This is a genomic window from Arthrobacter sp. ZGTC412, from assembly GCF_002929215.1.
Classification (GTDB): domain Bacteria; phylum Actinomycetota; class Actinomycetes; order Actinomycetales; family Micrococcaceae; genus Arthrobacter.
Genome location: NZ_PJII01000003.1, coordinates 280,469 through 335,510, shown reverse-complemented (window position 1 = coordinate 335,510; position 55,042 = coordinate 280,469). Strand labels below are relative to the sequence as shown.

The window sequence follows — 55,042 nt, the reverse complement described above, 5'->3', positions numbered from 1 at the left end:
ACACCGGGTGGCGGAGCCGCCCCGTCCCGGTCCATTCGCTGTACGTCACTTCGCCAACAAGTTGCGGGGTTACCCAGTGCGCGTCTGCCGAGTCCTCGCGCGGAACGTCCTGGAAGGGGGACGTTTTTCGGGCGAGACGGTCCACGGTCTGCCGGAGTTCCGTCAGCTCCCGGAAACTGAAACCGCTGCCCACCCTGCCCACATAGCGCAGGGTCCGGCCGTCCGGGATGCCTACCAGCAGCGACCCCACCGAATCCTGGCGGGCACCCTTGCCGGGCCGCCAGCCGCCCACCACCACCTCCTGGGTCTGGTCGAGCTTGAGCTTGATCCAGGTCCGCGTGCGCTGGCCGCTCACGTACCGGCTGTCGGTGCGCTTGGCCATCACGCCCTCGAGGCCCAGTTCCTGCGCGCTCTCCAGGATGTGCTCCACCCGGTCCTCGAGGACCGCGGAAAGGTCCACCGGGCAGTCCGACGGGCTGAAGAACTGCTTCAGCCGCTGGCGCCGCTTGGCGAGGGGCAACGTGCGGAGATCAGTCCCGCCGTCGTACAGCAGGTCAAAAAGCATCAGCCGGACCGGGATGGCCCTGCGTGCTTTGGCCACGTCGCCGGGCCGGGTGAGTTTCATGCGTCCCTGGAGCAGCCCAAAGTCCGGTCGGCCTGAAGGTCCGACGGCGATGATCTCGCCGTCCGCGACAAACGGCTGGGGCGGCCAGCAGTCCCTGTCCGTGAACTCAGGGTAGGTCTTGCTGACGTCGTTCCCGTTGCGGCTGAAGATCCTGACTGTCTCCTCGTCGGCAACCAGGAGGGCACGGACCCCGTCCCATTTCAGTTCGAACTGCCAGTTGCTGCCCTGCAGGTCCGCCGTCGTTCCTGACGTTGCCATCATGGGCCTGAAAGCCTCGGGTGCCGCAGAAGGGGCGGGCGACGGCGGAACTTGGTTTGGCACTTCGGCTTCGGCCTTCGGCTCCTCGGCTTCCTCCGGCCCGTCATCCGGTACAGGCACGGAACGGTGCCGGCCGCCCGGATGCTCCTTGTCCATGAGGTGGATGAGCCACTGGCCTTCGGAATCCCTGCCTTGCCCGCGGCCGGTATGGATCAGCGCGAACTTGCGGGTGCCGCCCAACCCGCCGCCCTCAGAACCGGTGAGGGTAACGATGACTTCCCTGCCGTTGATCCACTTGTGCAGTTCATAGGTGCCGGTGTCCCAGATGGTCATCTCACCCGCGCCATACTCCCCTTTGGGGATGGTTCCGTGAAAAGTGAGGTAATCCAGCGGGTGGTCTTCGGTCTGGACCGCCAGATGATTTTTGCCGCCGGTATCCGGAACGCCCTTGGGCAAGGCCCAGGACACAAGGACGCCGTCGTGCTCCAGACGCAGGTCGAAGTGCAGTCGGCTGGCGTGGTGCTCCTGGATGACAAAGCTGTCCCCGCTGCCCTCAGCGCCGGTAAAGGGCTCCGGCGTCTTTTGCGGGTCGCGCATGGAGCGGTACTTGCCCAGGCGGGGATTGCCGTCGTCATTCTTGTCCGGTGTTTCCGCGTTGAGGCTCGAGGCGCGGACGACGGCGGCGAAAGGCTCATTGCCGTCCTGCACCCTCCGCAGCACCTCCTGGTAGTCCAGGTGCGTGAGGCCCGGCGTGCTGATCTCCTGCCAGGTCCGGGGCGCAGCCACCATCGGGGTGGGACGGCCTCGCAGCGAATACGGCACGATGGTGGTTTTGGCGGCATTGTTCTGGCTCCAGTCCACCAGCACCTTGCCTTTGCGCAGGGTCTTCTTCATGTCGCTGACGGCAAGGTCGGGGTGGTCCGCCTCCAAAGCCCGCGCCAGCTCGCGGGCAAATGCGGAAATCTGATCGGAGGTCTGGCTCCGGTCCAGGGCGGCGTACAGGTGGATGCCTTTGCTGCCGCTGGTGACCGGGACAGGGTCCATACCCACGTCCTCGAGGATGGTTCGGGCCAGGAGTGCCACTTCCACGCACTCCTCCAGGCCTGCACCTTCGCCGGGGTCGAGGTCCAGGACCAGCCGGTCGGGATTCAGCTGGTTGCCGTGCGAATCCACCTGCCATTGGGGGACGTGGATTTCCAGCGAGTTGATCTGGCCGAACCAGGCAAGCGTGGCGGGGTCGTTGACCATCGGGTAGTGGATGGTCCGGTCCTTGTGGGTGATGGCGGCACGCGGCAGCCAGCCCGGGGCGGAGTCCTCAAGGTTCTTCTGGAAGAACACCTCGCCCGGCTTCTCCAAAGTCCCTACGCCGTTGACCCACCGTTTCCTCGTGGCCGGCCTGCTGGCGGCAGCGGGGATCAGGACGTGGGCCACCGCAGCGTAGTAGGCGAGCACATCGGCCTTGGTGGTGCCGGTCTCCGGGTAAATGACTTTGCCCAGGTTGGTGAGGGTTAATTCCCGGCCCGCCACCCGGACACGCTCCTTAGCTGCGGCCATGGGGCTTCACCTCCGGGGCTGGGTGATGTTGACTTAGGGAATGAGAGCCATCTGGAAAGGTGCCATAGCGTTTGGCCTGGTCAACGTACCCGTGAAGGTCTACAGCGCCACCGAAGATCATGACATCAGTCTGCACCAGGTCCACAACGCCGACGGCGGCCGGATCCGCTACCAGCGCAGGTGCGAAGTGTGCAGCCAGGTCGTCGACTATTCGGACATTGAGAAGGCCTACGAGGAGGATGGCAGGACGGTGGTCCTGGCCAAGGACGAACTCAAGGCCATTCCGGCTGAGAACAGCCACGAGATCGAGGTGGTGCAGTTCGTGCCGTCCGAGCAGCTTGAACCCATGATGTTCGAGAAGAGCTACTACCTGGAGCCGGACTCCAAGTCGCCCAAGGCCTACGTGCTGCTGCGCCGGGCGCTGGAGGACACGGACCGGGTGGCCATCGTCCAGTTCGCGCTGCGCGAGAAGACCCGGCTGGGCGCCTTGCGGATCAAGGACGACACCTTGGTCCTCCAGTCCCTGCTCTGGCCGGACGAGGTGCGCGAAGCCAACTTCCCTTCCCTGGAGGCATCCATCAAGATTTCCCCACAGGAACGCGACATGTCCGCGGCCCTGGTGGAGTCCATGGCGGCTGACTTCGACCCCGCCCACTTCACCGATGACTACCAGGTGCAGTTGCGCCAGCTCATTGAGGCCAAGCTCGAGAAGGGCGACTCCCTGGATACGGACGAGACGTTTGGCGTTGAGGCGGGTGAGGGCGGCAAGGGCGAGGTTATTGACCTGATGGAGGCACTGAAACGGAGCCTGGACCGGAAACGCGGAGGCGGATCCGATGCTTCCGCCGCGGACTCGGGGGACGGGGACTCGGCCGAGGCCGCCGACGACGGGGAAGAAAGCGCCAAGCCGGCGCGCAAGAGGGCCACGGCCAGCAAGTCCACCGCCGCGAAGTCGACGGGCGCGAAGACCAGCACGGCAAAGACCAGTACTGGAAAGTCCACCGACACCAAGTCCACCGACACCAAGTCCACTGCTGCGAAGTCCACGGCGAGTAAGGCCGCTGCAAAACCTGCGGCCAAAACCACCACCAGCAAGGCAACCGGCACCAGGGCGCGCAAGCCGGCCTGATGCTCCGGGGCCGGCGCCGCCTGTTCCGTTGGTTAATGCCATGAAAAGAAACTACTAAGCCTGCTTGCTTTCCGATAGTCGGTGCCGCTTCACAGCCGGGCTGCCGGCAGCAGGTCTTCACGGTTGCCGTCTTTAGGGCTCATCTCTTTACAGCGGAGTTCGGCGAGTTCACAATGAGTCGCATCGCAGCCTCCGCTGTGCCCGCAGCGCGCTGTTCACTCACTGACGAACCATCACAGTAGAGAGAGGCACAGTCATGACAGACCAAACAGATGTCCTGGAGGCGGACCGGGCGCTCAAGCAGAAGCACAGGGCCATGTGGGCGTCAGGGGACTACCCGGCGCTCGCCGGTGAATTGCTCCCCGAATTGGGAGCCATCCTGGTGGAAGCCTGCGGCGTCAACTCACGTCAGCGGGTCCTGGACGTCGCCGCCGGGGCAGGCAACGCGGCCATCCCCGCGGCCATGATGGGTGCGAAGGTAGTGGCCAGCGACCTGACGCCCGAACTGTTCGACGCCGGCCGCCACCAGGCAGCGGACCGTGGCGTGGAGCTGGAATGGAAGGAAGGGGACGCAGAAGCCCTGCCTTTCGCCGATAATGAATTCGATACCGTGATGTCCTGCCTCGGCGTGATGTTCGCGCCCCACCACCAGCCCGCCGCCGACGAGCTCCTGCGGGTCTGCAAACCGGGTGGCACTATCGGGCTCCTCAGCTGGACTCCTGAAGGTTTTATCGGCAGGATGTTCGCCACCCTGAAGCCGTTTGCCCCGCCGCCGCCACCGGGTGCCCAGCCGGCACCGCAGTGGGGGAGTGAGGACCACGTGCGCGAACTCTTCGGCGACAGGATCACCGAAGCCCAGGCCCGGAAAAAGACCCTGGGGGTCAGCAGTTTCCACCAGCCGGAGGACTTCGTCCGCTATTTCAAGTCCCACTACGGCCCCACCATCTCGGTCTATAAGTTCATTGCCGAGGACGGGGACAAGGTGAAGGACTTGGATAAGGCGCTGACGGAACTGGCCGAGTCGTTTGGCGACGCCCATGGCGATACCCCATTCCACATGGAGTGGGAGTATCTGCTGTTTACGGCCAAGAAGGTAAAGGCTAATGCCGGGTGATTATGTAGCCACCTCCTCGGTAACCATCGATGCGCCGCACGGCAGGGTATGGGACATCATCACGGACCCGGCCGCCACCAAGGAGTTTATGTTCGGCGCCGAGCTTGTCACGGACTGGACCGTGGGCGGACCCATCACTTGGAGCGGCACCTGGGACGGCAAGGACTACCAGGACAAGGGAGTCGTTCTCGGAGGCGGCGGAGCACTCACAAGGCATGTGGGACCAGTTGGTGGCGGACGTCAAGAAGATTGCGGAACGCGGCTAAACCGCTCAACTGGGTAGCACTAACTGTCGTTATGGGCAGCTATAACGACACTTATTGCTACCTACTTGGGGGTTAACGCGAGCGGCCGCCGTCGGGCGTTCCCCTCAGTGGGGAGGCCCGACGGCGGCCGCGCTGCTCATTGCCTCATCTGCAGTGCTGCGTAAGCAGCTGTGCTGTTAGACGGCAGTGCTGTTACTCGGCGTCGTGATCCGTTTCCAGGATCTGGACCAGGCGCTCCAACGCCGTGTCAGCGCCGTCGCCTTCGGCGCGGAGCACCACAACGTCGCCGTGTGAGGCGCCCAGGCTCATGAGGGAAAGGATGCTGGCTGCATCCATGGCCTCGTCGGCCGGCTCGCCTTCACGGGCGATGGTGATGTCCAGGTCGAACTCGCCGGCTGCCTCCGCGAAGATGGCGGCAGGGCGGGCGTGCAGGCCCACGCGGCTGGCGACGGTTGCGGTGCGTTCTGGCATTTTTGCTCCTTATGTCTATCGGCAGGCTGGGGGTTCAGTGCCGGACAGGTAGTGGGTGAGGCGGGTCAGACCGTTGCTGGGACGGTTTCCACCGTAGCAGTGGACTTGGGGGCTGCCCAGCGCTTGAGGGCCACCACTGCCAGCGCGCTGACGATGGTGCCGGCAACGATCGAGATCACGAACATCAGCAGGTTGCCGATGGCGAAGAAGACGAAGAGGCCGCCGTGGGGTGCCTGCGAGGTGACGTTGAAAGCCATGCACAGTGCGCCGGTGAGGGCACCGCCCACCATGCTGGCGGGGATGACCCGCAGCGGGTCGGCCGCGGCGAACGGGATGGCGCCTTCGGAGATGAAGGACGCACCCAGCAGCCAGGCTGCCTTGCCGTTTTCACGCTCGGCCAGGCTGAAGAGCTTCTTGTCCAGGACTGTGGCCAGGGCCATTGCCAGCGGCGGGACCATACCAGCCGCCATGACGGTTGCCATGATTTGCCACGGTGCCTGGTTGTCGGCGCTGCCGGCGCTCAGGCCGGCCACGGCGAAGGCGTAGGCAACCTTGTTGACCGGACCGCCGAGGTCGAAGCACATCATGAGGCCAAGGATGATGCCGAGGACGACGGCGGAGGCACCGGTCATGCCCGAGAGCCAGCCGTTGAGGGCCAGGGTCAGGCCTGCGATGGGACCGCCGAGGACCAGGAACATCAGGCCGGAGGCAAAGATGGAAGCGAGCAGCGGGATGATCACCACGGGCATCAGGCCTCGGAGCCACCGCGGAACCTGCCAGGTTCCGATGAGATGAGCCATGTAGCCCGCGAGCAGGCCGCCGACGATGCCGCCGAGGAAGCCGGCGCCCATGAACCCGGAAACTGCACCGGCAACAAAACCGGGTGCGATGCCAGGCCGGTCAGCAATGGCGTAGGCGATGTAGCCAGCCAGTGCAGGGACCAGGAATCCCATGGACAGCGCGCCGATCTTGAACAGCACTGCGCCGAGATAGGTGGTCAGGCCGCCCTCGGGCAGGTTGCCGAAGTTGTTCTGGAGAACAACGTCGTCGGCCACCTCGGTGATGTCGTAGCCACCCAGGAGGAAGCCGAGGGCGATCAGCAGGCCGCCGCCGGCGACGAACGGAATCATGTAGCTGACGCCGGTCAGCAGGGCCCGCTTCAGCTTCTGGCCGATGTGCTCGCCCTTTTCCTCGGCGTCGTGCTCGGCCTGTTCCTCCGCACCGAAGTGCGGGACGCGGCGGGCGTTCGGGTTGTCCGCGGCGGCCAGGGCTTCCTGGACCATCTTGGCGGGCTCGTCGATGCCGCGCTTGACGGGCGCATTGATGACGGGCTTGCCGGCAAAGCGTTCCTTGCCGCGCACGTCCACGTCCACGGCAAAGATCACGGCGTCGGCCGCGGCGATCACGGCGGGGTCCAGCGGCTTGGCGCCGGAGGAGCCCTGGGTTTCCACCTGCAGGTCAACGCCGGCTTCCTGGGCCGCGGCCACCAGGGAATCCGCTGCCATGTAGGTGTGGGCGATGCCGGTGGGGCACGCGGTGACGGCTACGAGCCGCTTGGGTCCCGAGGAGCCGGCCGGCGCGGTGGAGCCCGCTGCAGCAGAAGCTCCCGCAGTACCCGCGCCGCCAGCCGCAACAGCATCAGCCGGGGCTGCGGCGGCGTGGGCTGCAGGCTTGTCCGCGAGGGCGCCGTCCACCAGTGCCACGATCTCCTCACGGGAGGAGGCGTTGCGCAGGGCCGCGGTGAAGTCCTTTTTGATCAGGGACCGGGCGAGCTTGGACAGCAGCTTGAGGTGCTCCTGGTCCGCGCCGTCCGGGGCTGCGATGAAGAAGATCAGGTCCGCCGGGCCGTCCTTGGCGCCGAAGTCCACTTTGGGGTTGAGGCGGGCCATGGCCAGCGTGGGTTCGATGACTGCAGCTGAGCGGCAGTGCGGGATGGCGATGCCGCCGGGGATGCCGGTGGCCGTCTTCTGCTCCCGGGCGAAGGCGTCGGCAAAGAGGCCTTCAGCTTCCGAGGCGCGTCCGGTGGCAGCAACTTTGCTGGCCAGGTGCCGGATCACGTCCTGGGGCGAGCCGCCCAGGTTCTGGTCGAGCTCGACCAGTTCCGTGGTGATGAGCTGGGTCACTGTCAATCCTTTCGAAGGGCCGTGATGGTTACGGCATCCGGGGTGGTTTGGTGGACTGCCGGAACTGTGGAACCGGGCAGGGAGGCGGCTGCGGCACCGTGGGCCACAGCCTGGCGAAGGCAATCGGCCGGGGCGGCGCCCTGGCCGTGGGCGAGCAGGTATCCGGCAAGGGCAGAATCGCCCGCGCCGACAGTACTGACCGCGGCGACCGGCGGATGCGTGGCCAGCCACGCGCCGTCGGCCGTTACCAGGACAGCTCCCTTGGATCCGAGAGTTGCCAGCACAGCACCCACACCGGAACGTACGACGGCGGCGGCTGCTGCTGCGGCAGCAGCCGGGTCCGCTTCCAGTTCGTCAGCGGTGGCCGGGGAGGCGAAGCCGGCTGCAGCAGCCAGTTCCGCCAGTTCTTCGGCGTTGGGTTTGAGGAGGTCCGGTTTTCCCGAACCATCGCCTGCCTCGCCGCTGGAGACGGCGGCGGCAAGAGGGGCGCCGGAGGAGTCCACGGCGATCTGCGGGGCGTTTCCGTTCCCTGCGGAGCGGAGCCGGCGGGCCACCGTGGCGTAGAAATCTGCGGGGAATCCCGGGGGAAGCGATCCGGCCAGGACCACCCAGCTGGCACCGCGGGAACTCTCAAGCAGCAGCTTCATCAGGGCTTCCTGCTGGTCCGCGTCGAGCAGCGGTCCGGGCTCGTTGATCTTGGTGGTGACTCCGCCCGGCTCGGTGAGCGCCACGTTGGTGCGGAGCGGCTCATTGATGGGGAGGGAAACGAAGGGCACTCCGCTCGCGCGCAGGCCGGCCAGCACGGGATCGCTGTCCGCGCCCGGGAGGACGGCTAGGGACTCGAGGCCCGAAGCCACCAGTGCGCGGGAGACGTTGACGCCCTTGCCGCCGGACTCTTGGCTGACGGAGACAGCGCGCTGCACTTCGCCGCGTTCGAGGGGGCCGGGGAGGGCCACCGTCCGGTCCAGGCTGGGGTTGGCGGTGAAGGTGACGATCATGCGATCACCACGTCTACGCCGGCTTCTTCAAGGGCGGCTGCAAGTTCCGGTCCGGGTTCGCTGTCTGTTATCAAGGTGTCCAGATCTTTCAGGGAGGCGAACTGGACCAGGGTTTCCGTGTCCAGCTTGGAGGAATCGGCCAGCACCACAATGCGGCGGGCCGAACGGACAAAAGCTGCCTTGACGGCGGCTTCTTCGGGATCGGGAGTGCTCAGGCCGAACGATGCGTGGATGCCGTTGGTGCCGATGAAGGCGATGTCAGGCCGGAGCCTGTTGGCGGCGTCCACGGTGCCCTGGCCTACGGCAACCTGCGTGAGTCCGCGGATCCGGCCGCCCAGGACTTCAAGGGCAATCCCCGGGACGCTGGACAGCTTGCCGGCGATGGGGACTGCGTGGGTGATGGCCACCAGCTCTGCGCGCGGGTCTGTGGGATCGGAAGGCTCGACGGCGGTCCGCCGAGCGAGCAGGTCCGCCAGTACTTCGGTGGTGGTGCCGCCGTCGATAAGGACGCTGCCGGGGGAGTTGCGGGGGATGAGGGCAAGCGCGGCCTCGGCGATCCGGATTTTCTGGTCAGGACGCTGAATGGCCCGTTCGTTGACACTTTCCTCGGTGGTGCTGAAGCGGTCTGCTGCCACCGCTCCGCCGTGTACGCGGCGGACAGTCCCGGCATTCTCGAGGGTGGCAAGATCCCGGCGGACGGTTTCGGTGGTGATGCGGAAGCGCTCGGCCAGGAGGGTCACGCTGACCCGGCCGGTGCCGGCAACAAGCTCGGCAATCTTTTGCTGGCGCTCCTCGGCGAACACATACCCTCCGTTGCGTAAGGCTTGATGGTGCGGCTGTTGATGGTGCTGCTTCAGATGATGGGAACGCCACGCTGCTGCGTGACTGGCATCACATGATGTTGAGTTACTTGACTTTATCTTTGCTTCTGTTGGTTTGTCAATGGAAACCCACACGAAACAATATGTATTGCAGATTGGGTGAGGGGCCGGGTGCTTTGCGACGTCTTAGAGCGCTGACGCGGAGGGAAGTGACCGGAACAACAAAAGCCGGGCCGGACCGCAGTGGTCCAGCCCGGCTTTGTCGGGTTCACGGCAGTTTTTCCTGCCTGGCTACAATGCGCCGTCGCGGCTTTCATTTCGGGTGATGCGCTCCCCGGTGTTGGGGTCCACGACTGAACGGGTTTCGCTGATCCGGCGGCTGCGTCCCGGCGAGGCGAGCACGAGCGAGGCGATAAGGCCGATGACGCCGACGCCGATCAGGATGTAACCAACCAGCACCTGGTCCATGAAGGGGATAAGCCCTGGGGTGACCGCCCAGGCAAGGATGGCGCCGATGGCAATGAGGAAGATGGCGGATCCGATTCTCATGTGTTGCTCCTTGTCGTGGCGGAAGGGCGTCTGCGCAGCCCATGACGGTTACTAAGCATGCTTTCCGTCACGCGTCACGCTACAGCGCGTAGTTGCCGTATTCAATGATCAGGCGCGGCAGTTTCGGCGGCCCAGTTGTGGGGCCGCTGGGACGGGCGGGATTGCAGTGGCTGACGGCAGGTAATACTGGAGGCATGGGGGATGGGTCTGAAGGCGCAATGGAAGAGCATTTGGCTGTTCAGTTTTATGGTGACCCGGGCGCCCGGGAGGCCCTGAGCATCCTGCAGCAGAGGCGGCCTTGGGGGTCCAACTGGCACCGCTCGAGGCCGGCCCGAACCAGCCGCGGATCCACCGGTCCCTCTGCCATTGCATTGGTGCGGGACGGAGTGCTGAAAGTGGCAAGCGTCAACGCCCCACTTGAAGCTGACTATGAAATCGGATCTGTCTCGAAGGGGCTCACGGGCCTGCTGTACGCCGACGCGGTTGACCGCGGAGAGGTGGACCGCACCACCACCTTGGGGGACCTTCTGCCTCTGCAAGACTGCGAACCGGCGAAGGTCACCCTTGAATCCATCAGCCGCCACGCCTCCGGGTTGCCCAGGCTTCCGAAATCGCAGGCTACGGCGGGTAGAACGCTGGCGTTGTTGCTCCACGGGGCCAACCCGTACGGGGAGACGCTTGACGAGTTGCTTGTCCAGGCCAGGACTGTGCGGCTGCAGACTCCCAAGCCCCGCTACTCGAATTTCGGCTTCGAACTCTTGGGCCATGCGATCGCTGCGGGAGCCGGGACTACGTACCGGGAGCTCATGGTCCGGCGGATCACCGGGCCGCTCGGCCTGGCTTCGCTCTATGCTCCGGCCTCGCCCCTCGAACTCCGGCAAGACGCTCTGCCCGGCCGCAGCCGTTCCGGGCGGATAATGCAGCCGTGGACCGGCGAAGCCCTGGCTCCCGCCGGAGGGTGGCGGGCGACTATCGGCGACATGGGGGAACTGGCCCGTGTCCTTCTGCAGGGAAGCGTGCCGGGAGCGTCCGCCCTTGATCCTGTGTCCGACTTCGCCGGCCCCGCTGCCCGCATCGGGGCGGCCTGGCTCAGCCTTGGCGTGAAGGGACGCACCGTCACGATGCACAACGGGGCTACGGGCGGGTTCCGCTCGTGGATCGGCCTGGACCGGAAGGAGGGCACCGCCGTCGTGCTGCTGTCCGCAACGTCAGCACCGCTGGACCGGCACGGCTTCAGGCTCCTTCTCAACCTGCCTCGTTAGGCTGATGCGATGGAAACAGTTGTGTGGTCCAAGCCCGAGGCCGACCGGGCAGGCACCCCGTTATTGGTGATGATGCACGGCTACGGCACGGATGAGTCGCGCATGGTCCGGCTCTTTGAGTACCTGCCGGCCGAATTCACCTGCGCGGCCCTGCGTGCTCCCATGGCCATCGGCGACCACTACGGCTGGTTCCTGCTGAATTACTTCCTCGCCAATGACTTTGCCGACGTCATCAAGGCCTCGAGCGCCGTCCAGACCTGGATCAACACCGTCAAGGGCCAGCACACCAGCGTGAGCCTGCTTGGTTATTCGCAGGGCATGGCGATGGCCAGCACGCTGCTGCGCCTCCACCCCAAGGACTATTCGGCTGTTGTAGGGCTTTCCGGTTTTGTGCTTGAGAATGAACTGCTGTCACTCACCGAATCCTTCGACACCAGGCCGCCCTTCTTCTGGGGGCGGGACAAGGCCGATCTGGTCATTAATGAAGACGCCATCGCTTACACCGAGGAGTGGCTCCAGAACAACACGCTCCTCACCGCCAGGACCTACCCGGGCATGGGGCATGCGATGTCCAAAACTGAGATGGTGGACGTGAGTGCGTTCCTGCGCCATTACGTGCTGAGGACGAATGGACCTGCGGACACGTAAATGGACCGGCTCGCGACTGTGAAGTGCGTCACAGTTCTGCTCGCTGGAAAAAGCAGTTGCCAGCCAAATTTGTAAGCGCTTACACTCGTCTTCGGCCTTTATTGCGGCCCTGAGCTGGGCGGACAAGGAGAGCGGTGCGGTGCGGACGGTTTACTGCGGCCCGAAATGGCCTGGTGCCCTTGGCGTCGCTGTCCCCGTCGCAGGTTCCGCTGGCTTGTCCCGTGGCGCACAACACGTTCATGATGGATGTAGAACGATCAGCAAGCTTATGGCCGCCGCACTTCCCGCGCCGCCGGCCGCATGCCGCGCCTGCAGGTCGTCAGGGCATCGAGGCCTCCCCACTCCCAAGCATCCCACCCTCGGGGCTGCCCGCCGTCCTGAAAGGACACCGCACCGCTGATGACTAAAAACATGGCTACCGACCAACGAACCCCTGAGCTCTCCGCTTGGGCCGGCGCCTCTGCCATTCTCTTCGACCTTGACGGCGTGCTGACCCCCACGGCCACCGTGCACGAGCAGGCCTGGCAGGAACTGTTTGAAAGCTACCTTGCATCGCAGCCGCAGGTTGCCGGCTACAGCGAAAGCGACTACTTCGACCACATCGACGGTAAGCCGCGCTTCGACGGTGTCCGGGACTTCCTGGCCTCGCGCGGGATCGTGCTCCCCGAGGGTCCCACCGACGACGACCCCGCCAACATCACGGTGCAGGGCCTGGGCAACCGGAAGAACGGGATCTTCAATAACATCGTGAGCGCGGGCGTCGAGCCCTTCGAGGGTTCCGTGCGATTCCTTGCAGCCGCGCTGGATCGCGGACTGAAGGTCGCCGTCGTCTCTTCCTCCCGCAACGCACCCGCCGTCCTGGAAGCCGCCGGCCTCAGCCGCCACTTCCCGGTGGTGGTGGACGGCGTGGTGGCAGCCAGGGAAGGCCTGCCCGGCAAGCCCAGCCCCGCTACGTACGAATACGCCGCCACGCTGCTGGATCTGCCCAGCGAGGAATGCGTAGTGGTGGAGGACGCAGTTTCCGGAGTGCAGGCCGGAAACGCGGGCTCCTTCCACTCCGTAGTCGGGGTGGACCGCGGCGCCGGACGGCAGACCCTGTTCGACGCCGGAGCCACCGTGGTGGTCAACGAGCTCGACGAGCTCCTCTAGCCACACCGCAAGTCTTCCCCAAGGCAGCCTTCCCCCGGCAGCCGCCCGCTGCTTTCCCCGGCAGCATCCGAACTCCCTCAACCTCTCGGCACGCCCCAGCCGGCCCGGCCGGCAGCACCGCCCCTCGCACAAGGACCCCAACACCATGGCACTGATCTCTGCGGACCGCGAAAGGTTCCCCAACACCCCCTGGCAACTTGTGGAAACACGCCACGAACAGGGCACCGAAGGGACACTGGAAACCCTCTTTGCACTGGGTAACGGACACTTGGGAATCCGCGGCGCCCACTGGGCGGCAGCCGACTCTGACCTGCCCGGCAGCTTCATCAATGGCCTGCACGAAATCTGGGACATCAAGCATGCCGAAAACGCATTCGGCTTCGCCCGCACCGGCCAGCGCATCCTGTACATCCCGGACGCCAACAACTTTGCAGTCATCATCGACGGCGAAGCCCTCAGCCTGGCCGAATCCGAGGTGCTGGAGTACCGGCGCGCCGTTGATTTCTCCACCGGCGTCTACGAGTGCCGGATCACCTGGCAGTGCCGCTCCGGCGCGACCGTCACCACCACGGAGCGGCGCGCCGTCGGGTTCGATTCCCGGGGAACCCTTGGCATCTCGCTGGAGGTGGCTACCGACCGCGAGGTCTCCGTGGACGTCACCTCCTCGGTAATCAACCGCCAGGACCAGCCGGTGGAAGACCACTCCGTCCACGATCCCCGCCGGGCAGGCCGCCACGCCGGCCGGGTGTTGCTGCCCCTGCGCCTCGACGGCGGGGACGGGTCGCTCCGGCTGGCTTGGGAGGCCGCCGAATCCAAGCAACGGGTGGGCGTTGCGGTGGACCATTGGACGTCCGCCGGGCACCAGCCGTTCGACACCCTCGTGGACCAGGACGACAGCAGCGTCCGCTACGTCCTGGCAGTCAGTGCCGACGAGCCGTTCCGCCTGGAAAAGAGCGTCAGCTACGCGGCCGGCGCCGCCATCCAGGAACCGTCGGTTGACCCGGCTTCCGTGGCAGAAGGAAACCTGCGTTCCGTCCAGGACATCTTCGCCCAAAGTGAAGCGCACTACCGCGACTACTGGTCCACCTCGGACATCGTGGTGGCCGGCCAGCCCGAACTGCAGCAGGCCATTCGGTGGAACCTGTTCCAGCTTGCCCAGGCAACCGCACGTGCGGACGTTGCCGGCATTCCCGCCAAGGGCGTGACCGGTTCCGGCTACGAGGGCCACTATTTCTGGGACCAGGAGGTCTATCTCCTGCCGTACCTGACCTACACCAATCCCGACGGTGCCCGCCAGGTCCTGGAATTCCGCCACGGCATTCTTCCGGAAGCAAAGATCCGGGCGAAGGAGCTGAGTGTGGACGGGGCGTTGTTTCCGTGGCGCACCATCAACGGGCTCGAAGCCAGCGCCTACTACGCCGCCGGCACCGCCCAGTTCCACATCGCCGCCGCTATCGCCTTTGCCACCAACCGGTACGTGTGGGCCACGGGGGACGCCGCGTTTCGTGAAGGAATCGGCGCCGAGTTGCTGATCGAAACGGCGCGCATGTGGATCTCGCTGGGCTTCTTCGGCAAGGACGGCCTCTTCCACATCCATGGCGTCACGGGGCCGGACGAATACACGGCCGTGGTCAACGACAACCTCTACACAAACGTTATGGCCCGCTTCAACCTCCGTGCTGCCGCGGCCCTTGATCATGCCGTCATCAGCCAGGAAGAGCGGGAGCTGTGGCAGGCCGCCGCGAACCGGATGCAGCTGCCGTTCGACGAGCGCATGCAGGTCCACTCGCAGGACAACGACTTTATGCACCTGGAACCCTGGGACTGGACGACGCCCCGGTCCAAGTACCCGCTGCTCCTGCATTTCCACCCGCTGGTCATATACCGCCACCAGGTCCTGAAGCAGGCGGACACAGTCCTGGCCATGTTCCTGCAGTGGCAGGACTTCACCGCCGAGGAAAAACAGCGGGCCTTTGATTTCTATGACCCGCTGACTACAGGTGATTCGACGCTGTCCGCCTGCGTCCAAGGCATTATGGCCGCGGAGGTGGGGTACTCCCGCGAAGCGCTGGAGCACTTCACCAACGCCGTGTTCATCGACCTGGACGATACGCACGGCAACACCATCGACGGTGTGCACATCGCCTCCACCGGCGGTGTGTGGAGCTCCCTGGTCTGCGGCTTCGCCGGCCTGCGGGACCAGGGCCCGGTCCCGTACTTCGATCCGCGGCTGCCTGCCGACTGGGAAGGCCTGACGTTCCACCTCAAGATCCGCGGTCGCCTGCTGCTGGTGGAGCTCGACGCCGGTGCCATCACCCTGACTGTCCAGGACGGCGACGCCCTTGAGCTGGACGTCCGCGGACACCTGCTCAGCGTGGGCGCCGAGCCCGTCCGGGTAGCACTTGAACCCGTGCCGGAACCGGAACCCACGGTGTTTCCCAGTGGACATCCGACGGCGAGCATTCCGGTAGTGCGCGCCCACAGCTAAATGCCGGGAAGCCGAACGCGCAGGCGCGCGACCCTGCAGCCTAGTCTCCCGCCGCCGTCGAACGTTCCACCTCATGTGCCCGGTCCAGCGGGTGGGCCAGTTCGTCGTCGGGCATGCGTGCAACCATCATCGCGATGACCGCCATGATGGGGCACACGAGGCCGGCCACGAGGAAGATCAGCCAGATGGGCAGGACCTCAGCGGCCGGCCCGGCAAGGGCCATGGACACGGGCATCAGGGCGAGCGACACAAAGAAGTCCAGGCTGGAGACCCGGCCCAGAAGATGGGGCGGGACGCGCCGCTGGAGCAGGGTACCCCAGATGACCATGCCCACGCTGCCGGTCACGCCCCAGATGAAGAGGGCAGCGGCGAGGACCCAAAAGCTGTCCATGATCCCGACGGCGGCCACTGGCAGGCTGCCCGCGCCCCAGGAGACCATCATCACCGTGAGGTAGCGCCGGGGCAGCCTCAGGGAAGCCGTCAACAGCGAGCCCAAGGCCGCGCCCACGCCCATCACGGCGAGGAGGAAGCCGAACATGCGCGAGTCGCCGTCCAGCTGGTCGCGCACCACAAACGGCAGCAGCACCTCGATGGGGCCGATCAGGAACAGGACCGAGATGCACGCCCACAGCAGCGTCCACAGCAGCCATGGAGTGCGCAGCGTGTAGATGACGCCCTCGCGCAGGTCCTGGAGGAAGGACGACTTGCCGCGCTCCGCTCCCGTCGCATGGGTGCCGTCTTCGGCTCCGTTGACAGGCGCGTCCATTGCGTGCTGGCCCAGGAAGTTCAGGATGATGAAGGCCGTAAGGTGGCAGACGGCCACCGCCGTGACGGCATGGGACGGCGAGAGGGCAGCCACCACGATGCCCGCCACCGCAGGACCTGCCGCCTGCTGGAGCACCGGCCGCATGGAACCCTCCACACCGTTCGCTGCCAGCAGGTCCTCCGCCGGGAGGATGCGCGGCAGGATGGCGGAATAGGCGGGGAAGAAGAACGCCGCTCCCACGCCCAGCACGAAGGCACCCACAGCAAGATGCCAGAGTTGCAGCCACCCCGCCATGGCCAGCCCGCTGATGGCCGCGATAACGGCGAGGTTGGCTCCCTCCACGGCGATGATCAGGCGGCGCTGCGGAATCCGGTCGGCGGCGATCCCGCCGGCCAGGAGGAAGCCCACCAATCCCACACTGCCGGCGGCAGCCACCAGGGACAGCTCAAGCGGTCCGCCGCCCAGATGGATCACCTGGTAGACCATGGCAACGGCCCACATTCCGGAACCAAAAATGGAGACGGCAAGCGCCGAAATCAGTACCCGGTACTCACGATGGGCAAACGGCCGCAGGGCTTTGGGGGCGGGCATAGGGTAAGTCTAGGCTTTGGACGGATACCCGGACAGCAGGGCAACTACCCTCACAACCACGTGGGGCAGGGGTGCCCTGGCCTAGTGTTAAGCAACCTTAGTATTAGGAAAGGCCGCATCCGACGCGGCCGGCGAGACCAACAGAGGTGACCATGGCCAAGCGCAGCAATCCCGCGGTACGAATCGCACACGAAACCGCCCACAAAGCCGTATTCGATGAGGACGGCAAACCGAAGCCGGGCGTCCACAATATGCTCCTGAAGGCAGTGGAGATCCAGCGCCCGCTGGTCCTGGCATACATTCGCCGGCTGCAGCGCAAGCACCCTCGCGCCACGGCCGCCCAGCTGGCCGACATCCTGGAGCGCGACTACCTCCGCGCCGTCACCGGCGGCGGGGCGCTGGTTGGCGCCACCGCCGTCGTTCCCGGCGTTGGCACCGTGGCCTCCCTCGGTCTCTCCGCTGCGGCGACCGTTGGATTCCTGGAGGCAACCGCCCTCTACGCCACCTCACTCGCTGAGCTGCACGGCATCCGCCTGATCAACCCGGAAAAGGCCAGCACCATGGTCATGGCCCTCATGCTCGGCGAGGAAGGCACGGCATTGCTGGGAACGCTCAGCGGCCAGGCGGCGGGTAACGGCCTTAGTGCCTCCAGCGCGTGGGGCAACGTGTTGTCGAAGTCGATGGCCGTGCCCGGCTTCGGTTCAGTCCGGAACCGGATCCAGAAAGCCTTCCTCAAGAACCTCCTCAAGCGCCAGGGCACCGCGCTGTTCGGCCGGGCCCTGCCGTTCGGCATCGGCGCGGTGGTTGGCGGAGCCGGTAACCTCATGATGGGGCGCGCGGTGGTGTCCAACGCGAAGGAAGCGTTTGGTCCCATGCCCGAAACCATTCCCGGCGAGCTCAACGCCGCCGCACCGGACAACCTGAAGCTGGAAGGCAACAACCTTGGATCTCAACGCTGACCTCGGCGAATCATTCGGCTCCTGGAACATGGGGGACGACCCCTCGATGTTCCGGCTGGTCACCAGCGCCAACGTGGCATGCGGCTTCCACGCCGGAGACCCCGTTACCATGCTGGACAGCTGCCGGGCGGCCTATGAGCTGGACGTGACCGTCGGCGCGCACGTGGGCTACCGCGACCTCGCCGGCTTCGGCCGCCGCTCGCTGGACATGTCCTTCGACGAGCTGTTCGGCGACGTGCTGTACCAGTTGGGCGCGCTCGACGGCGTGGCGCACGCCGTGGGTGCCTCCGTTGACTATGTGAAGCCGCACGGCGCGCTGTACAACCGGCTGGTCCACGACGCCGACCAGGCCTCCGCGGTAGTGGCTGCCGTGAACTCCTACGATCCGGGCCTGCCCATCCTCGGACTGCCCGGTTCGGAGCTTCTCAAGCAGGCGCAGGAAGCCGGGCACCCCGTCTTCATCGAAGCGTTTGTGGACCGCGCCTACATGGCTGACGGAACACTGGTGCCGCGATCACAGGAGGGTGCCGTGCTGCACGACGTCGACGCTATCGTCGAGCGCGCCGTTCGCCTGGCCACGAAGGGCGAGGTGCTGGCCCTGGACGGCACGCTGGTCCAGGTGCAGCCCGACTCCCTGTGCATCCACGGGGACACCCCCGGCGCCGTGGAGATGGCTGCCGCCGTCAGGGCGGGCCTTGAAGCTGCCGGCGTCGAGCTGGAATCCTTCGCCTAGTTGCAGCTTCGCTGACACCACAAATGTCGACGCGCAGATTACCCAGCGCAACCCAAATATCGGCAGCGCCAGGTAATTTGCGCGTCTAGTGCGGTTTTGCGTGTCGCCCGGCGATGGTCAGCCGAAAATCAGGTGCGCAATGGTGAAGATCGTGAGCCCCGCCAGTGCACCCACCACGGTGCCGTTGATCCGGATGAACTGCAGGTCCTTGCCCACCTGGAGCTCAATCTTCTGGGAGGTTTCCTCGGCGTCCCAGCGGGCAACGGTATCGGTAATCACGCCGGCAATATCGGAGCGGTACGTGCGCACCAGGTAGCCCGCGGCGTCCCCGATCCAGGCATTGACCTTTCCGGCCAGCTCGGGGTCGTTGACCAGGCGCGACCCGAAGTCCCGGACCGCTGCCTTGAACTTGATGGTCAGGTCGCTGTCCGGATCATCTACTGCCCCGAGCAGGGCGTTTTTCACGGTACCCCACGTACGGGAGGCGAGCTCCCGCACCTCGGGATCGCCCAGGACCTGTGCCTTGATGTCCTCGGCGCGCGCGATCATGGCCGGATCGTGCTGCAGGTCCTGCGCCAGGTCGTTCAGGTACTTGTCGATGGACTGCCGCACCTCGTGGTTTGGGTCAGCCTGGACTGCGCGGACGAACTTGAGGATCTCCACATACACCTTGTCGCCCACCAGGCCGTCCACGAACTGCGGAACCCAGGTGGGGGAGCGGTCGGAGACAAGATGGGTGACGGTGTCGTGGTTGTCATCCACCCAGTCGGCAGCCCTGTCCACAAGCAGGTCCACCAGCTGGTGGTGGTGCCCGTCGTGGAAAATCCGCTCGGCCATTTTGCCCACGGGAGGTCCCCACGGCGGAGTCAGCAGATGCTTGCGGACCATGCCCTCGATGACCGCCTGGACGTCGTCGTCGTTCAGGACCTTGAACGCGCCCCGGATCACGGCGGCGCCTTCCTTGGCCACCCGTTCGGCCCCGGCCGGCGTGGCGAGCCACTCGCCCGCCCGGCGCGCGATATTCACGCTCGCCAGCTTTTCCTGGACCACCTGCTCGGAGAGGAAGTTGGTTTCCACGAACTCACCCAGCGACGCGCCGATCTGGTCCTTCCGGCGCGGGATGATCGCGGTGTGCGGAATTTTGATGCCCATGGGGTACTTGAACAGCGCGGTAACCGCGAACCAGTCGGCCAGCGCGCCCACCATGCCGCCCTCAGCAGCAGCGCGCACGTACTGGAGCCACGGATACTCCTTCTGCAGCGCGAACGCGAACACAAAAATCACCGCCATGGCCACCAGCAGCCCCAGCGCCACCAGCTTCATTTTCCGCAGCGCTGCCGCCTTTTCGGCGTCACCTGCAGCGAATTGATTTACGACGGCGGGACCCACCTTTGCACGGCCCTTCGCATATGGCGGGGCGGAAGGAGCGGGCCTGGTGGGTGCTTCCTCGGTAGTTGGCTCAGAGTTCACCTGCATGTGCCAAGCCTAGTCCCGCAGCGCGGGGCAGGTCGGCTACCGTGTCTCCATGACTATTGAAGAGTCAGTGCAGCAGCGGCCGCTGGTCTTTGCCCACCGCGGTTCGAGTGCCGCGTTTGCAGAGCACACCCGTGCCGCCTACCTGCAGGCGCTGGCTGACGGGGCGGACGGCGTGGAGTGCGATGTCCACCTCACCCGCGACCAGCACGTCATCCTCCTGCACGACGCCAACCTGGACCGCACCTCCGATGGGACCGGGCCGGTGGCGGAGCGGACTTTGCGGGAGCTGCGCCGCCTGGATTTTTCGTCGTGGAAGGGCGTCCGCATCCCCGAAATGTACGGGCCACGGTCCGAGCAGTTCCTCACCCTTCCGGAACTGCTGGAGATCCTTCGCGGCGCAGGGCGCCCTGTGCGGCTGGCAATCGAACTGAAGCATCCCAGCCCCTACCAGCTCAAGCTGGAGGACCGGGTGCTTGAGGTCCTCCGAAGCGAGGGCTGGGACGCCAGGAGTTCAACCGTGGACAACGTGGCGGTGACCTTCATGAGCTTCAGCCCGGAATCTGTCCGCCGCCTGCTCCGGTCAGTACCGGCGGAGTACATCTGCCAACTGGTGGACGACGTGGATGTGCATGAGCTGCGTGAGGAACTGGGTTGGGGGCTGATTACGGGCGGTGCGATCGCCAACGTGATGAAGGCGGCCCAGCTGGAAGGAGAGCGGATCCTGGACCACGGGGAGGCCGCGCTGGCCGGTCCCGGCGTCGACTACGTCCGCCAACACCCGGCCACCGTCCAGCGGTGGCTGGAACGTGGCCGGCGCTTCCGCGTGTGGACCGTGGACTCGGAGCAGGACGTGGCGCTGTGCCAGGGCCTGGGCCTCCATGAGATCACCACCAACGTACCGGCCCGCGTCCTCAGCCAGCTGAAGGTCACCTCGCCGCAGGGAAGGTAGGCAGGCAAGTGAGCGAGCTTTCGCAGGGCGTTCCTCCGCTTTTCCGGAATCTCGAGCCGGTGTACGGCAGCCTCGCGCCGGCGCCCAGTGGTGGAGGGTTCGAGTCCGGCGTCGCCGCAGCGCCCTGGTCCGGTCCCCGGAGCTGGTGGGACGGCGCGCTGGATGTGGAAGGCCTGGCTCTGGGCGCCGTAGGAGCGGCTGCCGCAGCGTTGGACCTCCTGACAGGTGCGCCGGGCCGGTTCGCGACCACGGCAGCCTTGGCAGCCGGTGCCTTCGACTCCTTTGGGCATCTGCGGATTGACGGCCGGAAGATTGAGGGCTTCGCCCCGTTGTCCGGCTTCCGGCGTACCCGGGACGGATGGATCCGGCTCCACGCCAACTATCCGCACCACGAACAGCGGTTGATGCAGGCGCTCGGAACCACCACGGCTGATGGCGTAGTTTCCGCCCTCCGCACCATGACGTCCCTCGAAGCGGAGGCTGCCATCCAATCCCAGGGCGGGGTGGCCGCAGCGGTGCGGAGCCGCAACGAGTGGCTGGAGTCCGGAATTGGCCGGGCTGCAGGAGCAGGGCCATGGATCGACTGGACCCTTCCCGACGGCGGCGCAACCACAGGAACCGAACGCACGCTGAAGCTCTCCGCCGAAGACCCGCGCCACCCCCTCAAAGGTGTGCGCGTGCTGGACCTTACCCGCGTCATCGCCGGACCTGTGTCCACCAGGCTGTTGGCGGCGCTGGGTGCGGACGTGCTGCGGATCGATCCGCCACAGCTTCCCGAAATAACCGACCAGTTCGTGGACACCGGGTTCGGCAAGAGGAGCGCCGAGGCAAACCTGGCCGTGCCGGGGAACCGCCACCAGCTGCAACAGTTGCTGGCCTCCGCCGATGTGGTGATCACCGGTTACCGCCGCGGTGCCCTGAACCGCTTCGGGCTGGAGCCGGCGGTGCTGCTGGCCGCACGGCCGGAGCTGGCGGTGGTCACCCTGGACGCCTGGGGCAGCGAGGGTCCCTGGAGCGGGTTCCGCGGTTTCGACAGCATCGTCCAGGCGGCCACCGGGATCGCCGATCTTTACGGGGCCGGGAACCACGACGGCGAGTGGCGGCCTGGTGTGCTCCCAGTCCAGGCCCTGGACCACGCCACCGGGTACGGCGTGGCAGCGGCGGCCATCGCGCTGTTGGCCCGGCGCCGCCAAACCGGCCTGGGCGGCTCGGCCCGGCTGTCGCTGGTCCGCGCCGCGGAGGAACTTTTCGCCCTGCCGGCCGTGCATTCCGCCAACGCGGCAAGTCCGCTGCCTGAACCTGAGCTTCGAACCATGGCCAGCACCTACGGCGAACTTCGCTATGCTCTGCCGCCGCTCCTGGTGGACGGAGAACCCCTCGACTACATCAGCCCACCCGTGCCCTACGGAAGTTCGGCTCCCGCCTGGGCCTAACGGTTCCCCGGGCGGACCTTGCGTGGGCTGACGGTTTGCGTGGGCCTGACGGTTAGATGGACCTTGACGGTTTCAAGGGCCAGCCACGCTTGTGGTTGAGTGGAACCATGCCTTTTCCCCGGTCCGGCCGGGCCCGCCAGAGCCTTTCCGCTGCAGCCATGAGCGCCGTGCTGCTGGCCAGCGCCATGAAACACTTCCGCGATCCCGGCTTCTACCGCCAGGTGGTGCCCGACTACCTCTGCCTCGAGGACACGGAACAGCAAGGAACGGGCGACGGCGGTGCTGCCGCTGCCGGACCTGCTCCCGCCAACGGCACGGCTGCCAGCGGCGCTGCTGCTTTCGACGGCGGACCGGAGCCCCTCCGCCGCCGGCCCTTTGCCGTCATGACAAGGGTGGAATGGATCGCGCTAAGCGGCCTGCTGGAACTGACGGCCGCCGTCGGCCTCCTCGTCCCTCTGACACGTAAGGCAACCGCAACCGCCCTCACCGCGATGTTCACCGCGTTCCTGGCCGGTCATGCCGATGCCCTCCGCCGGGCGTACGGCCCGCAGGGGACACCCCTGCAGCGCGCGGTGCACACCCTGCGCTTCCCGCTTCAGACGCCGCTTATCCTCTGGGCCTGGAGCCTTCGGCAGCCCGCAATAGGTTCGTGGCAGTGAAACTCCTGGCTTCCCCTGCCGTGCGCGTGGGGCTCTCCATCAGCATTGCCACCGGCCTGTACGGAATCTCGTTTGGTGCCCTCTCCGTCACGTCCGGCCTCGACTTCTGGCAGACCATGGCGCTGAGCCTGCTCCTGTTCAGCGGCGGTTCACAGTTCGCGTTTATCGGCGTAGTCGGCGGAGGCGGCTCAGGCATTGCAGCGATGAGCGCAGCCACGCTTCTGGGCATGCGCAACGGCATCTATGGCATGCAGCTCAACGCCTTGCTCCACCCCACTGGGTGGCGCAAGTACGTTGCCGCCCAGGTGACCATCGACGAATCCACCGCCACCAGTACCGGCCAGACCGATCCCGCTGAACAGCGCAGAGGTTTTTGGGCGGCCGGCATCGGCATTTATGTGCTCTGGAACCTCTTCACCGCGGTGGGCGCGCTCGCCGGAAGCGGGCTCGGGGATCCCAAGCAGTGGGGACTGGACGGGGCAGCAGTGGCGGCATTCCTGGCGCTGCTCTGGCCTCGGCTGAAGGGCCGCGAACCGATCGCGATTGCGGTGGTGTGCGCCCTTGCCACGGTGGTGGCAGTGCCATTCGTTCCGGCCGGCGTGCCGATCCTGGTGGCCGCCGTCGTGGCAGCAGTCTTCGGCTGGTTCAGCCACGGCCGGAGCGATGAGGGCCTTGAACCGGACGTGGAGCCCTACCGGGAACGCCACCACGTCGAGTCCCGCCAGCACGGCACGGACCACCACCGCGGTGACGGCCACCAAAGAGGCGACGGCGGCACACCGGGGGCTGAATCATGAGCCTTTGGGTGTGGCTGCTCATTGCCTGCGCCTTGGCATACGCGTGGAAGCTGGTGGGTTACCTTGTCCCGGCCAGGCTTCTGGAGAACCCCCGGATGTCGCGGATTGCCGGTACCATGACCATCGGGCTGCTTGCGTCCCTGACGGTGGTGAACGCGGTAGCGTCAGGGCAGTCGCTGGCAGCCGACGCACGGCTGGGTGCACTCGCTGCAGCAGCGATCGCACTGGCACTCAGGGCACCGTTTCTCGTGGTGGTGGTAGCCGGTGCTGGAACTGCCGCGCTGCTCCGCATGCTGGGCTGGAACTAACCCACCACTAATAACCTGAAGTGAATCCCTTTTCTTGCCCGTGGTGGCTTTGTACTATGAGAGCGGCTATGCAGTTGGCCCCGACAATCCGCATGAATGGCAACGATGGAAAATCAACTGCACGCGTCCGGGGCAAGGGCCGGTAGACCTCACTTACACAAGAATTCCCGATGGCGCGCGGGATTGCCTGCCAAGCGCTTTTTTACCCGTTTTTCCGGTATTTCTGATGTCCCTGCCGAGGATTTAGAGGCCCTTTCCGAGAGCCTCATGAGGGCGATGGATGTGGACCCGGCGTCGCAGGTTCCTGCGCTGCAGGCCATGGTGCGCCGCGAGATCCGTGCCAGGGGAGCCTCCGACAGCGACTGACCGGCCAGAGGATCAAGAAGCCGGGCCCGGACAGCAGAAGCGTCCCGGCACCAGCGGGAGTACCGGCGTCGTGATTGGAAAGTTGTGAGGGGAAAACGGTCAGGCGACCCCGTGCGCGGCGCCCTCAGGTGCTGCTGACCGGCGCAAGCTTTCTTCAACGGCCATCTCGTACCAGGCCTGGGCGCCAAACTCGGGCTCGGGAGTGTCAAGGTTCTGGTAGAGGGCATCCAACAGTTTTGCGAGTTCCTCTGCCGGCAGGGCGGGAAGAACTTCCTCGGGGCCGCGCGGATCGTTGATGTAGTGGAAAAGCCTGGAACTGTTCATCGCGCTGCGGCCGTGTGCCGGAGGTGCAGGAACTGTGGCATGGGTGGCTCCATCTGGAAGGAACAGAGGCTGTCTGCAAAACCCACTTGAAGTGTATTGCACCGGCAGGAGGCCCACAATGGGGAGGACCAGGCGTCCGGCGGGCAGGATTCCTGCCGCTAGATTGCCTGCTGACCCGCCAGGGAAGCGGCTGGCAGCGGCACGTGGACGGGAAGCGGGCGGCTGGGCCGGACCGACCGGATTGCATCCTCCACCAAAGCCAGCGGACGGCGCCAGGCGTCGGATCCCGGTTCCATGGTGTCCACCACTCCAATGAGCATGGCGAGCAGCCGGAACATGTCCGTCATGGAGATGTCCGCGCGCAGGCTTCCCTGGCCCTGGCCCCGTACCAGCAGCACACTCATCGACTCCATCAGCGAACCAGTGATACCGGTCAGGAGCTCCCGCCGGCCGGCAACGGCGCCCAAAAGATTGGCGTCATCGCTGGCGGCGGCCATCAGCGCCTCCATGACCCGCAGCAGTCCGGCGGCGGCGTCGATGTCCGCCAGGGCGCCGTCCACAACCGGATCCACGGTGAGCCGCAGCTGCCAGTTGAGGGCAGCAAGCACCAGCTCTTCCTTGTCCGAGAAATTACGGAACAGGGTGGCCGGGCCCACCCCGGCCGTGGCTGCAATGGTCTGCAGCGGTACTTCCGGACCGAACTCGCGGAAGCATTGCCGCGCCGCTGTGATGATCTTGTCCACGTTCCGTGCTGCGTCGGCGCGGAGCGGCTTGCGGGCGACTGCGAGGCTCATGCCAAAAGGTTAGCAATCGAGCCTCCGGCGTTCACCGTTACTGGAGGGTAGGGGGTTTTGTGACGGCGGCACCGGCCGTCCTGCCCCGCGGCGTGGCTGGCGCCGTGGCACACTGGGCTTCATGCTGCTTGCGTTTTCTGTCGCCCCGTCCGGTACTCCCAGCGAAGGTTCCCGGTCCGGTGACGGTGACGCGTCCGTTCATGACGCCGTCGCCGCCGCCGTAAAGATCGTCCGGGAGTCGGGGCTGCCCAACAAAACGGACTCCATGTTCACCACCATCGAGGGTGAATGGGATGAGGTGTTCGACGTCGTGAAGCGCGCCACCGAGGCGGTGGGTCGCTACGGCAGCCGGGTTTCCCTGGTCATCAAGGCGGACATCAGGCCCGGATACTCGGGCGAGCTGACCGCCAAAGTGGACCGCCTGGAAGAAGCGCTCTCCGAGGGTTCCTGACCGCGGGCGTCCCAGCCGCCGTCGTCCGCTAATTCTTCTGGACCCGCGCGTGGCCGCGTGCCAAACTGTGCCCATGTTTGAGCACAAGCCCCGGCCAGAGTGGATTGCCACGGAAAAGTTCCTGTCCGACGTCGTGGTCCATCCGGATCCCGCCGTGCTCCGGGCCGTGCAATCCGCCGTGGATGCCGGCATGCCGGCCATCGAAGTGGCGCCCAACGCCGGCAAGCTCCTCAAGCTCCTGGTTCAGCTCTCCGGCGCCCGCCGCATCCTGGAGATTGGCACCTTGGCCGGTTTCAGCACCATATGGATGGGGCAGGGCCTGCCCGACGACGGCACTTTGGTCACGTGCGAATTCCTGCCGAAGCACGCGGAAGTGGCCTGGGCCAACATTGACTTTGCAGGCTTGGGGCAAAAAGTCGAGATCCGGCTCGGACCAGCGTTGGACACTCTCGCTGCGCTGGCGGAGGAGGAGCGCGAACCCTTCGACTTCATCTTTATCGATGCGGACAAGGAGAACAACAGCCGTTACCTGGAGTGGGCAATCCGGCTTGGCCGCCCCGGGACAACCGTGGTCCTGGACAACACCATCTGGGAGGGGGCCGTGCTGGACCCCGGAATGGACCCGGTCAACGCGCAGGGAATAGTGGATGCACTTCGGCTGCTCGGCGGGCACCCCCGGCTCGATGCCACCGTTATCCAGACAGTGGGCTCCAAAGGCTGGGACGGGTTCGCGCTCGCGCGTATCCGGTAGCCCTCCGGTGTCCGGCTCGTGGCTGCCCGCTCAAACTAGTAAGTATGCTTAGAGTAATAGCCGGTTGATCCGCGGCCGGCTGGAAAGCCGCAATGGAGAAAATGATGAAAGCGTCGCCCACCCTTGCCAGCAACCTGCAGATGGTGCTCACCGACCTCATCGAGTTGCACCTGCAGGGCAAGCAGGCCCACTGGAACCTTGTAGGCACCAATTTTCGCGACCTGCACCTTCAGCTGGACGAAATTGTTGTGGCTGCCCGCCTCTTCGCCGACCAAGTGGCAGAACGGATGAGGGCTCTGCATGCCCTCCCCGACGGCCGCAGCAGCACTGTTTCGGCAGGCAGCCGGCTGGAGGAGTTTCCTCAAGGCCTGACCACTACGAAAGACACCGTCAAGCTCGTCACAGCCCGGCTTGAACGGACAGTCCAGACGATGCGGGACGTCCACGATGACGTGGACGAGGAAGACCCCACCAGCGCGGATCTGCTTCATGCTGCCATCGAGCGCCTGGAGCAGCTGGCTTGGATGGTCAATGCCGAGACAATGGCGGCCACGTCACCTGTCACCCAGCCTGCCTGATTCCTGCCCTGCCCGGCTGCCGGGAGAGCGAAAAGGGGCTGCTGCGGTGTCCGCAGCAGCCCCTTTTTCTGGACTCAGTCTTTTTTGAAAGCGTCCTTGACTTTCTCGCCGGCCTGTTTCAGGTCCGCTTTGGCCTGGTCCATCTGGCCTTCCGTACGAAGGCCTTCGTCTTTGGTGGCCGCACCGGTAGCCTCTTTGGCTTTGCCGCCCATTTTCTGGGCGGCGTTGTCGATTTTGTCATCCAAACCCATGGTGATTCTCCCTTCGGCTGGCGACCGGCGGACGGTAATGCGCCGGCCATGCTCCATGCTAACCAGCCACAGGCAGCTTCAAAAGGCTTGGAAGAACGTCAGACCAGGTCCGGCGCGCTGGCCACGATGTAGTCAGCGGCGGTGGGGCCAGTCATGGACAAGTTGTTGCTGTCCGGGTCGATTCCCTGTGCCTGCAGTGCGTCCCAGAGGGCTTCCGGAGCCTGAAGCGGGGCTTTCTGGAGAAGGCACCAACTGGTGTAGAGCCCGTAGAGCTCGTCTCGTCCGAGGCCCAGTCCCGGTTCCCTGTCCGCGACGACTGCTTCGGCAATAAATTGTTCAAAATGGGTAGCAGGCATGTTTGCTCATTCGGGGTCGACCGTGTTGCCGCCGTATCTGCTTCAGCGGACCTGCCGGCTCCCGGGGGAGCCAAGCAGAATAATCATGAAGGTATGGCAGTGAGGCTCACTTTGTCCAGTTGGGCCGGGCACCTCACTGGATTCGAGGGGGCCGACGGCGACTGGGGGGACTGGCCTCGGTCTCAGAAGAGGCCATCTCACCGCCGACCCCGCCTTTGCCCCGGGCCACCTTGCTGACCCGGGAAACCCAAACAGGACCTCCAAGACAATTTTCCCCTATCTTGAAGGTCCTGCCTAGTCCCCGGAAACAACGGCTACCGCCTGCCGGACGCCGCCTCCGCGGTCCCCGAATGTCTACTCCGGGTTGGTGCCGCGGTCACGCAGCTTGTCCCGTACCCGGTCGCGATGCGGTTGCGTTGGCTGGCCGTCATTCTGGTCCTCGCCACCGTTCTGGTTAGAGTCACCGTCCTCGCCGTTCTCCGCGCTGTACTTCTCACGCAGTTCCCGTCCGTGCCGGATGTCCTCGTCCTCCTGTTTCTGCAGCTTCTCGCTCTTCTTGGTGTCACGTGGCGGCAGCTGGATGGTTTCTTCGGCCTTGATGCCAGCCTGGAGCTGGCGGCCCCGTTCCATTTCCGCGTCGAACTCAGCGCCAAAGAGCAGGGACATGTTCAGGATCCACAGCCACAGCAGCATCACGATGACGCCGCCCAGGGCGCCGTACGTCTTGTTGTAGTTTCCGAAGTTGCCCACGTAAAAACCGAAGCCCAGGGATGCCAGCAGGAAGACGAACAGGGCAATGCCCGAACCGAGGCTCATCCACTTGAACTTGGGCTGCTTAACGTTGGGCGTGGCGTAGTAGAGAACAGCGATGATGACGATGATGAGGCCAACCATCACGGGCCATTTTGCAATATCCCAGATGGCGAGGAAAACACCGCTGAGCCCGATCAGGCCGCCGATAGCTTCGGCCACCGGGCCGCTGAGCACCAACATGCCGGCGAGGATTGCGATGATGACAACCGACAAGAGCGTGACCACCAGCATGGTGCCACGAAGTTTCGCGAAGGGGCGGCCCTCATCCACCTCGTAGACCCGGTTCATTGCCCGGCCGAAAGCGCCGACGTAGCCGGAAGCAGACCACAGAGCGGTAGCTAGGCCGATGACCAGGGTGAATCCTGCAGCCGGCGCGTTGGCCAGGTCTTGCACCACTCCGCCAATCGTGCCCACAGTCTCGGCCGGGACGAAGCCGCTCACGATTTGCAGGAGCGCATCGGTGGTTTTTTGCGGGTCCCCGAAAATTCCGATCAGCGAAACGAGCGCAAGTATGGCCGGGAACAGCGACAGTACAGCGTAATAGGTCAGGGAAGCGGCGAGGTCCGGGCACTGGTCCTTGCTGAACTCGCGGAGTGTCTTCTTGAGGATGTACTTCCAGTTCGGCTTGTCCAGGTCCTTCGGGCTGTCCGGTTTCCGGGAGTCATTTGGATCCGGTGCCTGGCCCGCCTTGGCGGTACTGGTCTCGGAAGAGTCATGAGTGGCCATGGGGCGTCCTCTCGATAAGGGTGCGAAAACTGACAGGCCGGCACCGCGGGACTGCGGGGCCGGCCTGTCAGGTGGTGATTGTGCCTTGGGGTGCCGCGTTGCGTCGCGTCCCTAGGTGTTCTGGACGTTGGTTTTGGCGTCGGTGGCGCGGTCTTTGACGTCGGTGACGGCACCTTGGCCTTCGGCCTTGACGTTCTGGGCGGCGTCAGCGGCGGTGGCCTTGACGCTTTCCATGGCTTCCTGGGCCGGTTCCTTCAAGTCCTGGACCATGTCCTTGGCGGCGTCGGTGACCTGGGTGGCGAGGGGCTCGGCGGCGGTTTTAAGCTGCTGGGCGGCTTCGCGTTCCTTCTGGCTGGCCGGGATCAGGGACGAGACGAGCATCCCGGCGCCGAACGCGATCAGGCCGGCGGCCAAGGGGTTGCCCTGGGTTTTGGCTTTGACCTGGTCCGGTGCGTGCGAGATCGCGGTCCCGGCGTCACTGAGTCTGGCGGCGACGTTGTCCTTGGCCCCGTGCAGGGAATCGCCGGTGCTGTGCATCGCGTCCCCGGTGTGGCCGGCGCCGGAATGGACCTTGCCCTGGACGGTCGAAGCCGCTGCGTGGGCCTTGTCCTGGACGGTGCTGCTGGCTGAGTCTGCTGCTCCCATGATTTTCTCCTTCACCCCGACGACAGCGTCTTTCACCTTGTCGGTTTGGCGGTGGACGATGTTGGAGGGGGTGACTTTGTCGGCAACCGCGTCCACGTTGGTGCCCAGGCGTGCACGGGTTTCTTCAATGTCCTGACGGATTGCATCCGGGTTATCGCTCATCGGTTTACCTCACCTGGTTTTAGGGTTGGGGGAATTTCGGAGAGTGTCTCGCTGGTCTGGGGAATGCCTTTGATCTGTTTGAGTTCCTTGCGGCCCATTGAGGCCAGGACCGCGGCGATGATGCCCCAGATCACGGCGACGATCACGGCGGCCCAGCCCAGCGGCATCAGCGCGCCGAGGGCGAACATGAGTGCCAGGGACAGGAACAGCAGGACGAAGTGCCCGGCGACGCCGGCGCCGGCGAGCATGCCGCCGCCTTTGCCTGCCTTGGTGGCGGACTGCTTCGCTTCGGCCTTGGCCAGTTCGACTTCCTGGCGCATCAGGGTGGACAGGTCGCGGGTGACATCACCGAGCAACTCACCCAGGGACGCGTTGTCCGCCTTCACATGCGCTTCACTCGGAGCAGGCTCCGGAATAGTACTACTCATCAGAACCTGCCTGACTGGCCGTCCGTGCGGCGGTCCCGGGTGAGGGGATCGTCCGCCAACGGATCATCGGCAAGCCTGCGGTCGCCAAGTGGGTCATCGGCGATCTGGTTGCCGGACCATGGCTCTTCGACCAGCTGGGGGCTGTCCAGCGGGCTGGCAGGACGCGCAGCGCCCGGGTACCCCGCGCCGGGAGCGCCGCCGTCGTAACCCGCAGTGGTGGTGGCCGGGCCGGGGAGCTGGACCGGGGGAGGCGGGACTGTTCCGCCGGCGGGGCTGTATCCCTCGGTGTACTGGTCGCCGTACGGGCTGCCGGAGTACTGGCCCGCAAGTCCTGCAGTGCCGGCATTACCGGAGGTGGATGAGGTTGCGGTGCTGCCTGCGGTGAGGCCGCGGGTAAGGCGGCCCGCAAGGACGCCGGCGCCTGCGGCGAGCAGGAGGAATGTGCCGGGCTTGTTGCGGGCGAACCGCTGGACTTCGCCGAGCAGATCACCTGGCTGCTTGTTCTCGAGCCAGGAAGCTACCGATTCGCTGCGCTGGGCAGCCTGGCGGATCAGATCGCTGGCGACGCCCTGCTGGTCTGGGGCGTCTGCCATGTTCTGCAGCTGGCTGGAGATGGTCCGGATGCCTTCAGCGGCCTTCTGCTGCTGGGTGCCGGCCTGGCTGGAAAGCCCTGACTTCGCCTGGGACAGCAGGTCCTGGGCAGTGGACTTAGCCTCTGAAGCGACGTGGACTGCTTCTTCCTTTGCAGTCTGGGCAACATTTTGCGCGGAGCCCTTCGCGGTGCGTGCTACATCTGCTGCTTCTTCCTTCGCTGCGTCCTTTCGGGATGACCCGGAGGTATCACCGATGGGGGCATCTCCATATGGTGGAGTGGCGGCGGACGGGAAAGTGGTGGCGCTTCGCTCGCCCGGGATTCCTGTAGAGGCCGGCGGAGCCGTGTAAGCGGGATCCTCGGGCCATTGGTTCTCTGTCATCTTCGCTCTCTCTTTCCAAGAAGGCCGGTTGTTGATCAAGAACCAGCGATACTGGCCCTAAAATAATAAGCATGATTACTAATAAAAGGTAAGTACGCTTGCTAAGCGAGTTGTAAACAGTTCCAAAAATGTCAGCCGGAATGGCTTCCGCCGGCCCGGTCACATCGAAGTGGAAGTGGTGGGTAATTTGGAAATAGCTCCATGGGTTTGGGTGTTAGTCGCCGTAGTTGTGGTGGTGCTGATTGTGCTGCTGGTGCTCGCAACGGGACGCCGCCGAAAGGCTATACAGCAAAAGCGGGACGATGCGCATCGCGAGAAGGCTGCCGAAATCCGCCGTGAGGCCGAGGACAGGGAACTCGATGCCCGGGAGCGCGAAGCGAAAGCGACACGCGCCAGGGCGGACGCCGAGCAGGCGCAGGTTGAAGCTGCCCGGCTGCGTCAGCAGGCAGACCAGCAGGCCACAGAGGCCAAGACGCTCCGCGATGACGTGAGCGAACGGACGCGGAAAGCGGACGAACTGGACCCTGACGTCAAGGGGGACCAGGATGGCCGCAGCCGCGATGGCGCCGACCGCGGCGCCACGAACTCCGCCAATGCTGCCCGCGACGCTGCCGACAATGCCCGCAGCGGCGCAGCCCGTGATGGAGCCCGCGATGAACGCAGCAACGACGGCGCCAATCCTGGCCAGGGCGGCTCGCACGTGGATCGCGAAAATCCACGTTCCGGCATCTAGCCGCAGGCGGGACGGCAATCAGGCTCCAGGCCGAACGGCACTAGCCGACGGGCAGCATGGCAGCTAGCCCTTAAGCGGGTTGCCGCGCCTCGGTTCCAGGGCGGGGGAAGGAGTAACTCCTTCCCCCGTTCCTATGCCGTCCAGGACATCAAGAACTGCCGCTACTGACGATGTCTTCGCTTCCCAGCCCAGGATCCGGCGGGCCCGGCCGGTGTCCATAACCGGGACTCCCGCCGCCATCTCCACCCAGCCGGAGTCGGTGGGTATCAGCCGGAGGCGCCAGGCCAGGCCCACTGCCTTGTGGAGCAGGCCCATGGGGATGGGGAGGATTCTTCGGGCCTGAACGATCCGGGCAAGTTCCTGGGGTGTGAGCACCGGCTCGGCCGCGACATTAAAGGCTCCGGAGGCCCTCTGGTCGATGACCCGCCAGTAGGCTTCGGCAACATCGTCCGCATGGATTGCCTGGAAAATCAGGTTGTCCGGAGCGGGGAGCAGCGGAAGCCAGGGCCTCTTTGCCAGAAGCCGGGGAATCACCGGCCCCAGGAAATACCTGCCGATCTCGCTCCCGGCGTCGCGCTGGAAGATAAGCCCGGGCCGGAGCCTTGCGACGGCAATACCTGGCTCAGCTGCCGCAAACTCGTCCAGGAGTTTTTCCTGCGCCGCCTTGTGCCGGCTGTAATGCGAGCCCGCCATGCCCTGCGCCGGCCAGGACTCATCCGTGCGCCGGTCCTTGGGGGCCTTGCTGTAGGCGCCGATCGATGAGGCGCAGACGATCTGTTTGACGCCGGCCTTCCGCGCGGCTTCGAGGACATTTGCCGTTCCGGTGACGTTGGTCCGGTACAGCTGGTCCAGGTCCCGGTTCGGTTGGATCTGCCAGGCCAGGTGGACAACCGAGTCCACTCCTGCCAAAGTCGATTCCAGCTTTGGGCGGTCGCGTTCCAACCCAACATCGAGCGTGTGCCACTCAACGCCTGCGTAGGGCGCCCGCGAGGTGTCAGGCAGGCGCCTGCTGATCCCCGTCAGTTGCAGGCTTCCCGGCTTCCCGGACAGCTGACCCTGCAGGTTCCGCAGCAGTGCTGTCCCGGCGTTTCCACTGGCTCCGATAACGGCGATGTGCATGGCAAAGACTCCTTGGCATGGGTGTGCGGTTCGTCTTACCTGCCGAGCCTAATGCCGCCAAGGATTGTTTTATAAGCAACCTTATGATTTCCTATGGCTAAGTCTTGCCGCAGGCTTTCGGAACCTGACCGAGGGAACCAACGACAATGCCCGAATCTTTTGCCGCGCCCGCCGTGGACCTGACACCTGTCCCGGAGCTGTGCCCGGAGACCCCGCAGGACAACCGCTCCGCCGCCAAGGCAGGGCGGCTGCGGGAGACCTTCGAAAATGACCTGGTCCTGAGCTATCTGGACCTGGCCGAGGCCTTGGCCGCCCGCTTCGAAGCCCGGGGCCGGGAACGGGCAGACCTGAACCAGGTTGCCTATCTTGGCCTGGTCAAGGCCGCCCGCGGTTTCGACCAGTCCAAGGGGGAGAGCTTCCCCGCTTACGCAGCTCCAACCATCGCGGGGGAGTTGAAGCGATACCTGCGTGACCGCACGTGGGTGGTCCGGCCGCCGCGGCACATCCAGGACCTCCGCACCAGGATGTTCCGGGTGGAACCGGAGCTGGTGCAGTCATTGGGCCGGAATCCCAGCGTGGACGAACTGGCCACCGAGTTGGGGACAGATCCCTCAGACGTCCAGGAAGCGATCTCAGCTTCCAGCAGCATGCACCCGGACTCCCTGGACGCGGCCAACCCCCACAGTGACGCGCCTTCCATCGGCGACCTGCTCGCCTGCCCTGAGACACCCTTGGAGCGGCTGGAGGACCTCGCCTGCCTCCGGGAGGCGATGCAGGATCTGGACCCAGCGGACAGGGAACTGCTTTACCGCCGCTATTTTTGCGAGGAAACCCAGGTCCAGTTGGGGAAGCGGCTGGGGATGTCGCAGATGCAGGTTTCGCGGCGGCTGGCCCGGGTACTCGTCGAACTCCAGCGCAGGCTCCTGAGCAGTACCCAGGGAGACGGCGTCCGTGTGGAACAGGAGCGCGCGAGCGGTTCCACGGCGTCCGGGCGGCCAACCCGCCGGACGCCCGCGCCCGGAGTTTCCGGCAAGGTTTCTGCCCTTCCAAGCAGCTCGCGGGCCAGCAGCAGCTAGCCCGGCAACGCCCGCCTACCCCGCGCGGGAGCTGGCACTGGACGGCGGGAGACAGCGTGAGCAGCCCTATCTTGGCTGTTCAAGCGGCCAACACCTCACCCAGCTGAAAGGCGAGAAAACCAGCAGCCCCTGTTTAGGAGCAGCAGCAGTGGGGAACAGTGACGGTATGGGAAGCTCCGTAACCTCCAAGCTCCGCGCTGTCCTGTTCGACCGGGACGGGACCCTGGTTGTCGATGTGCCCTACAACGGGGACCCCGGCCTGGTCGCACCAATGCCTGGCGCCAAGGCAGTCCTTGATGCACTCCGCGCCGACGGAATAGCAACTGGAGTCATCAGCAACCAGTCCGGCATTGCCCGCGGCCTGATCACCGCGGCCAATGTGGCGGACGTCAACGCCCGGGTTGAGGAACTGCTCGGCCCCTTTGATGTGTGGGAGGTGTGCCCGCATTCCGAGCAGGACGGCTGCGCCTGCCGCAAGCCTGAGCCGGGAATGGTTCACAGTGCCTGCCGCAAGCTCGGCATCCAGGAATCGGAGGCGGCGCTCATCGGCGACATCGGGGCTGACGTTCGTGCCGCCGAAGCGGCCGGAGCAACCGGCGTCCTGGTGCCGACGCCGGTGACCCGTGCCGAGGAAGTGGCAGAGGCCCAGCTGGTGGCCCGCAACCTGGCCGAGGCCGTCTCGCTGCTGTCGGGGCGGCCCTGATGGGCCGCGTCCTGGTGGCACGCCTGGACAGCATGGGTGACGTTCTCCTGGCCGGACCCGCCGTACGGGCCGTGGCCAACGGACGGTTTCCGGACGGCAGCCGGCCGAACCACGTGGTGATGCTCTGCGGAAGGCAGGGTGAGGCTGCGGCAGGCATGCTGCCGGGCGCCGCGGAGGTCTACAGCTGGGACAGCCCGTGGATCATGAATCCCGCGCCAAAGATGACCGGCCCGCACGCTGACAGGCTCATCGAATACGTCCGGAACTCCAGGATCACCGAAGCCGTCATCCTCACTTCCTTCCACCAGTCGCCCCTGCCGCTTGCCCTGCTTCTCAGGCTGGCCGGCGTCGAACGAATCAGCGGAGCCTCCACCGACTACGCAGGGTCCCTGCTTGATGTACGGCTTAAGCCGGGCGAAGACTTCCCGGAGGACCAGCCTGAGGCGGAACGCGCGCTGGGCATCGCTGAGGCAGGAGGATTCCGCCTCCCGCAAGGCGACGACGGAAAACTCCGCCTTAAGTCCGTCCCGGATGTCCGCGACCTGGTGGGTGAAGACCCCTACGTGGTGGTCCACCCCGGAGCCGCCGTTCCCGCCAGGGCCTGGCCGCCGCTGCACCACGCGGCCGCCGTCGAACTCCTCCAGGGCGCGGGCTACCGTGTTGTGGTGACCGGTGGTCCCGGGGAGACTTCGCTGACCGCCACCGTCGCGGGGCCATCCGCCCTGGACCTTGGCGGGCGCACAGACCTCCATACCCTGGCGGGAGTCATGGCGGGGGCGGACGCCGTGGTTACCGGAAACACGGGCCCCGCACACCTCGCGGCAGCCGTGGGCACACCCGTTGCGTGCCTCTTTTCCCCCGTCGTCCCCGCCATCCGATGGGCGCCGTACGGGGTGTCGCTGGAACTGCTCGGCGACCAGAACGCCGCCTGCAGAATGACCCGTGCCCGTGTCTGCCCCGTTCCCGGCCACCCCTGCCTTGACTCCGTTTCGCCTGAGGAAGTGGTGGCGGCCGTTGAACGCCTGATCGGCGGAGTCAGCTCCTTCAGCACCCACGTCAGCACCCGTAGAAAGGCCCGCAACAGATGAAAATCCTGCTCTGGCACGTCCACGGTTCCTGGACGGACGCCTTCGTCCGCGGCCGTCATGAGTACCTCCTTCCCGTCCTGCCCGAAGGCGGTGCGTGGGGTCTTGGCCGTGCGGGCAGGGACTGGCCCGCGTCAGTGCGGGAGGTGGACCTGGCAACGCTGGACGCCGACGCCGTGGACGCCGTCGTCCTGCAACGCCCCGAGGAAATTGACGAAGTTGCCCGGCTGCTGGGCCGCAGGCCTGGCGTTGACCTGCCCGCCGTGTACCTGGAACACAACACCCCCAAGGTCGACTTTCCTTTCGCCCGGCACCCGCTCGCGGACCAGGACCGCATCCCCCTGGTGCACGTAACCCACTTCAACAAGCTCGCCTGGGACAACGGCTCCGCCCGCAGCCTGGTGATCGAACACGGAATCCCGGACCCGGGCCAGCTCTACACCGGGGAACTGCCGGAACTGGGCGTAGTGGTGAACGAGCCCATCCGACGCGGCCGCGTTACCGGTACCGATCTGCTGCCCGCCTTCGCGTCCGTGGCACCGCTGCAGGTCTTCGGCATGAAGACGGACGGCCTGGCCGCTGCCGCGGGGATTGATGAGTCCCGGCTGACGGTACGCGGTGACCTGAAGACCCGGCAGTTGCACCGTGAACTGGCCCGCTGCCGCGTCTATGTGCACCCCATGCGCTGGACCTCACTGGGATTGTCCCTGCTGGAGGCCATGCACCTGGGGATGCCGGTGGTTGTGCTGGCGGCAACCGAAGCGCCGCGGGCGGTGCCGCCGGAGGCCGGCGCCGTTTCCGCCGATGTCGATGAGCTGCTCCGCTGCGCGCGGCGGCTCGTCGCCGATCCGGATGAAGCCCGACGGCGGGGCGTTGCCGCCCGCGAGGCGGTGCTGGAACGTTACGGCCTGGGCAAGTTCCAGGACCGCTGGGATGAGCTCCTGGCGGACCTGGGCGGCCGGCCCCGGCACTCTGACAACCGACGCTGGGACGAGAAGATCCTTGTTCCGGCGGGAGAGAGGAAGACCCCATGAAGATCTCCATGATTTCCGAGCACGCCAGTCCGCTGGCGGCGTTGGGCGGGGTGGATGCCGGCGGGCAGAACGTGCACGTTGCCGCGCTGTCCGAAGCCCTGGCCAAGCGGGGCCACCACGTGACTGTCTATACGCGAAGGGATGCAACGGAGCTTCCGGCGAGGGTCCGGGTGGGGAGCCGCCTCGAAGTGGTCCATGTGGACGCCGGCCCGGCGTGCCATGTTCCCAAGGACGAACTGCTGCCCTACATGGGAGAACTTGCCGACGGCGTGGCCACGGACTGGAGCCAGCGGCCGCCGGACGTGGTGCACGGGCACTTCTGGATGTCCGGCCTTGCCGCCCTGGACGCCGCGCGGCGGCCCGATCAGGGCTACCGGGTGCCGGTCATTCAGACCTTCCACGCTCTCGGTACCGTCAAGCGGCGGCACCAGGGCGCAGAGGACACCAGCCCGCTGGAGCGCCGCTGGCTGGAACCCGGTGTGGGACGCTCGGCCGACCGGATCGTCGCTACCTGCTCGGATGAGGTCTTCGAACTCAAGGCCATGGGAATCAACACGGGCAAGATTTCCATTGCCCCCTGCGGCGTGGACCTCGGCTTCTTTTCCGCTGAGGGTCCCGTCGCCGCCAGGAAGCGCACCCACCGCATTCTCTCGGTGGGCCGCCTGGTGCCGCGCAAGGGTGTGGACCTGGTGATCCGGGCGCTCCCGTACCTGCGCGCGGCGGGCTTCGACCACGTCGAACTCCTGATTGTGGGCGGCGGCGCAGACTCGGGCGCGCTCGATGCCGCCCCCGAAGTGCGCCGCCTGATGGACCTTGCAGCGGAACTGGGCGTTTCGGACCAGGTGAGCCTGCAGGGACAGGTTTCCCGCGGCGAGATGCCCGGGATTTTCCGCAGCGCCGACGCCGTGGTGTGCGCGCCCTGGTACGAACCTTTCGGCATCGTCCCGCTGGAGGCTATGGCCTGCGGCGTACCCGTAGTTGCTGCCGCAGTGGGCGGCCTGCGGGACACAGTGGTCGACCACGGAACCGGCCTGCACGTGCCGCCGCGGGACCCGGAGGCCATCGCATCCGCGCTCGCCGTGCTGCTTGAGAACCCCACGCTGCGCGCTGAGCTTGGCACCGCAGGCAAGAAGCGCGCCCGCACCCGGTACTCCTGGGACCGGGTGGCGGCCGAAACCGAAAAGGCCTATCAGCTGGCGGTGGCCGGCGCTGCCGCCGGCGTTGTCCCAATGGAAGGAGCGGCACTATGACTGCGGATTCGTCCCTGCGTGAGGCTGACCTGCAAACTCTGGCAACACCTGGGGCATCGCCCGCTGTGCTTCCGGGTGCCGCCTTTGTGGACCCGGACAGTGCGGAAGCGGTCCGCGTTCACCTCGACAACGTGATCCCTGCGCTCGACTCGCTGAGGAGCCAGTCCGGCCGGCTTGCGGCCTGGGGCGTGGAACTGGCCCAGCGCCTGCTCCGCGGGCAGCGCCTGCTCGCCGCCGGCAACGGCGGTTCAGCCGCCGAAGCCCAGCACCTCACGGCGGAGCTCGTGGGCAGGTTCGACGGCGAGCGGGTTCCGTTCTCGGCGATTTCCCTCCACGCGGAGTCCTCAGCGGTGACCGCCATCGCCAATGATTACGGCTACGATGACGTCTTCGCCCGCCAGGTGCGGGCGCACGGCCGGTCCGGCGACGTGCTGATTCTCCTGTCCACCAGCGGCAAAAGTCCCAACCTGCTGCGGGCAGCCGAGGTTGCCTCACGCTTGAATGTGACCACGTGGGCGCTCACCGGAGCCGGGCCCAATCCGCTGGCCGATGCCTCCGACCAGGCTGTGATGATTGACGCCCTCAACGCCAACGCCCAGGAAGGCCACCTCATCGCCCTGCACGCGATCTGCCGAGCCTTTGACCTGGAAGTGGCCCGGCACAGTTCCACCGACGCCTGGAGTCTCCAGAACCAGGGCCTGCAGCAGCGGGGTGGCCGGGCATGAGGATCGTAGTAGTGGGCGATGTGATGCTGGACGTGGACCTCTCCGGCGAAGCCACCCGGCTGAGCCCCGACGCACCAGTGCCCGTGGTGGATGTCTCCGGCATCAAGCGCCGTGCCGGCGGAGCCGGGCTGGTGGCCAGGATGCTTGCCGAGGACAACTGGCCCGTGACGTTGGTAACGGTCCTGGGCGATGACGACGCGGGCCGGCAGCTTGAAGCGCATCTCGCCGCGGTGCGGCTCGTGGCAGGCCCCAGCGGTCATCCTTCGCCGGTCAAGACCCGCGTCCGCGCCGGTTCGCATCCGGTGGTCCGTTTCGACCAGGGTTGCGAGAAGGCACCCGTCCCTGAGGTCAGTCCGGCCATGCTTCGCGAGGTGGAGAAGGCAGGCGTGATTATTGTCGCCGACTACGGCCGGGGACTGGCCGCGAACCCGGAGCTGCGGCGGCTCCTGGCCCGGCTTGCGGGTCAAGTGCCCATCGTGTGGGACCCGCATCCCGCCGGGCCGGATCCGGTGCCGGGAGTCGCCGTCGTGACGCCCAACCTGGCTGAGGCCCAAAAGGCCGTGCAGGCGCAGGGCCGGAGAGACGCTGGCTCCGGGAAGTCTGCCGTGCCGCAGGACCGGGCGGAAGCGGCCCCGGGAGTTTCGGCTGCCCGGGATTCCGCTGCCGGGAAGCATGCCGGCGGGGATCCCGCGGCCGAAGTTGGCGGGGCATTGCTGGAGGAGTGGGGCAGCCAGGCTGTCCTGGTCACCAAGGGCGAACAGGGCGCTGTCCTCTGCCGGCGGGACCAGAGCCCCCAGGCCATTCCCGCGCCGCGGGTGGAAGCGGGTGATCCCTGCGGAGCCGGGGACCGGCTCGCAGCCAGCCTCGCCGTCCATCTTCTGGCGGGCCGGGACCTTGTCGAAGCCGCGGAACTCGCAGTCCATGACGCCGCAGACTTCCTCGCCAACGGCGGAGTTTCCGCCATTCCCGACACCGACGGGGAGCGTAGGCAGTCAAAGCCGCGCGTCAACGACCCCCTGCTGCTTGCCCGCGCGGTGCGCGAAAACGGCGGCAAGGTGGTGGCCACCGGCGGTTGCTTCGACCTGCTGCACGCCGGGCACGTCCGGTCCCTGGCCGCCGCCCGGGAGCTGGGCGACTGCCTGATTGTCTGCCTTAACTCAGACGACTCCGTGCGGCGGTTGAAGGGTCCGGAGCGCCCAATCATCGGCCAGCACGACAGGGCCGAACTGCTCCTCGCCATGGAATGCGTGGACGCCGTGATGGTCTTCGACGAAGACACTCCCGAGGCGGCCCTTGAACGCCTGCGTCCCGACATCTGGGTCAAAGGCGGCGACTACAAGGGCGCCAGCCTGCCGGAGGCCGGCCTCGTGGAGAGCTGGGGCGGACGCTGCCTCACCGTGCCGTACCACCCTGCCCGTTCAACCACCGGCCTGGCCGATGCACTCGCCAAGGTCAGCTGAACCGCCACGTCAGCTAAACCCGACAGCTGACAACGGTGGCTGGCCCGCCAGGGAGCTGACCGCCGTGCCTAAGTTTTGTACTCCCCATTGAAAGGAACACCATGACTGCAGATTCAAATTCACCCGGCCGTGTGCTCGTGACCGGAGGAGCCTCCGGGCTGGGGGCCGCCGTCGTCGACGCTGTCCTGAAAGCTGGCGGCACGCCTGTGGTGCTGGACCGCGATATCAGCAACGTGTCTGCCGTGAAAGCTTTCGAAGTGGACGTCGCAGACCGGCTTGCCGTCGAGGCCGCCGTGAAGGAAGCGGCCGAATCACTCGGCGGGCTCGAAGCCGTGGTCACCGCGGCCGGCATTGACCGCTGCGGCAAGCTGGCCGACGTCGAAGCCGCCGAATGGGAAAAAGTCATCGGGGTCAACCTGATGGGCACGGTTTCTGTTGTGCGTGCAGCCCTGCCTTACCTGAAGACCTCGCACGGCAGGGTGGTGACCATCGCCTCCACGCTCGGCAAGCGTGCCGTGGCTGATGCCACCGCGTATTGCGCCTCAAAGTTCGGCGTAGTGGGCTTCAGCCACGCGCTGGCGGCTGAAACCGGCGGCGAAATCGGCGTGACCACCATTATCCCGGGCGGAATGAAGACGCGCTTCTTCGACGACCGCACCGAGCAGTACAAGCCGCAGGACGATTCGCGGCTCAACGACCCCGCCAACACGGCACAGGCCATCCTGTTCGCGTTGAACCAGCCCACCGGCTGTGAGGTCCGCGAAATGCTGATCTGCCACGAGGAAGAGGGCTCCTGGCCCTAAACCAGCACAACGACCCACGCCGGAACCGACGGGAGGAACTTCATGCCCAGCATTGCCACAGAAACCACTGCACGCCCGGAAACCGCTGACAGCAGCGGCATCACCATCCGGAACCCCCGAACAGGTGATGTCCTTTGGACGGTGCCGGAGTCAGAACCGGAGGCGGTGTCCCACGCAGTAGAGGTGGCCCGAAGCGCTGCGTCGGATTGGGCCTCTACTGCGCCGGCCGAGCGGGGTGCGGCAGTCCGTGCCGCGGCTAAAGCGCTCGCTGCGGCAGCCCAGGAGCTCGCGGAACTCAACGCCAGCGAAACGGGCCGGCCAGTGGAGGAATCGCTCGCCGGCATCGGCGCGGGGGTCTCCACCCTCGAACAGTACGCGGAGCTGGGGCCCGTCCACCGCGGCCACAGCCTCCGCGGTAACCGGCTCGCCTCCGACTACACAGTGGCTGAGCCCCGGGGCGTGGCTGTCCTGTTGACCCCGTGGAATGACCCGGTTGCGGTGGCCTGCGGCTTGATCGGTGCCGCGCTGGCCACCGGCAATACCGTGGTGCACAAGCCGAGCGAACGGTGCCCGCGGCTGGGCGAGGCATTGGGTGAAGTCCTGGCACCCGCGTTTCCGCCCGGTGTATTCCAGACGCTTTCCGGTGGTGCCGGTGTCGGTGCACTTCTGGCCCAGTCAGAGGTGGACGTCATCGCGCATGTCGGTTCCAGCGCAGCCGGCGCCCGGATTGCCGGGGCTGGGGCTCTGACGGGTGCGCATGTCATTCGGGAAAACGGCGGTAACGATCCGCTGCTCGTGGACCGTGACGTCGACCCGCTGTGGGCGGCTGAACAGGCGGCGATCGGGTCCTTCAGCAACAGCGGCCAGATCTGTGTGGCCGTTGAGCGCATTTATGTCCACGAGGATATTGCGGCCGAGTTCTGCAAGGCCCTCGAAGCTGAAGCGGCCCTTCGCAACAACAGCGGGACCGTGGCCCCGCTCGTGGACCTCCGGATGCGGGATGAGGTCCACGCGCAGGTGAGCGACGCGTTGAACCAGGGCGCGCACGCAGTGGAAGGCGGTGCCCTTCCGGACGGACCTGGTTCTTTCTACCCGGCCACGGTGCTGCTTGAGTGCACGGACCGGATGCGGGTGATGACGGAGGAAACCTTTGGGCCGGTCGCGCCAGTCCAGGTAGTGAAATCGTTCGACGACGGCCTCCGCCTCGCCTCCAGCGGCAGGTACGGCCTGGCCGCGACCGTCCTTAGCGGCAACATCGCCCACATCCAGCAGGCCGTTGCCGCCCTCCCCGTCGGGACCGTCAAGATCAACGCGGTCTTCGGAGGTGCGCCCGGCGGTGCTGCGCAGCCGCGCGGCGAAAGCGGTGCCGGCTTCGGGTACGGCCCGGAACTCCTGGACGAGTTCAGCAGGGTGAAAGTGGTGCACATCTCGGCGCCGCCGGCTGCGGCACCTGAAGCCGCGGATGAGGACTCAGCAGCTGAACACTCCGATGATGAACAGCGGGACCAGTCATGAGCTTGTCACCTGACAACTTGTCACCCGACAACATGCCCGCCGACCTGCCAGGCAACATGCCCGTGGAACCCGCCGACGTGGATCTTTCCAGCCAGCGGGCCCTGTCCGAGTGGCTGCCAGGGCGTTTGGCGGCGGAGGAGCCGGCGGTCCTCGTGATCGGCGACCTGATGCTGGACGGTTGGTGGAGCGGCAGCATCGAACGGCTCTGCCGGGAAGCCCCCGCCCCTGTGGTGGATGTGCATACGCGCGAATCTGTTCCGGGCGGGGCTGCCAATACCGCCATGAACCTGGCCGCCCTCGGGGCCCGGGTTTCCGTGGCAGGCATCATCGGAACCGACGACGCCGGCGTGGACCTGCGAAGCCAACTCGTGGCTGCAGGCATCGACGTCAGCCACCTGCACAGCCACCCGGACATGGTGACCACCACCAAGATCCGGATCAGCAGCGGCGGGCAGGTGATGCTTCGCATCGATGACTCTGCCAAGACGGTGCCGGCCGAGGCGCTGGCGGCACTGGCCGCTTCGGTGCGTGCCGCCGTCGAACAGCGGGACGCGGTGCTCGTCTGCGATTACGCCAACGGCGTGCTGGCGGATCCCGTGCGTGCATCCCTGGTGGACGCGCTCGCCGGCCAGGTTTCCGGCGATAGCCGTCCCCTGCTGGTGGTGGACTCCCACGATCCCCGGCCCTGGGCGCCGCTCCGCCCGGACCTGGTGACCCCGAACGCGCAGGAAACAGCGCGAATGCTTGACCTGCGGCTTCCCGACGGGCAGGACAGGGCTGCCGAGGTCAGCAGGCACGCGGATGCCCTGCTGGAACTTACGGGGGCAGGGGCTGTGGTGGTCACGCTGGACCGTGACGGCACCGTGCTGTTGAGGCCCGACGGCGTGACGCACCGTACGTGGGCACGCCCGGCCGCCGAAAAGCAGGCTTCCGGTGCCGGCGACACGTTCGTGGCGGCGTTGACGCTGGCGCGCTCCGCCGGGCTGCCGTTGACGGCGAGCCTGGACCTTGCGCAGTCGGCCGCGGACGTGGTGGTGCACCAGCCGGGCACATCCGTCTGCAGCACAGGCCAGCTGAGCCGGTACCTCAAGGCCTTTGCTGACACGGCGCTGGGTGCTGACGAACTGCAACGGCAGTTGGAACTGCACCGGTCCCAGGGCCAGCGCATAGTGCTGACCAACGGCTGCTTCGACGTGCTGCACAGCGGCCACACCCGCTACCTAAACCAGGCAAAACAGCTGGGGGACGTCCTGGTGGTGGCGCTGAACAGCGACGACTCCGTGCGCAAGCTCAAGGGCTCCGGCCGGCCCATCAACGGGGTGGCGGACCGTGCCGCGGTGGTGGCGGCGCTGAGCTGCGTGGATTACGTGACGGTCTTTGACACTCCCACCGCGGCCCCGCTCATCACGCAGCTCCGGCCCGAGGTCTATGCCAAGGGTGGGGACTACTCGCCGGAAATGCTCGCCGAGACACCGGCTGTGGAGGAATACGGCGGCCGGGTGGCCATCCTGGACTACGTGGCGGAACGGTCCACCACTGCCGTGGTGAAGCGGATCCGGGAAGGCGAAGGGGCAGTGCCCACCAACTAAGTGAGGAGCGATAGGGGCTGCTGATACCAATTAGGGTTGAAGCATGACTGAAGCGTGGCACGGGTAATGGCAAAACGCGGAAGGTCAGGTGGCCGGAACAGCCTGCGCCCGGTGGCGGGAGTGGTGGAGGTCCCGCCCGGAGCCCGGCTCAGCGGACCTGTTGAAGGCGTCTATTACATCGACACCGGGGACTGCGAGCTGATCGCGGACCAGGACAACTCAACCGGCTGGCTCCTGAAGATCAACGGTGTGATGAGTTCCCACATCGACCTCGCGGATCCGCTGTTCCTGGACTTCGAGTACATGCGCTGGATGGCCGCGCTCATCGAGTCGCGCTGGCCGCCGTCGGGCACTGCGGGAAACAAGCCCAAGCTCCGCGGCCTGCATCTCGGTGGTGGCGCCTGCTCCCTGGCCCGCTACTTCCACGCTGTTTATCCGGACGCCCGGCAGGTGGTGGTGGAGTTGGACGGCAAGCTGGCCGAATACGTGCGCGGCTGGTTCGACCTGCCCAAGGCGCCGCTGCTGCGCCTGCGGGTGGGGGAGGCCCGCGAGGTCACAGAAACGCTGACTGCCGAGACCCGGGACTTCATCATCCGGGACGTTTTCGCCGGTGCACTGACCCCGCGCCCGCTGACCACGGCGGAGTTCAACCAGCACGTCAAGAGCGTCCTGGCGCCTGGCGGTCTTTACGTGATGAACTCCGGTGACGCACCGGACCTCAAAAACGCCCGCGAGGACGCCGCCACCATCGCGGCCGCCTTCAGGCACACCGTGATCATCGCCGACCCCGCCATGCTCAAAGGCCGCCGCTACGGAAACATGGTGATGGCCGGCAGCGATACTCCGTTCGCTGAGGACCCGAAGCTGGCCCGCCGGCTCCTGGGCGGCGCAGTCCCCGCGCACCTGTGGGACGACACCCGGGTGCGTGCCTTTGCAGCAGGATCACCGGTGCGCTACGACCCGCCTGCTGAGTAGTTCACCCCACCGAATCCTTTTTTCCCCGGCCCAGCAGCCACTCCCGGTGCTCGGCCATCTGTTCCCGCAGCGCGTGCACAACGGCCGCCACTGCGGGACGCCGCAGCGAGTCCGGCCGCAGCACCATCCAATACGGCAGCAGTTCGGCGATCTCGGACGGCAGCAGCCGGACCAGGTCGTTGTGCAGGTCGCCCATGAAGCAGGGCAGGAAACCGATCCCGGCTCCGGCGCGGGTCGCCTCCACATGGACGAAGACGTTGGTGGAGGTGAGTCCGTCGCGCATCGCGGGCACCAGCCGGCGCGGCGCGTCCAGGTCATCCACCTGCAGCATCGAATCCACGAAATAGACCAGCGGGTGTTCGTTTAGTTCGGTCACGGTAGTGGGGGTCCCGTGCTCGTCCAGGTAGGCGCGCGATGCGTACATCCCCAGCATGTATTCGCCCAGCCGCACGGCCTCGGCCCGGTGCACCTGCGGTTCGCCCACCACCACTTCGATGTCCAGGCCCGAGCGCTGCTGCAGTGCCCGCCGGGTCATGGTCACCACCTCCACGCACAGCCCCGGGTGGTCGCGGCGCAGCCGCGCCACGGCGGGCGCGGCGATATAGGCGCTGAACCCGTCGGTCGCCGTCATGCGGACGACGCCGGTAATCGGGTCGGGTGCCTGCCCGGCGGCTCCCAGCGTGCCCATCACAGCTTCCACCTTCTCGGCGACCTGCACAGCCTGGGCACCAAGCTCCGTCAGCTCCCAGCCTCCGGTGGCGCGCGCCAGGACCCTTCCCCCAAGTGCCTTCTCCAAGGCTGCTATCCGCCGTGAAACGGTGGTGTGGTTGAGTCCCAACGCCTGGGCCGCCGTCGTAAATTTTGCGGAGCGGGAAACCGCAAGGAGTACCAGCAAGTCATCCGGGTTGGCTTTCATATCTGCAATTCTGCACGCACGTAGTGCTGGATTAGTCATTGTATGGGCATGTCTGTGCAGTAATACTCAGTGAAGCCATCATTGCTGCGATCACGGCACGTGTCATCGTGGACACCAAGGAGCTTGCTATGGAAAACACTTTGAACGGACGTAAGGCCCTGGTTACTGGCGGTGCCAGCGGAATCGGCGCCGCATGCGTCCGGGAACTGGCGGCACGGGGAGCGAAAGTGGTGGTGGCCGACGTCGACTCGTCCGGCGCCGCCGCGCTCGCAGACGAGGTGGGCGGCACCGCCTGGACCGTTGACCTGCTGGACGTGCACTCGCTTGCTACCCTGACCCTGGACTGCGACATCCTGGTGAACAACGCCGGAATACAGCGCATCAGCCCCATCGAGGATTTCGATCCGGTGGAATTCCGCCGGATTATCGCCCTGATGCTGGAGGCACCGTTCCTGCTGATCAGGGCTGCCTTGCCGCACATGTACACCAATGGGTTCGGCCGCATCATCAACCTGTCCTCGGTGCACGGGATCAGGGCCTCACCGTTCAAGAGCGCCTACGTCTCGGCCAAGCACGGCCTGGAAGGGCTCAGCAAGGTCACCGCGCTCGAAGGCGGTGACCACGGTGTCACGTCCAACTGCATCAATCCGGGGTATGTGCGCACGCCCCTGGTGGAGAAGCAGCTCGCGGACCAGGCCCAGGTGCACGGCATCCCTGAGTCCGAGGTGCTGGCCAAGGTTATGCTCACCGAGTCCGCGATCAAACGGCTGGTGGAGCCCGAGGAAGTCGCGTCACTCGTTGCCTGGCTGGCCTCGGACCAGGCCGGCATGGTGACAGGCGCCAGCTACACCATGGACGGCGGCTGGTCCGCCCGCTAGCTGCGCCCGCCTGCAACCCTCGCCAGCTGAATTGGCCGCACCAGCGGCTAGTCCAGCTTTTGGAGCTGCCGGTGATCGTAGAAGAAGACTCCCTGGGCGGTATCCACACCCGCGGATGTCCCCTGCAGGAAAACCACCACTCCCTCGCGGCGGCCCTTAAAGGGATCGTCGCCCACTACGGCGTCGCCGATCCTGTAAGGGGACTGCGGGGTGAAGATCCTCCATGCCCCGCTCCACAACCGGGCCGCGACCGAGGTCAGGCTGACAGGCCGGCCCATACTGGACAGGTCCTGGACAACTGCTTTGACCATGCGTACCAACTCCTTGCGCGCGGCCTTCAGCCGCTGCCTGGCGGTGCAGGTTAACCGGAACGCTCCCAGCGTGAGGACGGCCCTCCAATTCCGGCTGGCACCTTACTCCTAAGGTAGGCGCAATTCACAACAGTCACACCAGTAACAGGTACTCGCTTTTTCGTAGCGCCCCTACTTGCTCGCGGCTGGTACCTGCTCGGCCTGGTCTTACGGTCCGCTCCGACTGCTGTTCAGCGCTGGCCGTTGACGATGTCGTCGGCGTTCTCGAACGCCCAGGCCACAAGGGGCACCAGGAGTGCGCTCAGTTCGTACCCGCGTTCGGTGAGTCTGTAATCCACCCGCGGCGGAATGACGGGCTGGGCTGTCCGAGTGACAAGGCCGTCGCGCTCAAGGGTCTTGAGGGTCTGGGCAAGCATCTTCTCGCTGATGCCTTCGGCCCGGCGCCGCAAATCGCTCCAGCGCTGCTCGCCCTCGGACAGGGCCAGCAGGATCAGGACTCCCCACTTGCTGGTGATGTGGTCCAGGACGGTGCGGCTGGGGCACCCGGCCGGGAAAACGCCGTCGGCAAGGGCAACCGGAAGCGGTGCTGCGTGACCCGTCCGGGTATCGGCACTAACTTTCATGTCAGTACCTTACCTGAAAGTGCGTACTCTCCTTCGGGAAGTATTTCGGAAACGCTGCGGTTGTGCTCCCTGACAGACACCGAACGGAAGGAAAAACATGAGCATCGTCATCACCGGAGCAACCGGCCAGCTGGGCCGCCACGTCGTCGAGGCCCTGCTGGAGCGCAACGTTCCAGCGCAGGACATCGTGGCCGCGGGCCGTTCCGTCGAAAAGATCGCAGATTTGGCGGAGCGCGGCGTCCAGGTCAGGAGCATGGACTACGCGGATGCAGCCTCCGTAGCGGCAGCCTTGAAGGGCGCCGCCAAAGTACTCCTCATCTCCGGCAGCGAGGTGGGCCAGCGGGTGGAGCAGCACCGTACCGTCATTGAGGCGGCGAAGGAGGAGGGTGCTGAGCTGGTCGCGTACACCAGCATCGCCAACGCGGATACCACCGGGATGAAGCTCGCCGCCGAGCACCAGGCCACGGAGGCTATCCTGCAGGAAGCCGGCGTTCCTTTCGTCCTGTTGCGCAACGGCTGGTACCTGGAGAACTACACCGATCAGCTGCCCGGCACGCTGGCGCAGGGTGCCATCGCAGGCAGCGCCGGGGAGGGCCGGGTCAGCGCAGCGTCCCGCGCGGACTATGCCCACGCGGCAGCCGCAGTGCTGGTTGCCGACGGCCAGGCCGGCCGGATCTATGAACTGGGCGGCGATGAACCGTTCACCATGGCGGAGCTTGCGGCCGAGATCAGCGCCGCGGCCGGCCAACACATCACCTATCAGGACCTCCCGGCGCAGGAATACGCCGGAATGCTGGCCGGCTTTGGTGTGCCCGAGGCGTTCGCGGAAATCCTCGCCGACTCCGACCTGGGGATTGCCCGCGGCGACCTCCTGGTGAGCTCCGGCGACCTGCGCAAGCTGATTGGACGGCCGGCCACTTCGCTGGCGGAAGCGGTCCGTTCGGCCGCTGCCACTGCGTAGCTGTTGCCGCGAAGTAGCTGCCGCGTAGCCGCCGCCACTCCATAGCTGCGGCCGTACACGAGCCTGGCTGCCCGGCCTCCCCGGCCGGGCAGCCAGGACTTGGTGCCCGTGACCGCCAGGGAGCTGCCAAGTCCAATCATCAGCGCCCCGCCTGTTGCCTCCACGGCTGAGATCCGGCGGACTGACCGGGCAAACCACTGGCGTGCCGAACTTGCACCAACTGCCCGGCCGCGTTATCTTAACTTCGGGAGGCGCTGGTTGAGCCCCTGATCCTGCTTACTGGCTCCTGCGGGCTTCGGCGACCCGGGCTTCGGTGACCACCGGCAGCTGCGAGGTCTCGTCCACAAGGTCGGCCCGCCGTCGTCCGTCACCCTTGACCCACAACCGGTAGGCAAGGACCAGGAGCGCCAGCCAGGCCCCGCCCACGTAAAGCGCGATCCTTGTGTCTTCGAAGGCGCCCAGGACGGCGATGACCAGTGCCATAAAGGCAATGGTGAGCAGCGAAGCGGCAGGCCACAAGGGCGATGGGAATTCCGACGCCGGCAGGCCGGTTCGTGCAATCTCCCGCTTCATCGCCACATGGGAGGCAAGGATCATCACCCACACCCAGACGGTCGCGAACGTGGCTATCGAGGCGATGAGGACGAAGACGTTTTCGGGAATCACGGCGTTCAGGACCACGCCCACAAGGAGGATTCCGGCCATCATCACCACTGTCATCCAGGGGACACCGTGCCTGGATACCTTGCCGAAGGCCGCGGGTGCGTGGCCCTGCCGGGAGAGCCCGAAGAGGATGCGGCCCGCGCCGAAGATGTCGCTGTTGATTGCGGAGAGTGCCGCCGTGATGACCACGGCGTTCAGGATGTGCGGTGCGGCGGGGATGCCCAGTCCGCTAAATATCTGCACGAACGGGCTGCCGTTGCTGCCGATTTCGTCCCACGGGAAGAGGCTCATGAGTACACCCAGTGTCAGGACGTAGAACAGCAGGACACGCACCGGGACGGTATTGACCGCTTTGGGGATGACCTTTTTCGGGTTTGCGGCCTCGCCCGCCGTGATGCCGAGAGTCTCGATCCCACCGAAGGCGAACATCACCACCGCGAAGGATGCCAGCAGCCCTTCAAAGCCAAACGGGAAGAAGCCGCCATGGTCCACGAGGTTTCCGAGGCCCGGCGCAACGGTTGAGCCACCCGTCTGGAAGCCGAACGCAACGATTGCTGCGCCGCCGGCGATCATGGCGATAATGGCCACGACCTTGATCAGCGAGAACCAGAACTCCAGCTCACCGAAGACCTTGACGCTGAGGAGGTTCAGCGCGGCCAGGAAGAAGATAATGGCCAGGATCCAGACCCAGCGCTCCACCTGCGGGAACCAGAAGCCCATGTAGATGCTGAACGCCGTGACATCCGCGATGGCCACAATCGCCATTTCGAAGACGTAGGTCCAGCCGGTGACAAAACCTGCCAACGGGCCCAGGTAGCGGCTCGCGTACTGGCCGAAGGAGCCGGACACCGGGTGCCGCACGGCCATCTCGCCCAGCGCCCGCATCACCATAAACACTGCCGCGCCACCGATGATGTACGCCAGCAATACAGCCGGCCCGGCCTTTTGGATTGCTGAGGCCGACCCGTAAAAGAGGCCGGTGCCGATCGCCGAACCGAGGGCCATGAAGCGGATGTGGCGTACGTTCAGTCCCCGGTTAAGGACGCTTCCGACGGCGGCAGTGGCGGTTTGTCTCCCGGCCGGACTTTCGCTCCTGGCAGGGCTTGGTGCTCGTTGCATACAAATACCTTCTCGTCTTTGGGAGGGGAGCCGCTAACCAGCAGACCACTTTCGGAAGCGACGTGATGAGTCTCACGGGGTGTTGGTGTCTTTGATTCCAGACGGAGTGCTGCTTCTGCTTTCCGGCTCGGGGTTGTACAACCCTTGACTCAATGCTGGCTTTTCCTTACTTTGAAGGGCCTGCTGTTGAGTCCGGCGAAGGGCGGGGGCAGAACTGCTCGAGGACTATCCCGATACCCGCAGCCCAAAGGAGATCGAGTATGAAAGCGATCGTGCAGGACGTCTATGGGTCAGCAGACGTGCTCGAGGTGCGGGACATCGAGCGGCCGGTCCCCGGTGCCGGCGAAGTGCTGATCCGGGTGCGGGCAGCCGGCGTCGACCAGGGCGTGTGGCACCTGATGACCGGGCTGCCGTATCTGGTCCGGCTTTTCGGGTACGGCCTGAAGAAGCCCAAGGTTCCTGTGCGGGGCAGGGAGGTGGCCGGCGTTGTGGAGGCTGTGGGAGGCGGCGTAACCCGCTTCGCTGCTGGTGATGAGGTGTACGGCACTTGCGATGGGTCCTTCGCGGAGTATGTCTGCGCGAAGGAGGACAAGGTGGCGCGGAAGCCCGCCAACCTCTCCTTCGAGGAAGCGGCCGCGGCACCCATTAGCGCTGTCACCGCCCTTCAGGCTGTCCGGGACGCCGGTGAGCTCACCGTGGGCCAGAAGGTGCTCATCATCGGAGCGGGCGGGGGAGTTGGCTCCTTTGCAGTTCAACTGGCCAAAGCTTTTGGCGCAGAGGTCACAGGAGTCTGCAGTACCGGCAAGGCGGAGCTCGTGCGGTCCCTGGGTGCGGATGCAGTTATTGATTACACGAAGTCCGATCTTGCGGGCGGCGGTGTGCTGTACGACGTCATCCTCGACACCGCCGGCAACCGGCCGCTGTCCGTCCTGCGGCGTGTGCTTGCGCCAAAAGGCACCCTGGTTCTTATCGGAGGCGAGATGGGCGGCAAACTGACAGGCGGGTTTGAGCGGTCACTGGGTGCGCCGTTCGCTTCGCTTTTCTCCGGCCAAAAGTTCAAGGGGCTTGTCGCCAAGGAAACACATCTGGATCTCGAAGCCCTGACGGTTCTGTTGGAAGCGGGCAGTGTGAAACCCGCCGTGGACAAGGTCTTTCCCCTTTCTGAGGCACCCGCCGCCGTCACTTACCTGCACGAGGGGCAGGCGCGCGGCAAGGTAGTGGTTTCAGTCTGAGCGGGAGCCGCGGAGCGGTGGTATTCGACCGCCTGCGGTCCGGCCTGCAGGGTCGCGAGGAGGGGCTCGAAAAGTGCGTTAATATCCTTTCCAAGGAGCCGCACCCAAGGCCCCTATTTTTAGCGCCGTGGTGCCCGCGGGGTGGCTGCAGCAGCACGGGCCACAGCTTCGATGGCGGCACGGTGCGCCGCCCATTCTTTGGGGCTGCGCTGGGTCAGGTTGGGATCCCCAGGGCGTTGCCCAGCGGCCCCGTCAATCAGTTCGCGCAGGATGTCGGCGTGGCCCAGGTGGTGGGCACGCTCGGCCACCATGTGGACCAGGATCTGGTGCAGGGTGACGTTACGCCGCTCCTCCGGCCACCATGGAACGCTGCCAGCAGCGCCACAGGCAGGGCCTCGATGGTTGCGTCGCTGTGGTCAGCTGCGAAGTGGTGCAGGTCGATGATGTCCTCGCGGGACTCGTCAGCCGTCGCCCACATATCTGCGTCGGGACTTGCGTCGTCGTCCTGCCACGGGAGGTGCCGCCCGCTGGGACGACCGAAGACCTCGCCGAAGTAGCCAAGCTCCACGCTCGCCACATGCTTGACCAAGCCGAGCAAATTGGTGCCGGTGGGCGTGAGGGGCCGGCGGACGTCGTACTCACTCAGGCCATCCAGCTTGGCCAGGAGGTTGTCGCGCCTGACCCGCAGATAGTGATGAAGTGTCTCTTTTTCGTCCATAACGGGACTCTATCCAACGGCTGGGACGCCAAGACGTTCTGCCATGTCCTTGACCTGTCTCGTATTAGAGACAGGCAGGGCGTTTTGGTGTGCCTCAGGCGGTCAGCGAAAGCGCAAGCTTAAGTACGGGATCCCGGATAGTGCCGGGGTATCGAGACGGTAACTAAGGAGGACCCGGTGTTGGCTATGGAAGCGAGGCCGCAGGCCGGCAGCGAACCAAGAAGCATCACAAAGGTGACATCGAAGGTGCCCGCTGCCGAGAACACCCTGCGCATCCTCAAACTGCTGGCCTCCCGGCGGGGGCCAATGGCGGCGTCGCAAATTGCCTCCTCCCTCGGGTTGCCCCGGTCCAGTGTTTACCACCTGCTGGGCGTAATGGAGGCAAACGGTTTTGTGCTCCATCTCCATGAGGAGCAGCGGTACGGGCTGGGCATCAGCGCCTTCGAACTTAGCTCCGCCTATTCGCGGCAGGAACCTTTGTCCCGGCTGGGCCGGCCACTGCTCGCCTCCTTGGTGGATGTACTCGGGGAGAGCGCGCACCTCGCAGTGCTCCACGGACGGGATGTGCTCTACATCGTGGAGGAGCGGGCGAAAAACCGTCCGTCGCTGGTGACCGATGTCGGCGTTCGCCTCCCAAGCCACCTCACCGCCAGCGGGCGGGCTATCCTTGCAGCCCTGCCCAAGTCGCAGGTTCGGGCGCTGTACCCGAACGCCGCCGCCTTTACCGCCCGGCATGAGGTGGAAGGCGCCATCATGAAGTACTCAGCGCTGTCCTCCCATCTCGACCAGGTGAGGCAGCGCGGCTACGCCACTGAGCACGGGGAAGTCACCCCGGGCTTCGGCTCCATTGCCGCCGCCGTAACAGATCACACAGGATGGCCGACGGCGGCAGTCGCCGTTACGTTCCTCGAGGACAAATTGCCCGCCCAGGAATGGCCGGTGCTGGCCGGCCGCGTCCAAAAGGCGGCCGACGAACTGTCGGCCCGGCTCCACGGACGCCCGGGAAAGTAGCAGCCTCACCCCTCATATGCCCTATCACTTAGGGTCCCCAAACGAGGCCTTTGGCGACCAAAAGTGATGGCGCAACCGGGGCAGGTAAAGCGTCTGGCATCCCGGACAGCACCCTCCTGAAAGCCCTGTGAAGCCCGACCGCAAAAGGCTTTAGTTGATACAGAACCTCTTTCACACCACAGACGCAACAAGAAAAGGAGCCATCATGGCACCCGCCGATTTCACCACCGGTGCCCGCCCGGTCAAAGCAGCCCGCGGCACTGAGCTCACCGCCAAGTCCTGGCAGACGGAAGCCCCACTGCGCATGCTCATGAACAACCTGGACCCCGAGGTGGCCGAACGCCCTGATGACCTGGTGGTCTACGGCGGCACCGGCCGGGCCGTCCGCTCGTGGGCAGCGTTCGACGCCATCACCCGCACCCTGGAAACCATGGAAAAGGACGAAACCCTCCTGGTCCAGTCCGGCAAGCCGGTAGGTGTGTTCCGCACCAACGAGTGGGCACCCCGGGTCCTGCTGGCCAACTCAAACCTCGTGGGCGACTGGGCCACCTGGCCTGAATTCCGCCGGCTCGAAGCCGAGGGACTGATGATGTACGGCCAGATGACCGCCGGTTCCTGGATCTACATCGGCACGCAGGGCATCCTGCAGGGAACCTTCGAGACGTTCGCCGCGATCGCCCGCAAACTGACCGGTGACGAAAACGGCACTCTCGCCGGCACGCTTACCCTCACCGGCGGCTGCGGTGGCATGGGCGGCGCCCAGCCGCTTGCCGTCACGCTGAACGACGGCGCCTGCCT

At 65.8% G+C, this 55,042-nt stretch carries 56 protein-coding genes and 1 pseudogene (2 of these 57 cut by a window edge); 35 read left to right on the top strand and 22 right to left on the bottom strand.

All coding sequences use genetic code 11. From position 1 onward, the window contains the following. Positions 1-2,437 carry the 5' portion of an ATP-dependent DNA ligase gene (locus tag CXQ88_RS06565; RefSeq protein ID WP_104043340.1) on the bottom strand. 53 nt of this gene lie to the left of the window's left edge, so 2,437 of the gene's 2,490 nt are visible here — the first part of the coding sequence; its start codon is at positions 2,435-2,437; its stop codon lies off the left edge, out of view. Between the two features lie 40 nt (positions 2,438-2,477). Here CXQ88_RS06565 and ku point away from each other — a divergent pair, with 40 nt between their 5' ends. From ku to CXQ88_RS06550, 3 genes are all read left to right on the top strand, one after another. After that, positions 2,478-3,566, top strand: a complete 1,089-nt coding sequence (ku, locus tag CXQ88_RS06560) for a non-homologous end joining protein Ku (protein WP_104043339.1) — start codon at positions 2,478-2,480, stop codon at positions 3,564-3,566. Positions 3,567-3,822: 256 nt separating this feature from the next. Continuing rightward, positions 3,823-4,680 (top strand): class I SAM-dependent methyltransferase, encoded by an 858-nt coding sequence (locus tag CXQ88_RS06555; protein WP_104043338.1) that lies wholly within the window; start codon positions 3,823-3,825, stop codon positions 4,678-4,680. Next, positions 4,670-4,963 (top strand): SRPBCC domain-containing protein, encoded by a 294-nt coding sequence (locus CXQ88_RS06550; RefSeq protein WP_258061708.1) that lies wholly within the window; start codon positions 4,670-4,672, stop codon positions 4,961-4,963. The genes CXQ88_RS06555 and CXQ88_RS06550 overlap by 11 nt, the downstream gene beginning before the upstream one ends. Before the next feature lie 175 nt (positions 4,964-5,138). Here CXQ88_RS06550 and CXQ88_RS06545 read toward each other — a convergent pair whose 3' ends face one another. From CXQ88_RS06545 to CXQ88_RS06525, 5 genes are all read right to left on the bottom strand, one after another. Next, entirely contained in the window at positions 5,139-5,417 is a 279-nt protein-coding gene (locus CXQ88_RS06545) for an HPr family phosphocarrier protein (protein WP_104043337.1), read from the bottom strand. 65 nt (positions 5,418-5,482) lie between these two features. Then, positions 5,483-7,540 (bottom strand): PTS fructose transporter subunit IIABC, encoded by a 2,058-nt coding sequence (locus tag CXQ88_RS06540; protein WP_104043336.1) that lies wholly within the window; start codon positions 7,538-7,540, stop codon positions 5,483-5,485. A gap of 2 nt (positions 7,541-7,542) precedes the next feature. Continuing rightward, on the bottom strand, positions 7,543-8,538 hold the full coding sequence (locus tag CXQ88_RS06535) for a 1-phosphofructokinase family hexose kinase (RefSeq protein ID WP_104043335.1): 996 nt from the start codon (positions 8,536-8,538) through the stop codon (positions 7,543-7,545). After that, positions 8,535-9,341, bottom strand: a complete 807-nt coding sequence (locus tag CXQ88_RS06530; RefSeq protein ID WP_104043334.1) for a DeoR/GlpR family DNA-binding transcription regulator — start codon at positions 9,339-9,341, stop codon at positions 8,535-8,537. Before CXQ88_RS06530 ends, CXQ88_RS06535 begins: the two co-directional genes overlap by 4 nt. A 309-nt stretch (positions 9,342-9,650) precedes the next feature. Further along, positions 9,651-9,908: a DUF6458 family protein gene (locus tag CXQ88_RS06525; protein ID WP_104043333.1), complete on the bottom strand. Its 258-nt coding sequence runs from the start codon at positions 9,906-9,908 to the stop codon at positions 9,651-9,653. A gap of 104 nt (positions 9,909-10,012) precedes the next feature. Here CXQ88_RS06525 and CXQ88_RS06520 point away from each other — a divergent pair, with 104 nt between their 5' ends. The 4 genes from CXQ88_RS06520 (at position 10,013) to CXQ88_RS06505 (ending at position 15,455) form a co-directional block, all read left to right on the top strand. Continuing rightward, entirely contained in the window at positions 10,013-11,170 is a 1,158-nt protein-coding gene (locus CXQ88_RS06520; protein ID WP_306736465.1) for a serine hydrolase domain-containing protein, read from the top strand. A 9-nt stretch (positions 11,171-11,179) separates the two neighbouring features. Further along, positions 11,180-11,818, top strand: a complete 639-nt coding sequence (locus CXQ88_RS06515) for an alpha/beta hydrolase (RefSeq protein WP_104043331.1) — start codon at positions 11,180-11,182, stop codon at positions 11,816-11,818. A gap of 399 nt (positions 11,819-12,217) precedes the next feature. After that, entirely contained in the window at positions 12,218-12,967 is a 750-nt protein-coding gene (locus CXQ88_RS06510) for an HAD family hydrolase (protein ID WP_104043330.1), read from the top strand. A gap of 145 nt (positions 12,968-13,112) precedes the next feature. After that, the gene (locus CXQ88_RS06505; protein ID WP_104043329.1) at positions 13,113-15,455 is read left to right on the top strand and encodes a glycoside hydrolase family 65 protein; all 2,343 of its coding nucleotides are present in this window, start codon (positions 13,113-13,115) and stop codon (positions 15,453-15,455) included. A gap of 40 nt (positions 15,456-15,495) precedes the next feature. Here CXQ88_RS06505 and CXQ88_RS06500 read toward each other — a convergent pair whose 3' ends face one another. After that, positions 15,496-16,812 carry an MFS transporter gene (locus CXQ88_RS06500; protein ID WP_104043328.1) on the bottom strand — a complete coding sequence of 439 codons (1,317 nt, stop codon included), beginning with the start codon at positions 16,810-16,812 and terminating at the stop codon, positions 15,496-15,498. Positions 16,813-16,964: 152 nt separating this feature from the next. Between CXQ88_RS06500 and CXQ88_RS06495 the strand changes: the two genes are divergently transcribed. Both CXQ88_RS06495 and CXQ88_RS06490 read left to right on the top strand, forming a co-directional pair. Further along, the gene (locus CXQ88_RS06495; RefSeq protein WP_104043327.1) at positions 16,965-17,771 is read left to right on the top strand and encodes a hypothetical protein; all 807 of its coding nucleotides are present in this window, start codon (positions 16,965-16,967) and stop codon (positions 17,769-17,771) included. Beyond that, positions 17,755-18,504 (top strand): LamB/YcsF family protein, encoded by a 750-nt coding sequence (locus CXQ88_RS06490; RefSeq protein WP_104043326.1) that lies wholly within the window; start codon positions 17,755-17,757, stop codon positions 18,502-18,504. Before CXQ88_RS06495 ends, CXQ88_RS06490 begins: the two co-directional genes overlap by 17 nt. A gap of 117 nt (positions 18,505-18,621) precedes the next feature. On the opposite strand, the gene CXQ88_RS06485 is transcribed toward CXQ88_RS06490, so the two are convergent. Beyond that, the gene (locus CXQ88_RS06485; RefSeq protein WP_104043325.1) at positions 18,622-19,980 is read right to left on the bottom strand and encodes a DUF445 domain-containing protein; all 1,359 of its coding nucleotides are present in this window, start codon (positions 19,978-19,980) and stop codon (positions 18,622-18,624) included. Positions 19,981-20,029: 49 nt separating this feature from the next. Here CXQ88_RS06485 and CXQ88_RS06480 point away from each other — a divergent pair, with 49 nt between their 5' ends. The 6 genes from CXQ88_RS06480 (at position 20,030) to CXQ88_RS06455 (ending at position 24,492) form a co-directional block, all read left to right on the top strand. Next, positions 20,030-20,929, top strand: coding sequence for a glycerophosphodiester phosphodiesterase (locus tag CXQ88_RS06480; RefSeq protein ID WP_104043324.1), 900 nt, complete (start codon positions 20,030-20,032; stop codon positions 20,927-20,929). Between the two features lie 8 nt (positions 20,930-20,937). Next, complete coding sequence (locus CXQ88_RS06475; RefSeq protein WP_258061707.1) at positions 20,938-22,362, top strand: CoA transferase; 1,425 nt, start codon at positions 20,938-20,940, stop codon at positions 22,360-22,362. A 107-nt stretch (positions 22,363-22,469) separates the two neighbouring features. Continuing rightward, positions 22,470-23,021 carry a DoxX family protein gene (locus tag CXQ88_RS06470; RefSeq protein ID WP_104043323.1) on the top strand — a complete coding sequence of 184 codons (552 nt, stop codon included), beginning with the start codon at positions 22,470-22,472 and terminating at the stop codon, positions 23,019-23,021. Further along, complete coding sequence (locus CXQ88_RS06465) at positions 23,018-23,818, top strand: AzlC family ABC transporter permease (RefSeq protein WP_104043403.1); 801 nt, start codon at positions 23,018-23,020, stop codon at positions 23,816-23,818. The genes CXQ88_RS06470 and CXQ88_RS06465 overlap by 4 nt, the downstream gene beginning before the upstream one ends. Next, entirely contained in the window at positions 23,815-24,126 is a 312-nt protein-coding gene (locus CXQ88_RS06460; protein WP_104043322.1) for an AzlD domain-containing protein, read from the top strand. Before CXQ88_RS06465 ends, CXQ88_RS06460 begins: the two co-directional genes overlap by 4 nt. A 96-nt stretch (positions 24,127-24,222) precedes the next feature. Continuing rightward, positions 24,223-24,492, top strand: a complete 270-nt coding sequence (locus tag CXQ88_RS06455) for a hypothetical protein (protein WP_258061706.1) — start codon at positions 24,223-24,225, stop codon at positions 24,490-24,492. A 99-nt stretch (positions 24,493-24,591) separates the two neighbouring features. On the opposite strand, the gene CXQ88_RS06450 is transcribed toward CXQ88_RS06455, so the two are convergent. Both CXQ88_RS06450 and CXQ88_RS06445 read right to left on the bottom strand, forming a co-directional pair. Then, a complete protein-coding gene (locus CXQ88_RS06450) occupies positions 24,592-24,816 on the bottom strand; it encodes a hypothetical protein (protein ID WP_104043320.1) in 225 nt (74 codons plus the stop codon). A 158-nt stretch (positions 24,817-24,974) separates the two neighbouring features. Further along, positions 24,975-25,610: a TetR/AcrR family transcriptional regulator gene (locus tag CXQ88_RS06445; protein ID WP_104043319.1), complete on the bottom strand. Its 636-nt coding sequence runs from the start codon at positions 25,608-25,610 to the stop codon at positions 24,975-24,977. Between the two features lie 121 nt (positions 25,611-25,731). Here CXQ88_RS06445 and CXQ88_RS06440 point away from each other — a divergent pair, with 121 nt between their 5' ends. From CXQ88_RS06440 to CXQ88_RS06430, 3 genes are all read left to right on the top strand, one after another. Then, on the top strand, positions 25,732-26,061 hold the full coding sequence (locus tag CXQ88_RS06440) for a thiamine-binding protein (protein ID WP_104043318.1): 330 nt from the start codon (positions 25,732-25,734) through the stop codon (positions 26,059-26,061). A 73-nt stretch (positions 26,062-26,134) separates the two neighbouring features. Then, positions 26,135-26,812 carry an O-methyltransferase gene (locus tag CXQ88_RS06435; RefSeq protein WP_104043317.1) on the top strand — a complete coding sequence of 226 codons (678 nt, stop codon included), beginning with the start codon at positions 26,135-26,137 and terminating at the stop codon, positions 26,810-26,812. Between the two features lie 104 nt (positions 26,813-26,916). Continuing rightward, entirely contained in the window at positions 26,917-27,390 is a 474-nt protein-coding gene (locus CXQ88_RS06430) for a Dps family protein (protein ID WP_104043402.1), read from the top strand. Between the two features lie 74 nt (positions 27,391-27,464). Here CXQ88_RS06430 and CXQ88_RS06425 read toward each other — a convergent pair whose 3' ends face one another. The 6 genes from CXQ88_RS06425 to CXQ88_RS06400 all read right to left on the bottom strand — a co-directional run bounded on the left by CXQ88_RS06425 (position 27,465) and on the right by CXQ88_RS06400 (position 31,745). After that, complete coding sequence (locus CXQ88_RS06425; protein ID WP_104043316.1) at positions 27,465-27,641, bottom strand: CsbD family protein; 177 nt, start codon at positions 27,639-27,641, stop codon at positions 27,465-27,467. 98 nt (positions 27,642-27,739) lie between these two features. Next, positions 27,740-27,997, bottom strand: a complete 258-nt coding sequence (locus CXQ88_RS06420) for a hypothetical protein (RefSeq protein WP_104043315.1) — start codon at positions 27,995-27,997, stop codon at positions 27,740-27,742. A 354-nt stretch (positions 27,998-28,351) separates the two neighbouring features. After that, positions 28,352-29,536 (bottom strand): YihY/virulence factor BrkB family protein, encoded by a 1,185-nt coding sequence (locus tag CXQ88_RS06415; RefSeq protein ID WP_104043314.1) that lies wholly within the window; start codon positions 29,534-29,536, stop codon positions 28,352-28,354. A gap of 111 nt (positions 29,537-29,647) precedes the next feature. Beyond that, a complete protein-coding gene (locus CXQ88_RS06410) occupies positions 29,648-30,343 on the bottom strand; it encodes a DUF3618 domain-containing protein (protein WP_104043313.1) in 696 nt (231 codons plus the stop codon). Further along, positions 30,340-30,771: a phage holin family protein gene (locus CXQ88_RS06405; protein WP_104043312.1), complete on the bottom strand. Its 432-nt coding sequence runs from the start codon at positions 30,769-30,771 to the stop codon at positions 30,340-30,342. The genes CXQ88_RS06410 and CXQ88_RS06405 overlap by 4 nt, the downstream gene beginning before the upstream one ends. Continuing rightward, positions 30,771-31,745, bottom strand: a complete 975-nt coding sequence (locus CXQ88_RS06400; RefSeq protein WP_104043311.1) for a hypothetical protein — start codon at positions 31,743-31,745, stop codon at positions 30,771-30,773. Before CXQ88_RS06400 ends, CXQ88_RS06405 begins: the two co-directional genes overlap by 1 nt. A 211-nt stretch (positions 31,746-31,956) precedes the next feature. On the opposite strand from CXQ88_RS06400, the gene CXQ88_RS06395 reads away from it, so the two are divergent. Next, positions 31,957-32,478, top strand: coding sequence for a hypothetical protein (locus CXQ88_RS06395; protein ID WP_104043310.1), 522 nt, complete (start codon positions 31,957-31,959; stop codon positions 32,476-32,478). Between the two features lie 63 nt (positions 32,479-32,541). On the opposite strand, the gene CXQ88_RS06390 is transcribed toward CXQ88_RS06395, so the two are convergent. Next, entirely contained in the window at positions 32,542-33,597 is a 1,056-nt protein-coding gene (locus CXQ88_RS06390; protein WP_104043309.1) for an NAD-dependent epimerase/dehydratase family protein, read from the bottom strand. A gap of 146 nt (positions 33,598-33,743) precedes the next feature. Between CXQ88_RS06390 and CXQ88_RS06385 the strand changes: the two genes are divergently transcribed. From CXQ88_RS06385 to CXQ88_RS06335, 11 genes are all read left to right on the top strand, one after another. Further along, positions 33,744-34,673 carry a sigma-70 family RNA polymerase sigma factor gene (locus CXQ88_RS06385; RefSeq protein ID WP_104043308.1) on the top strand — a complete coding sequence of 310 codons (930 nt, stop codon included), beginning with the start codon at positions 33,744-33,746 and terminating at the stop codon, positions 34,671-34,673. A 166-nt stretch (positions 34,674-34,839) separates the two neighbouring features. Continuing rightward, positions 34,840-35,376: a D-glycero-alpha-D-manno-heptose-1,7-bisphosphate 7-phosphatase gene (locus tag CXQ88_RS06380; protein ID WP_104043307.1), complete on the top strand. Its 537-nt coding sequence runs from the start codon at positions 34,840-34,842 to the stop codon at positions 35,374-35,376. Then, entirely contained in the window at positions 35,376-36,464 is a 1,089-nt protein-coding gene (locus tag CXQ88_RS06375; RefSeq protein WP_104043306.1) for a glycosyltransferase family 9 protein, read from the top strand. The genes CXQ88_RS06380 and CXQ88_RS06375 overlap by 1 nt, the downstream gene beginning before the upstream one ends. Next, positions 36,461-37,495: a glycosyltransferase gene (locus tag CXQ88_RS06370; protein WP_104043305.1), complete on the top strand. Its 1,035-nt coding sequence runs from the start codon at positions 36,461-36,463 to the stop codon at positions 37,493-37,495. The genes CXQ88_RS06375 and CXQ88_RS06370 overlap by 4 nt, the downstream gene beginning before the upstream one ends. After that, a complete protein-coding gene (locus CXQ88_RS06365) occupies positions 37,492-38,745 on the top strand; it encodes a glycosyltransferase (RefSeq protein WP_104043304.1) in 1,254 nt (417 codons plus the stop codon). Before CXQ88_RS06370 ends, CXQ88_RS06365 begins: the two co-directional genes overlap by 4 nt. Beyond that, positions 38,742-39,470 carry a D-sedoheptulose-7-phosphate isomerase gene (locus CXQ88_RS06360; RefSeq protein ID WP_104043303.1) on the top strand — a complete coding sequence of 243 codons (729 nt, stop codon included), beginning with the start codon at positions 38,742-38,744 and terminating at the stop codon, positions 39,468-39,470. Before CXQ88_RS06365 ends, CXQ88_RS06360 begins: the two co-directional genes overlap by 4 nt. Then, positions 39,467-40,930 carry a PfkB family carbohydrate kinase gene (locus CXQ88_RS06355; protein WP_104043302.1) on the top strand — a complete coding sequence of 488 codons (1,464 nt, stop codon included), beginning with the start codon at positions 39,467-39,469 and terminating at the stop codon, positions 40,928-40,930. Before CXQ88_RS06360 ends, CXQ88_RS06355 begins: the two co-directional genes overlap by 4 nt. Positions 40,931-41,031: 101 nt before the next feature. Beyond that, a complete protein-coding gene (locus tag CXQ88_RS06350) occupies positions 41,032-41,733 on the top strand; it encodes an SDR family oxidoreductase (RefSeq protein ID WP_104043301.1) in 702 nt (233 codons plus the stop codon). 42 nt (positions 41,734-41,775) lie between these two features. Then, positions 41,776-43,248 carry an aldehyde dehydrogenase family protein gene (locus tag CXQ88_RS06345; RefSeq protein ID WP_104043300.1) on the top strand — a complete coding sequence of 491 codons (1,473 nt, stop codon included), beginning with the start codon at positions 41,776-41,778 and terminating at the stop codon, positions 43,246-43,248. Positions 43,249-43,304: 56 nt separating this feature from the next. After that, positions 43,305-44,837 (top strand): D-glycero-beta-D-manno-heptose 1-phosphate adenylyltransferase, encoded by a 1,533-nt coding sequence (rfaE2, locus tag CXQ88_RS06340; RefSeq protein WP_104043401.1) that lies wholly within the window; start codon positions 43,305-43,307, stop codon positions 44,835-44,837. Between the two features lie 66 nt (positions 44,838-44,903). After that, entirely contained in the window at positions 44,904-45,812 is a 909-nt protein-coding gene (locus tag CXQ88_RS06335; protein ID WP_104043299.1) for a spermidine synthase, read from the top strand. A 1-nt stretch (position 45,813) separates the two neighbouring features. Here CXQ88_RS06335 and CXQ88_RS06330 read toward each other — a convergent pair whose 3' ends face one another. Further along, entirely contained in the window at positions 45,814-46,728 is a 915-nt protein-coding gene (locus tag CXQ88_RS06330; protein WP_104043298.1) for a LysR family transcriptional regulator, read from the bottom strand. A 128-nt stretch (positions 46,729-46,856) separates the two neighbouring features. On the opposite strand from CXQ88_RS06330, the gene CXQ88_RS06325 reads away from it, so the two are divergent. After that, positions 46,857-47,606 (top strand): 3-hydroxybutyrate dehydrogenase, encoded by a 750-nt coding sequence (locus CXQ88_RS06325; protein WP_104043400.1) that lies wholly within the window; start codon positions 46,857-46,859, stop codon positions 47,604-47,606. Positions 47,607-47,653: 47 nt separating this feature from the next. On the opposite strand, the gene CXQ88_RS06320 is transcribed toward CXQ88_RS06325, so the two are convergent. Both CXQ88_RS06320 and CXQ88_RS06315 read right to left on the bottom strand, forming a co-directional pair. Next, positions 47,654-47,917 (bottom strand): hypothetical protein, encoded by a 264-nt coding sequence (locus CXQ88_RS06320; protein ID WP_104043297.1) that lies wholly within the window; start codon positions 47,915-47,917, stop codon positions 47,654-47,656. A gap of 230 nt (positions 47,918-48,147) precedes the next feature. Continuing rightward, positions 48,148-48,540: a winged helix-turn-helix transcriptional regulator gene (locus CXQ88_RS06315; protein WP_104043296.1), complete on the bottom strand. Its 393-nt coding sequence runs from the start codon at positions 48,538-48,540 to the stop codon at positions 48,148-48,150. 97 nt (positions 48,541-48,637) lie between these two features. Here CXQ88_RS06315 and CXQ88_RS06310 point away from each other — a divergent pair, with 97 nt between their 5' ends. Beyond that, positions 48,638-49,501, top strand: a complete 864-nt coding sequence (locus tag CXQ88_RS06310) for an SDR family oxidoreductase (RefSeq protein ID WP_104043295.1) — start codon at positions 48,638-48,640, stop codon at positions 49,499-49,501. A 276-nt stretch (positions 49,502-49,777) separates the two neighbouring features. On the opposite strand, the gene CXQ88_RS06300 is transcribed toward CXQ88_RS06310, so the two are convergent. Then, entirely contained in the window at positions 49,778-51,283 is a 1,506-nt protein-coding gene (locus CXQ88_RS06300; protein ID WP_104043294.1) for an amino acid permease, read from the bottom strand. Between the two features lie 260 nt (positions 51,284-51,543). Here CXQ88_RS06300 and CXQ88_RS06295 point away from each other — a divergent pair, with 260 nt between their 5' ends. Beyond that, positions 51,544-52,515 carry an NAD(P)-dependent alcohol dehydrogenase gene (locus CXQ88_RS06295; protein ID WP_104043293.1) on the top strand — a complete coding sequence of 324 codons (972 nt, stop codon included), beginning with the start codon at positions 51,544-51,546 and terminating at the stop codon, positions 52,513-52,515. 119 nt (positions 52,516-52,634) lie between these two features. On the opposite strand, the pseudogene CXQ88_RS06290 reads toward CXQ88_RS06295, so the two are convergent. Further along, positions 52,635-53,233, bottom strand: a pseudogene (locus CXQ88_RS06290) (DinB family protein). A 186-nt stretch (positions 53,234-53,419) separates the two neighbouring features. On the opposite strand from CXQ88_RS06290, the gene CXQ88_RS06285 reads away from it, so the two are divergent. Together CXQ88_RS06285 and CXQ88_RS06280 are read left to right on the top strand one after the other, a co-directional pair. Next, positions 53,420-54,244 (top strand): IclR family transcriptional regulator, encoded by an 825-nt coding sequence (locus CXQ88_RS06285; RefSeq protein ID WP_104043292.1) that lies wholly within the window; start codon positions 53,420-53,422, stop codon positions 54,242-54,244. Between the two features lie 205 nt (positions 54,245-54,449). Further along, positions 54,450-55,042 carry the start of a urocanate hydratase gene (locus CXQ88_RS06280; protein ID WP_104043291.1) on the top strand. It continues 1,117 nt past the right edge of the window, so only the first 593 of its 1,710 coding nucleotides appear in the window; its start codon is at positions 54,450-54,452; its stop codon lies off the right edge, out of view.

Coding starts and splice junctions, on each gene's coding strand:
- CXQ88_RS06500 (WP_104043328.1), bottom strand. CDS start 16,812: ATGCCCGCCCCCAAAGCCCTGCGGCCGTTTGCCCATCGTGAGTACCGG.
- CXQ88_RS06550 (WP_258061708.1), top strand. CDS start 4,670: ATGCCGGGTGATTATGTAGCCACCTCCTCGGTAACCATCGATGCGCCG.
- CXQ88_RS06440 (WP_104043318.1), top strand. CDS start 25,732: ATGCTGCTTGCGTTTTCTGTCGCCCCGTCCGGTACTCCCAGCGAAGGT.
- CXQ88_RS06285 (WP_104043292.1), top strand. CDS start 53,420: ATGGAAGCGAGGCCGCAGGCCGGCAGCGAACCAAGAAGCATCACAAAG.
- CXQ88_RS06375 (WP_104043306.1), top strand. CDS start 35,376: ATGGGCCGCGTCCTGGTGGCACGCCTGGACAGCATGGGTGACGTTCTC.
- CXQ88_RS06420 (WP_104043315.1), bottom strand. CDS start 27,997: ATGCCTGCTACCCATTTTGAACAATTTATTGCCGAAGCAGTCGTCGCG.
- CXQ88_RS06415 (WP_104043314.1), bottom strand. CDS start 29,536: ATGGCCACTCATGACTCTTCCGAGACCAGTACCGCCAAGGCGGGCCAG.
- CXQ88_RS06495 (WP_104043327.1), top strand. CDS start 16,965: ATGGCCAAGCGCAGCAATCCCGCGGTACGAATCGCACACGAAACCGCC.
- CXQ88_RS06430 (WP_104043402.1), top strand. CDS start 26,917: ATGAAAGCGTCGCCCACCCTTGCCAGCAACCTGCAGATGGTGCTCACC.
- CXQ88_RS06300 (WP_104043294.1), bottom strand. CDS start 51,283: ATGCAACGAGCACCAAGCCCTGCCAGGAGCGAAAGTCCGGCCGGGAGA.
- CXQ88_RS06525 (WP_104043333.1), bottom strand. CDS start 9,908: ATGAGAATCGGATCCGCCATCTTCCTCATTGCCATCGGCGCCATCCTT.
- CXQ88_RS06390 (WP_104043309.1), bottom strand. CDS start 33,597: ATGCACATCGCCGTTATCGGAGCCAGTGGAAACGCCGGGACAGCACTG.
- CXQ88_RS06335 (WP_104043299.1), top strand. CDS start 44,904: ATGGCAAAACGCGGAAGGTCAGGTGGCCGGAACAGCCTGCGCCCGGTG.
- CXQ88_RS06405 (WP_104043312.1), bottom strand. CDS start 30,771: ATGAGTAGTACTATTCCGGAGCCTGCTCCGAGTGAAGCGCATGTGAAG.
- CXQ88_RS06510 (WP_104043330.1), top strand. CDS start 12,218: ATGACTAAAAACATGGCTACCGACCAACGAACCCCTGAGCTCTCCGCT.
- CXQ88_RS06480 (WP_104043324.1), top strand. CDS start 20,030: ATGACTATTGAAGAGTCAGTGCAGCAGCGGCCGCTGGTCTTTGCCCAC.
- CXQ88_RS06410 (WP_104043313.1), bottom strand. CDS start 30,343: ATGAGCGATAACCCGGATGCAATCCGTCAGGACATTGAAGAAACCCGT.
- CXQ88_RS06385 (WP_104043308.1), top strand. CDS start 33,744: ATGCCCGAATCTTTTGCCGCGCCCGCCGTGGACCTGACACCTGTCCCG.
- CXQ88_RS06450 (WP_104043320.1), bottom strand. CDS start 24,816: ATGAACAGTTCCAGGCTTTTCCACTACATCAACGATCCGCGCGGCCCC.
- CXQ88_RS06320 (WP_104043297.1), bottom strand. CDS start 47,917: ATGGTCAAAGCAGTTGTCCAGGACCTGTCCAGTATGGGCCGGCCTGTC.
- CXQ88_RS06455 (WP_258061706.1), top strand. CDS start 24,223: ATGGCAACGATGGAAAATCAACTGCACGCGTCCGGGGCAAGGGCCGGT.
- CXQ88_RS06325 (WP_104043400.1), top strand. CDS start 46,857: ATGGAAAACACTTTGAACGGACGTAAGGCCCTGGTTACTGGCGGTGCC.
- CXQ88_RS06360 (WP_104043303.1), top strand. CDS start 38,742: ATGACTGCGGATTCGTCCCTGCGTGAGGCTGACCTGCAAACTCTGGCA.
- CXQ88_RS06515 (WP_104043331.1), top strand. CDS start 11,180: ATGGAAACAGTTGTGTGGTCCAAGCCCGAGGCCGACCGGGCAGGCACC.
- ku (WP_104043339.1), top strand. CDS start 2,478: ATGAGAGCCATCTGGAAAGGTGCCATAGCGTTTGGCCTGGTCAACGTA.
- CXQ88_RS06310 (WP_104043295.1), top strand. CDS start 48,638: ATGAGCATCGTCATCACCGGAGCAACCGGCCAGCTGGGCCGCCACGTC.
- CXQ88_RS06355 (WP_104043302.1), top strand. CDS start 39,467: ATGAGGATCGTAGTAGTGGGCGATGTGATGCTGGACGTGGACCTCTCC.
- CXQ88_RS06535 (WP_104043335.1), bottom strand. CDS start 8,538: ATGATCGTCACCTTCACCGCCAACCCCAGCCTGGACCGGACGGTGGCC.
- CXQ88_RS06505 (WP_104043329.1), top strand. CDS start 13,113: ATGGCACTGATCTCTGCGGACCGCGAAAGGTTCCCCAACACCCCCTGG.
- CXQ88_RS06400 (WP_104043311.1), bottom strand. CDS start 31,745: ATGACAGAGAACCAATGGCCCGAGGATCCCGCTTACACGGCTCCGCCG.
- CXQ88_RS06350 (WP_104043301.1), top strand. CDS start 41,032: ATGACTGCAGATTCAAATTCACCCGGCCGTGTGCTCGTGACCGGAGGA.
- CXQ88_RS06470 (WP_104043323.1), top strand. CDS start 22,470: ATGCCTTTTCCCCGGTCCGGCCGGGCCCGCCAGAGCCTTTCCGCTGCA.
- CXQ88_RS06460 (WP_104043322.1), top strand. CDS start 23,815: ATGAGCCTTTGGGTGTGGCTGCTCATTGCCTGCGCCTTGGCATACGCG.
- CXQ88_RS06435 (WP_104043317.1), top strand. CDS start 26,135: ATGTTTGAGCACAAGCCCCGGCCAGAGTGGATTGCCACGGAAAAGTTC.
- CXQ88_RS06330 (WP_104043298.1), bottom strand. CDS start 46,728: ATGAAAGCCAACCCGGATGACTTGCTGGTACTCCTTGCGGTTTCCCGC.
- CXQ88_RS06345 (WP_104043300.1), top strand. CDS start 41,776: ATGCCCAGCATTGCCACAGAAACCACTGCACGCCCGGAAACCGCTGAC.
- CXQ88_RS06425 (WP_104043316.1), bottom strand. CDS start 27,641: ATGGGTTTGGATGACAAAATCGACAACGCCGCCCAGAAAATGGGCGGC.
- CXQ88_RS06370 (WP_104043305.1), top strand. CDS start 36,461: ATGAAAATCCTGCTCTGGCACGTCCACGGTTCCTGGACGGACGCCTTC.
- CXQ88_RS06295 (WP_104043293.1), top strand. CDS start 51,544: ATGAAAGCGATCGTGCAGGACGTCTATGGGTCAGCAGACGTGCTCGAG.
- CXQ88_RS06545 (WP_104043337.1), bottom strand. CDS start 5,417: ATGCCAGAACGCACCGCAACCGTCGCCAGCCGCGTGGGCCTGCACGCC.
- rfaE2 (WP_104043401.1), top strand. CDS start 43,305: ATGCCCGTGGAACCCGCCGACGTGGATCTTTCCAGCCAGCGGGCCCTG.
- CXQ88_RS06485 (WP_104043325.1), bottom strand. CDS start 19,980: ATGCAGGTGAACTCTGAGCCAACTACCGAGGAAGCACCCACCAGGCCC.
- CXQ88_RS06365 (WP_104043304.1), top strand. CDS start 37,492: ATGAAGATCTCCATGATTTCCGAGCACGCCAGTCCGCTGGCGGCGTTG.
- CXQ88_RS06445 (WP_104043319.1), bottom strand. CDS start 25,610: ATGAGCCTCGCAGTCGCCCGCAAGCCGCTCCGCGCCGACGCAGCACGG.
- CXQ88_RS06380 (WP_104043307.1), top strand. CDS start 34,840: ATGGGAAGCTCCGTAACCTCCAAGCTCCGCGCTGTCCTGTTCGACCGG.
- CXQ88_RS06555 (WP_104043338.1), top strand. CDS start 3,823: ATGACAGACCAAACAGATGTCCTGGAGGCGGACCGGGCGCTCAAGCAG.
- CXQ88_RS06520 (WP_306736465.1), top strand. CDS start 10,013: ATGATCAGGCGCGGCAGTTTCGGCGGCCCAGTTGTGGGGCCGCTGGGA.
- CXQ88_RS06315 (WP_104043296.1), bottom strand. CDS start 48,540: ATGAAAGTTAGTGCCGATACCCGGACGGGTCACGCAGCACCGCTTCCG.